This is a genomic window from uncultured Actinobacillus sp. (assembly GCF_945915845.1).
Classification (GTDB): Bacteria; Pseudomonadota; Gammaproteobacteria; order Enterobacterales; family Pasteurellaceae; genus Exercitatus.
Genome location: NZ_CAMEFX010000009.1, coordinates 1 through 57671 on the forward strand (window position 1 = coordinate 1; position 57671 = coordinate 57671).

At 41.4% G+C, this 57671-nt stretch carries 58 protein-coding genes and 1 riboswitch (1 of these 59 running past the window's edge); of the genes, 24 read left to right on the top strand and 34 right to left on the bottom strand.

Annotated elements, in window-relative coordinates; translation table 11 throughout:
* The 6 genes from Q0O89_RS03835 to ung all read right to left on the bottom strand — a co-directional run.
* Positions 1–5710: ESPR-type extended signal peptide-containing protein (locus Q0O89_RS03835; protein ID WP_293730394.1), on the bottom strand; the 5710-nt coding region annotated here is incomplete at its 3' end.
* Between the two features lie 888 nt (positions 5711–6598).
* Positions 6599–7027, bottom strand: a complete 429-nt coding sequence (locus tag Q0O89_RS03840) for a hypothetical protein (RefSeq protein WP_293730395.1) — start codon at positions 7025–7027, stop codon at positions 6599–6601.
* The gene (locus Q0O89_RS03845; protein ID WP_293730397.1) at positions 7027–7539 is read right to left on the bottom strand and encodes a hypothetical protein; all 513 of its coding nucleotides are present in this window, start codon (positions 7537–7539) and stop codon (positions 7027–7029) included. The genes Q0O89_RS03840 and Q0O89_RS03845 overlap by 1 nt, the downstream gene beginning before the upstream one ends.
* A 614-nt stretch (positions 7540–8153) precedes the next feature.
* Positions 8154–8756: a 6-phosphofructokinase gene (locus Q0O89_RS03850; RefSeq protein ID WP_293730398.1), complete on the bottom strand. Its 603-nt coding sequence runs from the start codon at positions 8754–8756 to the stop codon at positions 8154–8156.
* Between the two features lie 50 nt (positions 8757–8806).
* Positions 8807–9574 carry a peroxide stress protein YaaA gene (gene yaaA, locus Q0O89_RS03855; protein ID WP_293730399.1) on the bottom strand — a complete coding sequence of 256 codons (768 nt, stop codon included), beginning with the start codon at positions 9572–9574 and terminating at the stop codon, positions 8807–8809.
* Between the two features lie 5 nt (positions 9575–9579).
* Positions 9580–10248 (bottom strand): uracil-DNA glycosylase, encoded by a 669-nt coding sequence (gene ung / locus Q0O89_RS03860; RefSeq protein WP_273393907.1) that lies wholly within the window; start codon positions 10246–10248, stop codon positions 9580–9582.
* Positions 10249–10519: 271 nt separating this feature from the next.
* Here ung and grcA point away from each other — a divergent pair, with 271 nt between their 5' ends.
* The 3 genes from grcA to Q0O89_RS03875 all read left to right on the top strand — a co-directional run bounded on the left by grcA (position 10520) and on the right by Q0O89_RS03875 (position 11626).
* Positions 10520–10903: an autonomous glycyl radical cofactor GrcA gene (grcA, locus tag Q0O89_RS03865; RefSeq protein ID WP_273316676.1), complete on the top strand. Its 384-nt coding sequence runs from the start codon at positions 10520–10522 to the stop codon at positions 10901–10903.
* Between the two features lie 138 nt (positions 10904–11041).
* Positions 11042–11320: a type II toxin-antitoxin system RelE/ParE family toxin gene (locus tag Q0O89_RS03870; RefSeq protein WP_293730400.1), complete on the top strand. Its 279-nt coding sequence runs from the start codon at positions 11042–11044 to the stop codon at positions 11318–11320.
* A gap of 9 nt (positions 11321–11329) precedes the next feature.
* Positions 11330–11626, top strand: a complete 297-nt coding sequence (locus Q0O89_RS03875; protein ID WP_293730401.1) for a HigA family addiction module antitoxin — start codon at positions 11330–11332, stop codon at positions 11624–11626.
* 394 nt (positions 11627–12020) lie between these two features.
* On the opposite strand, the gene Q0O89_RS03880 is transcribed toward Q0O89_RS03875, so the two are convergent.
* Positions 12021–12329, bottom strand: a complete 309-nt coding sequence (locus Q0O89_RS03880) for a hypothetical protein (protein WP_293730402.1) — start codon at positions 12327–12329, stop codon at positions 12021–12023.
* Positions 12330–12516: 187 nt separating this feature from the next.
* On the opposite strand from Q0O89_RS03880, the gene lepA reads away from it, so the two are divergent.
* The 4 genes from lepA to era are packed head-to-tail and all read left to right on the top strand — an operon-like array spanning position 12517 to position 16950.
* The gene (gene lepA, locus Q0O89_RS03885) at positions 12517–14310 is read left to right on the top strand and encodes a translation elongation factor 4 (protein ID WP_135710763.1); all 1794 of its coding nucleotides are present in this window, start codon (positions 12517–12519) and stop codon (positions 14308–14310) included.
* Between the two features lie 12 nt (positions 14311–14322).
* Positions 14323–15345: a signal peptidase I gene (gene lepB / locus Q0O89_RS03890; RefSeq protein WP_293730403.1), complete on the top strand. Its 1023-nt coding sequence runs from the start codon at positions 14323–14325 to the stop codon at positions 15343–15345.
* A gap of 1 nt (position 15346) precedes the next feature.
* Entirely contained in the window at positions 15347–16024 is a 678-nt protein-coding gene (gene rnc, locus Q0O89_RS03895; RefSeq protein ID WP_293730404.1) for a ribonuclease III, read from the top strand.
* A complete protein-coding gene (era, locus tag Q0O89_RS03900) occupies positions 16021–16950 on the top strand; it encodes a GTPase Era (protein ID WP_273316683.1) in 930 nt (309 codons plus the stop codon). Before rnc ends, era begins: the two co-directional genes overlap by 4 nt.
* A gap of 94 nt (positions 16951–17044) precedes the next feature.
* On the opposite strand, the gene ribB is transcribed toward era, so the two are convergent.
* From ribB to ilvY, 4 genes are all read right to left on the bottom strand, one after another.
* Positions 17045–17689 carry a 3,4-dihydroxy-2-butanone-4-phosphate synthase gene (ribB, locus tag Q0O89_RS03905; RefSeq protein ID WP_293730405.1) on the bottom strand — a complete coding sequence of 215 codons (645 nt, stop codon included), beginning with the start codon at positions 17687–17689 and terminating at the stop codon, positions 17045–17047.
* An 81-nt stretch (positions 17690–17770) separates the two neighbouring features.
* Positions 17771–17906: riboswitch (FMN riboswitch) on the bottom strand.
* 207 nt (positions 17907–18113) lie between these two features.
* A complete protein-coding gene (gene pflA / locus Q0O89_RS03910) occupies positions 18114–18854 on the bottom strand; it encodes a pyruvate formate lyase 1-activating protein (protein ID WP_273316687.1) in 741 nt (246 codons plus the stop codon).
* A 90-nt stretch (positions 18855–18944) separates the two neighbouring features.
* The gene (dprA, locus tag Q0O89_RS03915) at positions 18945–20069 is read right to left on the bottom strand and encodes a DNA-processing protein DprA (RefSeq protein WP_293730406.1); all 1125 of its coding nucleotides are present in this window, start codon (positions 20067–20069) and stop codon (positions 18945–18947) included.
* A gap of 242 nt (positions 20070–20311) precedes the next feature.
* The gene (gene ilvY / locus Q0O89_RS03920; protein ID WP_293730407.1) at positions 20312–21193 is read right to left on the bottom strand and encodes an HTH-type transcriptional activator IlvY; all 882 of its coding nucleotides are present in this window, start codon (positions 21191–21193) and stop codon (positions 20312–20314) included.
* A gap of 139 nt (positions 21194–21332) precedes the next feature.
* On the opposite strand from ilvY, the gene ilvC reads away from it, so the two are divergent.
* Together ilvC and Q0O89_RS03930 are read left to right on the top strand one after the other, a co-directional pair.
* A complete protein-coding gene (ilvC, locus tag Q0O89_RS03925; protein ID WP_273395525.1) occupies positions 21333–22814 on the top strand; it encodes a ketol-acid reductoisomerase in 1482 nt (493 codons plus the stop codon).
* A gap of 66 nt (positions 22815–22880) precedes the next feature.
* The gene (locus Q0O89_RS03930; protein ID WP_293730408.1) at positions 22881–25385 is read left to right on the top strand and encodes an autotransporter outer membrane beta-barrel domain-containing protein; all 2505 of its coding nucleotides are present in this window, start codon (positions 22881–22883) and stop codon (positions 25383–25385) included.
* 321 nt (positions 25386–25706) lie between these two features.
* Here the strand turns inward: Q0O89_RS03930 and rplA are convergent, their stop codons facing one another.
* The 9 genes from rplA to uspA all read right to left on the bottom strand — a co-directional run bounded on the left by rplA (position 25707) and on the right by uspA (position 34018).
* Positions 25707–26396: a 50S ribosomal protein L1 gene (gene rplA / locus Q0O89_RS03935; RefSeq protein WP_273315231.1), complete on the bottom strand. Its 690-nt coding sequence runs from the start codon at positions 26394–26396 to the stop codon at positions 25707–25709.
* A 4-nt stretch (positions 26397–26400) separates the two neighbouring features.
* Complete coding sequence (gene rplK, locus Q0O89_RS03940) at positions 26401–26829, bottom strand: 50S ribosomal protein L11 (protein ID WP_005818234.1); 429 nt, start codon at positions 26827–26829, stop codon at positions 26401–26403.
* Between the two features lie 214 nt (positions 26830–27043).
* The gene (gene nusG, locus Q0O89_RS03945; protein ID WP_293730409.1) at positions 27044–27601 is read right to left on the bottom strand and encodes a transcription termination/antitermination protein NusG; all 558 of its coding nucleotides are present in this window, start codon (positions 27599–27601) and stop codon (positions 27044–27046) included.
* 1 nt (position 27602) lies between these two features.
* Positions 27603–28010: a preprotein translocase subunit SecE gene (gene secE / locus Q0O89_RS03950; protein WP_293730410.1), complete on the bottom strand. Its 408-nt coding sequence runs from the start codon at positions 28008–28010 to the stop codon at positions 27603–27605.
* Positions 28011–28157: 147 nt separating this feature from the next.
* Positions 28158–29045 carry a UTP--glucose-1-phosphate uridylyltransferase GalU gene (gene galU / locus Q0O89_RS03955; RefSeq protein WP_293730411.1) on the bottom strand — a complete coding sequence of 296 codons (888 nt, stop codon included), beginning with the start codon at positions 29043–29045 and terminating at the stop codon, positions 28158–28160.
* Between the two features lie 78 nt (positions 29046–29123).
* A complete protein-coding gene (locus tag Q0O89_RS03960; RefSeq protein WP_293730412.1) occupies positions 29124–30488 on the bottom strand; it encodes a phosphomannomutase CpsG in 1365 nt (454 codons plus the stop codon).
* A gap of 27 nt (positions 30489–30515) precedes the next feature.
* Positions 30516–30695, bottom strand: a complete 180-nt coding sequence (gene csrA / locus Q0O89_RS03965) for a carbon storage regulator CsrA (RefSeq protein ID WP_293730414.1) — start codon at positions 30693–30695, stop codon at positions 30516–30518.
* Between the two features lie 85 nt (positions 30696–30780).
* Positions 30781–33408, bottom strand: coding sequence for an alanine--tRNA ligase (alaS, locus tag Q0O89_RS03970; protein WP_293730415.1), 2628 nt, complete (start codon positions 33406–33408; stop codon positions 30781–30783).
* Between the two features lie 184 nt (positions 33409–33592).
* A complete protein-coding gene (gene uspA, locus Q0O89_RS03975; RefSeq protein WP_135710723.1) occupies positions 33593–34018 on the bottom strand; it encodes a universal stress protein UspA in 426 nt (141 codons plus the stop codon).
* A gap of 162 nt (positions 34019–34180) precedes the next feature.
* Between uspA and mazG the strand changes: the two genes are divergently transcribed.
* Entirely contained in the window at positions 34181–34969 is a 789-nt protein-coding gene (gene mazG / locus Q0O89_RS03980; protein WP_293730416.1) for a nucleoside triphosphate pyrophosphohydrolase, read from the top strand.
* Positions 34970–35166: 197 nt separating this feature from the next.
* On the opposite strand, the gene ampD is transcribed toward mazG, so the two are convergent.
* The gene (gene ampD, locus Q0O89_RS03985; protein WP_293730417.1) at positions 35167–35727 is read right to left on the bottom strand and encodes a 1,6-anhydro-N-acetylmuramyl-L-alanine amidase AmpD; all 561 of its coding nucleotides are present in this window, start codon (positions 35725–35727) and stop codon (positions 35167–35169) included.
* Positions 35728–35834: 107 nt separating this feature from the next.
* Between ampD and ppdD the strand changes: the two genes are divergently transcribed.
* From ppdD to Q0O89_RS04020, 7 genes are all read left to right on the top strand, one after another.
* On the top strand, positions 35835–36278 hold the full coding sequence (gene ppdD / locus Q0O89_RS03990) for a prepilin peptidase-dependent pilin (protein ID WP_135710720.1): 444 nt from the start codon (positions 35835–35837) through the stop codon (positions 36276–36278).
* 77 nt (positions 36279–36355) lie between these two features.
* The gene (locus Q0O89_RS03995) at positions 36356–37738 is read left to right on the top strand and encodes a GspE/PulE family protein (RefSeq protein ID WP_293730418.1); all 1383 of its coding nucleotides are present in this window, start codon (positions 36356–36358) and stop codon (positions 37736–37738) included.
* A complete protein-coding gene (locus Q0O89_RS04000) occupies positions 37735–38955 on the top strand; it encodes a type II secretion system F family protein (RefSeq protein WP_293730419.1) in 1221 nt (406 codons plus the stop codon). Before Q0O89_RS03995 ends, Q0O89_RS04000 begins: the two co-directional genes overlap by 4 nt.
* 32 nt (positions 38956–38987) lie before the next feature.
* Complete coding sequence (locus Q0O89_RS04005) at positions 38988–39626, top strand: A24 family peptidase (RefSeq protein ID WP_293730420.1); 639 nt, start codon at positions 38988–38990, stop codon at positions 39624–39626.
* Positions 39627–39652: 26 nt separating this feature from the next.
* On the top strand, positions 39653–40267 hold the full coding sequence (coaE, locus tag Q0O89_RS04010) for a dephospho-CoA kinase (protein ID WP_293730421.1): 615 nt from the start codon (positions 39653–39655) through the stop codon (positions 40265–40267).
* Positions 40264–40470 carry a DNA gyrase inhibitor YacG gene (gene yacG, locus Q0O89_RS04015; RefSeq protein WP_293730422.1) on the top strand — a complete coding sequence of 69 codons (207 nt, stop codon included), beginning with the start codon at positions 40264–40266 and terminating at the stop codon, positions 40468–40470. Before coaE ends, yacG begins: the two co-directional genes overlap by 4 nt.
* Positions 40471–40480: 10 nt before the next feature.
* Positions 40481–40747, top strand: a complete 267-nt coding sequence (locus Q0O89_RS04020; RefSeq protein ID WP_293730423.1) for a GNAT family N-acetyltransferase — start codon at positions 40481–40483, stop codon at positions 40745–40747.
* 1 nt (position 40748) lies between these two features.
* Here the strand turns inward: Q0O89_RS04020 and mutT are convergent, their stop codons facing one another.
* The 3 genes from mutT to secM all read right to left on the bottom strand — a co-directional run bounded on the left by mutT (position 40749) and on the right by secM (position 44367).
* Positions 40749–41153, bottom strand: coding sequence for an 8-oxo-dGTP diphosphatase MutT (gene mutT / locus Q0O89_RS04025; RefSeq protein WP_293730424.1), 405 nt, complete (start codon positions 41151–41153; stop codon positions 40749–40751).
* Positions 41154–41216: 63 nt separating this feature from the next.
* Entirely contained in the window at positions 41217–43922 is a 2706-nt protein-coding gene (gene secA / locus Q0O89_RS04030) for a preprotein translocase subunit SecA (protein WP_293730425.1), read from the bottom strand.
* Positions 43923–44031: 109 nt separating this feature from the next.
* Positions 44032–44367, bottom strand: a complete 336-nt coding sequence (secM, locus tag Q0O89_RS04035) for a secA translation cis-regulator SecM (RefSeq protein ID WP_366516015.1) — start codon at positions 44365–44367, stop codon at positions 44032–44034.
* 81 nt (positions 44368–44448) lie between these two features.
* On the opposite strand from secM, the gene Q0O89_RS04040 reads away from it, so the two are divergent.
* On the top strand, positions 44449–44766 hold the full coding sequence (locus Q0O89_RS04040; RefSeq protein ID WP_293730427.1) for a DciA family protein: 318 nt from the start codon (positions 44449–44451) through the stop codon (positions 44764–44766).
* A 39-nt stretch (positions 44767–44805) separates the two neighbouring features.
* Here Q0O89_RS04040 and Q0O89_RS04045 read toward each other — a convergent pair whose 3' ends face one another.
* The 9 genes from Q0O89_RS04045 to Q0O89_RS04085 all read right to left on the bottom strand — a co-directional run bounded on the left by Q0O89_RS04045 (position 44806) and on the right by Q0O89_RS04085 (position 52884).
* Entirely contained in the window at positions 44806–45249 is a 444-nt protein-coding gene (locus Q0O89_RS04045) for a hypothetical protein (RefSeq protein WP_293730429.1), read from the bottom strand.
* 129 nt (positions 45250–45378) lie between these two features.
* Complete coding sequence (gene gorA, locus Q0O89_RS04050; protein ID WP_293730430.1) at positions 45379–46749, bottom strand: glutathione-disulfide reductase; 1371 nt, start codon at positions 46747–46749, stop codon at positions 45379–45381.
* A gap of 169 nt (positions 46750–46918) precedes the next feature.
* Positions 46919–47533 (bottom strand): tetratricopeptide repeat protein, encoded by a 615-nt coding sequence (locus Q0O89_RS04055; RefSeq protein WP_293730431.1) that lies wholly within the window; start codon positions 47531–47533, stop codon positions 46919–46921.
* Between the two features lie 10 nt (positions 47534–47543).
* A complete protein-coding gene (hisS, locus tag Q0O89_RS04060; protein ID WP_293730433.1) occupies positions 47544–48815 on the bottom strand; it encodes a histidine--tRNA ligase in 1272 nt (423 codons plus the stop codon).
* 23 nt (positions 48816–48838) lie between these two features.
* Positions 48839–49954 carry a flavodoxin-dependent (E)-4-hydroxy-3-methylbut-2-enyl-diphosphate synthase gene (gene ispG / locus Q0O89_RS04065; RefSeq protein ID WP_293730434.1) on the bottom strand — a complete coding sequence of 372 codons (1116 nt, stop codon included), beginning with the start codon at positions 49952–49954 and terminating at the stop codon, positions 48839–48841.
* 8 nt (positions 49955–49962) lie between these two features.
* Positions 49963–50880, bottom strand: a complete 918-nt coding sequence (locus Q0O89_RS04070) for a RodZ family helix-turn-helix domain-containing protein (RefSeq protein ID WP_293730435.1) — start codon at positions 50878–50880, stop codon at positions 49963–49965.
* A 98-nt stretch (positions 50881–50978) separates the two neighbouring features.
* Positions 50979–51530: a type IV pilus biogenesis/stability protein PilW gene (pilW, locus tag Q0O89_RS04075; protein ID WP_293730436.1), complete on the bottom strand. Its 552-nt coding sequence runs from the start codon at positions 51528–51530 to the stop codon at positions 50979–50981.
* A gap of 31 nt (positions 51531–51561) precedes the next feature.
* Positions 51562–52680: a bifunctional tRNA (adenosine(37)-C2)-methyltransferase TrmG/ribosomal RNA large subunit methyltransferase RlmN gene (locus tag Q0O89_RS04080; protein WP_293730437.1), complete on the bottom strand. Its 1119-nt coding sequence runs from the start codon at positions 52678–52680 to the stop codon at positions 51562–51564.
* Positions 52681–52737: 57 nt separating this feature from the next.
* Entirely contained in the window at positions 52738–52884 is a 147-nt protein-coding gene (locus Q0O89_RS04085) for a hypothetical protein (RefSeq protein WP_273315090.1), read from the bottom strand.
* Positions 52885–52967: 83 nt separating this feature from the next.
* Here Q0O89_RS04085 and artP point away from each other — a divergent pair, with 83 nt between their 5' ends.
* The 6 genes from artP to Q0O89_RS04115 all read left to right on the top strand — a co-directional run bounded on the left by artP (position 52968) and on the right by Q0O89_RS04115 (position 57110).
* Positions 52968–53702: an arginine ABC transporter ATP-binding protein ArtP gene (gene artP / locus Q0O89_RS04090; protein WP_273315088.1), complete on the top strand. Its 735-nt coding sequence runs from the start codon at positions 52968–52970 to the stop codon at positions 53700–53702.
* 8 nt (positions 53703–53710) lie between these two features.
* The gene (locus Q0O89_RS04095; RefSeq protein ID WP_293730438.1) at positions 53711–54433 is read left to right on the top strand and encodes a lysine/arginine/ornithine ABC transporter substrate-binding protein; all 723 of its coding nucleotides are present in this window, start codon (positions 53711–53713) and stop codon (positions 54431–54433) included.
* A 3-nt stretch (positions 54434–54436) separates the two neighbouring features.
* The gene (artQ, locus tag Q0O89_RS04100) at positions 54437–55108 is read left to right on the top strand and encodes an arginine ABC transporter permease ArtQ (RefSeq protein WP_293730439.1); all 672 of its coding nucleotides are present in this window, start codon (positions 54437–54439) and stop codon (positions 55106–55108) included.
* Positions 55108–55791, top strand: a complete 684-nt coding sequence (gene artM / locus Q0O89_RS04105) for an arginine ABC transporter permease ArtM (protein WP_293730440.1) — start codon at positions 55108–55110, stop codon at positions 55789–55791. The genes artQ and artM overlap by 1 nt, the downstream gene beginning before the upstream one ends.
* A gap of 98 nt (positions 55792–55889) precedes the next feature.
* The gene (gene hxpB / locus Q0O89_RS04110) at positions 55890–56540 is read left to right on the top strand and encodes a hexitol phosphatase HxpB (RefSeq protein ID WP_293730446.1); all 651 of its coding nucleotides are present in this window, start codon (positions 55890–55892) and stop codon (positions 56538–56540) included.
* 111 nt (positions 56541–56651) lie between these two features.
* Positions 56652–57110, top strand: a complete 459-nt coding sequence (locus Q0O89_RS04115; protein WP_293730441.1) for a surface-adhesin E family protein — start codon at positions 56652–56654, stop codon at positions 57108–57110.
* Between the two features lie 48 nt (positions 57111–57158).
* On the opposite strand, the gene Q0O89_RS04120 is transcribed toward Q0O89_RS04115, so the two are convergent.
* On the bottom strand, positions 57159–57671 hold the 3' portion of the coding sequence (locus Q0O89_RS04120; RefSeq protein WP_293730442.1) for a DUF3322 and DUF2220 domain-containing protein. The gene runs 669 nt beyond the window's last position; only the last 513 of its 1182 coding nucleotides appear in the window; its start codon lies beyond the right edge, outside the window; it ends in the stop codon at positions 57159–57161.

The window sequence follows — 57671 nt, forward strand, 5'->3', positions numbered from 1 at the left end:
CTGAGCTATCTGCACTTGAAGCTGAAGATGCTGCTGAAGACGCTGAGCTATCTGCGCTTGAAGCAGATGATGCTGCTGAAGACGCTGAGCTATCCGCACTTGACGCTGAAGATGCTGCTGAGCTTGCTGAGCTGTCTGCACTTGAAGCAGAAGATGCCGCTGAAGACGCTGAGCTGTTCGCACTTGAAGCAGAAGATGCTGCTGAAGACGCTGAGCTGTCTGCACTTGAAGCAGAAGATGCTGCTGAAGACGCTGAGCTGTCTGCGCTTGAAGCAGATGACGCTGCTGAAGACGCTGAGCTATCCGCACTTGACGCTGAAGACGCTGCTGAAGACGCTGAGCTATCTGCACTTGAAGCTGATGAAGCTGCTGAAGACGCTGAGCTGTCTGCACTTGAAGCTGAAGAAGCTGCTGATGAAGCTGAGCTATCTGCACTTGAAGCAGAAGATGCTGCTGAGCTTGCAGAACTATCTGCACTTGAAGCAGAAGAAGCTGCTGAGCTTGCAGAGCTATTTGCGCTTGAAGCAGATGACGCTGCTGAGCTTGCAGAGCTGTTTGCACTTGAAGCTGATGACGCTGCACTTGAAGCTGAGCTGTTCGCGCTTGAAGCAGATGACGCTGCTGAAGACGCTGAGCTGTTTGCGCTTGACGCTGAAGATGCTGCTGAGCTTGCTGAGCTGTTTGCGCTTGAAGCAGATGACGCTGCACTTGAAGCTGAGCTATTTGCGCTTGACGCTGAAGACGCTGCTGAAGACGCTGAGCTGTTCGCGCTTGAGGCTGATGAAGCCGCTGAGCTTGCTGAGCTGTTTGCGCTTGAAGCAGATGACGCTGCACTTGAAGCTGAGCTATTCGCGCTTGAAGCAGAAGATGCTGCTGAAGACGCTGAGCTGTTTGCGCTTGACGCTGATGATGCCGCTGAGCTTGCAGAGCTGTTCGCGCTTGAAGCAGAAGACGCTGCTGAAGACGCTGAGCTATTTGCACTTGACGCTGAAGACGCCGCAGAGCTTGCTGAGCTATTTGCGCTTGAAGCAGATGACGCCGCTGAAGACGCTGAGCTATTTGCGCTTGAAGCTGATGAAGCCGCCGAGCTTGCTGAGCTATTTGCGCTTGAAGCAGAAGACGCTGCTGAAGACGCTGAGCTGTTTGCGCTTGACGCTGATGACGCTGCTGAAGACGCTGAGCTATTTGCGCTTGAAGCAGAAGATGCCGCTGAGCTTGCAGAGCTATTCGCGCTTGACGCTGAAGACGCTGCAGAGCTTGCAGAGCTGTTCGCGCTTGAAGCAGAGCTTCTCGCTACTTCTGCTGATGAAGCGGCAGCTGAGGCGGCAGTGCTGATTTTCTCCATATTTTCCGTTACGCTAGACGCCGCTGCGGATGCGGATGAGATAGCATTTTTCGCTGTGCTTGATAAGCCATAGGTCACTGTGCCGTTGCCGTCTGTGGTTACGGTTAAGTCAGAGGTTGCAGCAAAAGCGATAGTGTCATTGTTTGCCAATGACCAAGTTTTTGCATCACCTGAGGTATTCGCATTTTCAGTCTGATTATTTGCGATCTTAAACTTAAAGTTTGTGCTGCTGTTAGCTTTGCTTGCAATGGCTTCATCAACGGTATTTTTGCCTGTGCCGCCGATATCGGTCATCTTCAACGAGCCGTTTGCCTGAACAGCCGCGTTTCCGCCTAAAATGCCTTTAACACTGCTTGCAACATTACCTAAAACCATATTGGTTGCGTGTAACTGCGAACCATTGATCGCTTCCGTTGAATCCGCTGCAATTGTACCTGCGGCAACGTTGATGATTTTACGTTGTCCGCCCGTCGCGTTACTACCGACGCTCACAAAGCTGCCTGCACCTGATACATTACCGGAGAAATTGCCATAGGTAATACCGTTAACAGTGGCTTGTGTGATACTGGTTGCAATCGTGCTGTGTGAGCCATCTTCGCCTGAGTTTGCGCCTAAGATCACAGCACCGTCTTTGCCTGAGCTTAAACGAATATTCGCCCCTAAGGTTGTGGCGTTGTTAGAAAGTGCGGTCGTATTTGAGCCGATTACGGTGGTTGAAGCGGCGTTGGTGGTTACGCCACGGCTTTCTAAGCCTGCGCTTGAGCCTTTACCGATTACTACGCTATTGCTTGATACGCCGTCAATAAAGGCATCTTGACCGAGTACGACGCCACTTGTTGCATTTGCAAAAACACGTGCGTTAGTCCCCATAGCAATAGAATTATCTGCACGTGCGAATGCGCCGTTACCCATTGCGATACTGCTTGTACCGTTTGCGGCAGCGTTGTTACCGATTGAGATTGTTGTTGCGGCGTTCGTGGTTGAATTGTTACCTAAGGCAATGCTGTTGGTGCCGGTTGCATTGGCGTCTTTACCTAAAGCGGTCGCATTTACGCCGTTGGTTTTGGCTTCAACCCCTAATGCTAACGATTTTGTGCCGTTTGCTTTTGCGCTGTCGCCAATCGCTATTGCGTGCAAACCGTCAATCACTTGCGAAGAAACACCAAGGGCAATAGCACCATTTGTGCTTGCATTTGCGCCACGACCAATCGCCACAGAGCCTACGCCTGAAGAACGGGTGTTCGCACCATAAGCGACTGCGCCTTCAAGGGTTGATGAAGCGTTATAACCGACTGTCGTGGTGTTTGGTTGAGACGATGAACCGGAAACCGCTTTTGCACCGATGGCAATCGCATTTGTGCCTGCTGCGCCGCTACCGTTTTCGTTCTCTAAACCTGCAGCCGAATTTACGCCGTAATATTTGGTTCTATTGTTCGTGTTGTTAATTGCTTGGCTAAGGTTAAACGCCACTGAGAACAATTGCGAGCCGTTGATCGCTTCCGTTGAAGTTTGACTGATTTCGCCTGCTGCTACGTTGACGATTTTACGCTGACCGCCGGTTGAGCTGTTACCTACGCTGACGTAACTGCCGTTTCCGCCATCAGTTAAACCTGAGAAACCGTTATAAGTAATGCCATTAACAGTTGCAGTTGTTGTGTTAGTCACATTACGATCTGCTTTTGAGCCGGCACCTAAAACAACACTGTTGGCTTTCAATGCTGTTGCACCGCTACCGATTGCAATTGCGTTAGTTGAAGATGCGTTTGCACCGCCACCAATCGCAATACTATTTGTATTCGCTGTGGTGTTGTTACCTACTGAAACGCCATTTGCGCCGTTTACAAATGCGCCATTACCCACCGCAACAGCGTTGTTTGCTGATGTAATAGCGGAATCTTTACCAAGCGCAACAGAATTGTTTGAATTTACGTCCGCACTTGCGTTATAACCAATCGCAATACTATCCGCCCCTTTGGCATAGTCGTTGTTTAGGTTTTTATTTGATGCGATTAAGGCTTGTTCTTCTGCCGTTAATAAGTTTGTAATCGCCGCGTCGGTAGAAAGTGCGGTCTGAATTCGGTTTAAATAGGTTTGTAATTGCTCATCAGTAATCGTGCCGCTTAAGCGTGCAATGTCCGCTTTTAAGGTGTTTAATGCGATGGCTTTGTCGGTGTTATCTGTACCTAAGCGTGTTGAAACCTCGTTTAAGGCGTTTGTGAGCGATTGCAATTCACTGTTGTCAAAGGTTTCACCGGCTTTTTTACGTAAGTCGATGGTTAATTGTTGTGAAAGTGCGTCGATATAGGTTGAGTAGTCCGCTTGACGTTTAACCACAGCTGCCATTTTGGCGGCGTCGCCGTTGGCATTTGTGGTATCAATAGACATAAAGCGGATACCTAAGCTGCTTGAGCCTAATGCTTTGTCTAATTTATCTTCAAGGGTTTTCACTTGCGCCACGTTGACGGCGTCAGTCGCCGCCGCACCGGAAGCAACGTTAACGATACGACGTTCAAGCCCTTTGGAACCTACAGAGATTACGCCCACTTTGGCTGAGGTTGGGATTGAGTAAGCACCTTTGGCTGTCCAACCCGCTTGACTAAGCTGTTCATCTGTGTAGTCCGTTTTTGAGCCCACCCCTAATGCCACTGAGTTGGCAAGAGTTGCGATGGCGTTGTTACCAATCGCCATGCTGCTGATGTTGGCCGATTTTGAGCCTACACCGAGAGAAAGAGCGTTTTGTCCCATAGCTTTCGCTGCAGTACCGATTGCCATTGCCCCTTCTTGGTTAGCATAGGTGTATGAACCGATAGCAAATGCGTTGTTGGCAAGTGAGAACGAACCACGACCGATCGCAATGGAGTTGTTTTGACGAGCAACAGAGTTTGAACCTAATACGATGGTGTTTTTACCGCCATCTGAGGTGGTGATATTGGCAACATCGTTGAAGGTTTGTTTTTCGCTAACAAGCGTATTAGCGTTGCTAACAATGCTTTCTAAGGTAGTTAGGTTGGTTTCTGTGCCTAATAAACCGTCTAAGCCAAAAATATTTTGACCATCGATTGTGCCGCGAGTATTCATTCTAGCGTTGGCATACACGTTTGAACCGATTGCAATGGCATTTTCCCCGGCTGAATAGGCTTTATAACCGTAACCCATACCGCCATTTTTTAGGATTTGGATATTGTTACCCACACCTACGGAGTTATCAGCGAAGACATTGGTATATGAACCGATCGCCGCCGAGCCCACGCCTTCCGCACGTGAGTATGTCCCTAATGAGGTCGCTCGTTCTTTAAGCGCAAAGGATAAAGTACCTACTGCAGTTGCCCCTTTAGCGGCTGCAAGTGTACGCGAACCGATAGCAATTGCACCGATACCGTTTGCAAGGGTTGGTGAGTAGATAACACTATCACTTTTCGCATCGGTTGTGGTGTTGTAACCATATTTGTCGTTAATCCGAGCTCCGTTTTGAATCTGACCAATTTTGAGTGTTGCGCCCGGCAACTGCGTGTCATATAACTCTTTAAAATAATTTCGATAATCGTAGGTACTAATAGGGTCTCTAAAACCTCCGGATGCTGCCACGTCATCAGAACCGATAGCAATAGAAGAATAGCCCATTGCATAGGTATCTGAACCCACCGCCGTCGCTTGTCCGGCAGCCACTGAGCGTGAGCCCACCGCTGTACCCTGAGAAGCATTATCTATTACGAGAGCATCTACACCAATTGCCGTCCCTTTAGCCGAGTTAGCCGCAACACGTGCATTCGTACCGATAGCTGTTGCTTGTCCGGAACCTGTACCAATGACAGAGTTATAACCGACTGCGACAGATTGAGCTGAGTTTGTTGAAATATTGGCACTTCTGCCGATTACTGTCGTCAATCCAGATAATGTCACAGCATTACGACCAACAACGGTTGAATCATCAGCACCCGAGCCAATCGTTGAGTTATAACCAATTAACACATTACCTGCGGTACCGCTTGATGTTGTGTTAATACCAATAACAACGTTTTCACCACCTATGTTATTAATACCTGCACTGGTATTTTGGTAAACCGTTAAAATGGTAGAGTTTTTGTTACGGCTATTGCTAATCGTATCGCCTCTACTTGGCGCGATATAACCCGTATTTTCGTCCATCGCTAAACGAGCCGCTTCAGCATCATTAGGCGCAACCGCCCCTAATAAACCTAATGACGCAACCCCTACCGCACCTAATGTGCTTAATGATGAACCTGAAGAAATATCAGTGCGTTCATCGGTTTGTGAAGCAGCCTTGCCGCTTGCTTTTGCTAACTCTGATACAACGACTAATTTACCCGTTGTTTTATTAAATATGACTTTGAATATTTTATTCATTCGTCGATTACCCTATGTTGTTGAATACCGCGCGGTATTTTTTACAAAGCAAATTTACCCACCGCAGGGCAAATGCCTTGCAGCAACCGTTTTAATGATGGAAAGAGTGATATGAATCGTTATCTCTTATTCAAAAGTTACAACTAAAACTCAATAACACGTTGAATTAAAAAGAATTTTTTCGCCATGGGGGGGGGTAGCACACTACCCTCCCAATCGTCAAGATTTTATTTCCGTTTTAGGTTAATTCCCTTTTAAAATACCTAATAAAGGTAAATTATAAGGATTTGCGAAGCGTATATTACTTATTTATATTTTGCATGCAATCATCTTTACATATCTTTACATTTCTTCAACATTTGATAAATCAGGGCGAAAATATTTTGCCCCGACATGTTGTTTTTTCATCTATCCTACGTCGTTTTGCGTTCTCGGACAGGGATAAACCCTGTCCCTACGACATATGGCGATGACACCGATAACATCTGTGACGTAATCGGTTAGATATGAACTGTAGGGACGCCACGCTTGGCGTCCATAAACATAAATTACACTTCGCCTTTGTAATGGACGCCAAGCGTGGCGTCCCTACAATACCGTTATTTATTTGAGGTTGTCATCAGTCTGAAATCCCACGTATGATGTGGGATTTTTATTTGGGGCGAAAAATATTTCGCCCCGACATGTTGTTTTTTCATCTATCCTACGTCGTTTGGGGTTCTCGGACAGGGATAAACCCTGTCCCTACGGGTGGGTGTGGAATGGTTGTAGGGGCTAATCACATTAGCCCCAAATTATTGGAAATATCACTAGATTTTTCTTTACTTACCGCGGGCTAACGCCCACGGTTACCGGATGGCAAGAACGTGGTTTTAATTACGCGTAACTTTAAGTTGTTCTATTCTTTATAGGATTGTTTTCCATCGGTTTCGGGAAAGGGATATGTTTCGGAGAATACGCCAAAATGTAAATATCATTTTCGGTTAATTTCTGATAATGAAGTACGGCTGATGAAGTTAATCCATTGATATTCCAAGCAAGATTTATTGTATAACAATTGGGTTCATCTGTTTGATATGGTCCGGAATGATAATGCCAACACTGACCTTTTTTATACCATTCTGAACCCGCAATTTCTTGCTGATGATTATCTTGCCAAGATGTTTTATTTTTTCCTTTTAATGGCAATCCTTGTTCGACACTTTCGACAAATTCAAGCAGCATATCAATTTGGAATTCGTTAAAATAGGGTAAATCTTGAAAATATTCTTCATTTAAGAATCCATTTTCAAACTCCGGTGAAAATAATACATTCATTAAACTCTCCGTTTTGATAACAATAAAGCACGTTTTTCTTCACGAGAAAGTGTTCCGTCAAATTTTAAATTGACTGTTTGAGTTTCAGTATACAAGCGGTCATTTAAGACTTCTTCAGCACGTTTTTGATATTCGCAGGCTTTAAATAAATGCGTGATTTTATCTAGCGTGTCTTTAAATTGATTTAGCACGGTTTCCAGTTCGCTTCCTTTTTGGGCATAACGCTGGCAGTAAAATAGTAATCCTGCGGCTTCTTTAAACATATTCAACCATTCAATCTCTGTTGATTGTTTGAAAATTAAATGCTGTTTAGAAGCAATTTGATAAAGCGCAAACAACACCCGCTCTGCCATAAAGACACGGTTTGTTAGTTCAGTTATATCAACGCCTGTTACTAATTCTTCATAATGAAGAATATGACTAATATATTGATGCTGTTTTGGTAAATCTATTGGTTGAGCAATCATAACCGCTGAAGCTACCGCAGCACTCACTAAATTTAATGAAGACATCGCTTGCTCCTTGAGATGTAAGTGATGAAATGTGAGTTATCTTCGCATATTCAGCCCCAAAAGAAAACCGCTCTGTATAATTATTGACAAACGCATCTATTTTTTTATAAGGGCGAAAATATTTCGCCCGTACATGTTGTTTTTCCACCCACCCTACGCCGTTTTTGCGTTCTCGGACAGGGATAAACCCTGTCCCTACGATGTATGGCGATGACGCCGATAACATCTGTGACGTTATCGATTAGGGGCGAAATATCTTTCGCCCCCAATCAATCACAGGAACATCAGGGCAAAAAATATTTTGCCCCTACATATTGTTCGCGATAAATCAAGGCCGAAAAATATTTCGCCCTAAATCATGCCGTAGGGACACACTGCGTGTGTCCGAAAAATATTAAAAAAATCAAAAGGGTGTGAAAATATTGGTAACGGACACACGCAGTGTGTCCCTACAAGAGTGACCAAGATTTTTCCAATGATTTCAATGGATTAACCGTAGGGGCGAAATATCTTTCGCCCCAAAAACATTCGTGATAAATCAGGGCGAAAAATATTTTGCCCCTACATGTTGTTCACGATAAATCAAGGCCGAAAAATATTTCGCCCAAAAATCATTAGGAATTCGTTGATATCGCACAATGCCATTGCCATGGTAAATTTTCTAGGCGGGTGCGTTCTTTATCTACGACATATTTTTTGAGGTAGCCGATGAGTTTGACTTTGCTCATGTTCATGAGTTTCTGGGTTTTCGGAACTTTGACGATGTATTGGTATTGAACAAAACCGCAATTTTCAACCTGTTCACCGCGCGCTACGTTGACTTGCCAATTGGATTGGGTGGGGGTGGGTGAATAGATGACGAAGCTGTATAGGGCGTTGTTTTTTTGTTGTAGGTCGAAATGTTTTACCCCAGTGTTACGGTAGATTTTTTCGCGCAATGCTTGGCGTTCGGTGAGTGTGCGTTGTTCTTGGTTGCGGTCGTGGAGTAATTCGATTTCGCTGTTCCAATTTTCTAGGCTGTCTTTGTCTTCGAGATAGACAAATCGGGCGATGGTGCCGAGATCGCTGTCTGCTTTGCGTTGGTAATTTTTGCCGTTATGTTGGAGCGTTTGTGGCGCGTTGAGTTGGGTATGTTGTTCTGTTGGTGTGTTGTTCGGTGCATTGGTGATGGTGCAGCCGGTTAAAAGTGAGGTCATGAATAAGGTTGTTTTTTTCATTTTCAGTTCTCTATATTTGAGGGCGAAAAATATTTCGCCCGTACAGTTTGTTAATCTCGTTTAAATACCCATTCCGTTTCGGTGGATTTGATGTCATCAAATTCATATCCCTCTAAGTCAAACGCCTTGAGTTGTTCCGGGTGCGTGAGGCGGTTTTGGATAAGGTAGCGACACATTAAACCTCGTGCTTTTTTGGCGTAGATGCTGATGACTTTGTATTTGCCGTTTTTGTTGTCAAGGAAAATCGGTTTGATAATTCGTGCTTTGAGTTGTTGGGCGTTGACGGCTTTGTAATATTCATCAGAGGCGAGGTTGATTAAAACATTGTCGCCTTGATTATCAATGGCTTGTTGTAGGGATTGGGTGATGATATTGCCCCAATAGGCGTAGAGATCCTTGCCGTTGGGGTTGGCTAGTTTGGTTCCCATTTCTAAGCGGTAAGGTTGCATGAGGTCGAGGGGTTTGAGTAATCCATATAAGCCTGACAACATGGCAAGATGTGTTTGGGCAAATTGAATGTCTTCAGCGGTTAGGCTGTAAGCGTCTAAGCCGGCGTACACTTCGCCTTTGAAGGCGTAAATGGCGGCGCGAGCGTTTTGTTCGTTGTGGGCTTTTTGCCATTGGGCATAACGCGCGACATTTAATCCTGCGAGTTTGTCGCTAATTGACATTAAGGATGCCAATTCATTGGGGCTAAATTGGCGGCAGATTTGAATGAGCTGTTCGCTGTAATCCGTTAAGTGCGGTTGTGTGTATGCCAGTTTTGGGATGTCGCTGTCATAATCTAAGGTTTTGGCTGGGGAGATAATAGCTAACATGACGATTAAATGTCCTTAAGTTGCCAGTTAATTGGTGTTAACCGGTGAGATTGTAAATAGTCGTTGGCTTGTTTGAAATGCCCACAGCCTAAAAATCCGCGGTGGGCCGATAAAGGCGAGGGGTGAACGCTGGTCAGTACACAATGACGAGTGCGGTCGATAAACTGCCCTTTTTTTTGTGCGTGGCTACCCCATAGCAAAAAGACGAGGTTGTCGCGATGTTCATTTAGGGCGGCAATAACACGGTCGGTAAAGGTTTCCCAGCCCCAGTTGGCGTGGGAATGGGCTTGCCCTTGTTCAACGGTGAGTACGGTATTGAGTAGGAATACGCCTTGTTCCGCCCAAGGTAAAAGATAGCCGTGGTTGGGGATGTGGAAATCGGGGTATTCGTTTTGTAGCTCTTTGTACATATTGACTAGCGATGGCGGTATTTTTACCGTTGGTTTTACGGAAAAAGCGAGACCGTGCGCTTGGTTGGGCCCGTGGTAAGGATCTTGCCCGAGAATCACCACTTTCACTTGTTCAAATTCCGTGAGTTTAAAGGCGTTGAAGACTTCCTCTTGCGGTGGGTAAATGGTGCGTCCGCTTTGGCGCGCTTGTTTCACTTGCGCTAAAATTTGCTGAAAATAAGGCTGTGTTTTTTCTGCGCCAATCACGTCTTTCCAAGTTTTCATCGGGGTTTCCTTTGCGTTTTTTCGCTTGATTATAAAGAAGTGCGGTGAATTTCGGTAGTTTTTTTATTAAAACAGATCTTGATAGCCACATAAAAAATAGGTATTCTTCACCTATTGAATTTGATTTGGATCAATTTGACTATAAAATGTACCGGTATTTGGAATTGATTGAAATCAAAAACTAGTTGATCTATTCAAATTTTTTGATAAAATTTGCAATAACTTTTGAAAATTAAATTTAAATTCCCAACAGCCAAATGGAGGCAAACAAATGATTAAAGGTATCCAAATTACTCAAGCTGCAAATGATAGCTTATTAAACTCTTTCTGGTTATTAGACGCAGAAAAAGGTGAAGCACGTTGTTTAGCTGCGAAAAAAGATTTCGCAGAAGACCAAGTTGTTGCAGTAAGCGAATTAGGTCAATTCGAATATCGTGAGTTACCAATTGATGTTAAACCAACTGTTAAAGTTGAAGGTGGTCAACACTTAAACGTTAACGTTTTACGCCGTGAAACGTTAGAAGATGCGGTTAACAACCCAGACAAATACCCACAATTAACAATCCGTGTTTCTGGTTATGCAGTACGTTTCAACTCATTAACACCGGAACAACAACGTGACGTTATTACTCGTACTTTCACTGAATCTCTATAATTCTGAAAGTTTACTGAATTGACGATACCCCGAGGCGAGCCTTGGGGTATTTTTTTGGAATTATTTTATAATTCGCATTGAAAATTGTAGTGCGATACACTACAATTTGTATAAATTTATGTTCTATAGCGTTGCCTTATGATACTTTCATTTAAACATAAAGGACTTGAAAAATTTTACAAAACAGGTTCAACTGCTGGCATTATTATTGCGCATTCAGCAAAATTAAAACGTATTTTGGCACGTTTAAATAGTAGTAAAACTATTCAAGATATGAATGTCCCTGGCTGGAATTTGCACCCTTTAACTGGAAATTTATCTAATCATTGGAGTGTAAAAGTTAACGGTAATTGGCGTATTACCTTTATATTGGAAAATGGACACGCTGAAATTGTTGATTATCAAGATTACCATTAGGAGTAAAATATGCAGATGTATAACCCACCTCATCCGGCGGAAATTATTCGGGAAGATATATTGCCTGAACTTGGTTTAACCGTAACTGAAGCTGCCAAACAGCTTGGCATAAATAGGGTTACTCTTTCTCGTCTGCTGAATGGTAAATCTGCGATTACCGCAGAAATGGCTTTACGTTTACACGCTTGGTTAGGTGAAAACAGCCCAAGCCCCGAAAGCTGGTTACACCAACAGGCAGACTATGATTTGTGGTTAGTATCTCAAAAAGCCGTTTTTTCAGTTATTCCTGCACCAACTTTTGCTTAGTTTTTCCTTTTCTATTTTTTGGGGCGAAAGATATTTCGCCCTTGATTTATCACGATTGTTTTGGGGCGAAAGATATTTCGCCCCTACGGTTAATCCATTGAAATCATTGAAAAAAACCTTGGTCACTCTTGTAGAGACACACTGCGTGTGTCCGTTACCAATATTTTCACACCCTTTTGACTTTATTAATATTTTTCGGACACACGCAGTGTGTCCCTACGGTTCATGTCTAATATCGATTACGTCATAGGTGTTGTCGGTGTCATCGCAATACGTCGTAGGGACAGGGTTTATCCCTGTCCGAGAACGCAAAAACGGCGTAGGATGGATAAAAAAACAACATGGTAGGGGCGAAATATTTTTCGCCCTTGATTTATCACGATTGTTTTGCATTTTAAGCGACTTTCTTGGCTTGGATTTTTCGTACCGCCTCACGAATTTGCTCATCCGCAATACGTCTTTTTTCACCCTCTACAAAGCGGCTTAGGATTTGCTTTATCAAGGGTTGATAGCCTAAACCGTGGATTAATGCAATATTTTTTAAATCTTCAATAAGTGATTTTTGTAGACGAATTGAAATGGGTTGTAAACCTAATGCTGCATTAAGTTCATCTTCTTTTTCTGCATTCAGTTCTACTACACCAATATAACGTTCATCGCAGCCGAGTTCACCGTTATCCCATTTTTCATTTAAATCTGGCATTGTGTATCCTTCTTTTACTTGTATTTGTTGTAAATGAGAGAATAATCATAATAGAAATTTGTTCAATTTGTATATACAAATACGTCAAAAAATACTCTTCCCCTAGAAGTTCTCACGCCTTTCAGGTACAATTCTTTGATTAAACTTTTTACAATCCATTTCTTATTATTTTGATTTTAACTTTATGATGAAAAACATTCGTAACTTTTCCATTATTGCTCATATTGACCATGGTAAATCTACCCTTTCAGATCGTTTAATTCAAACTTGTGGCGGTTTGTCTGATCGTGAAATGGAAGCGCAGGTTTTGGATTCGATGGATCTTGAACGTGAGCGTGGTATTACTATTAAAGCACAAAGTGTGACCTTAAATTATAAGGCGAAAGATGGGGAAACCTATCAGTTGAACTTTATCGATACGCCGGGGCATGTGGACTTTTCTTATGAAGTGTCTCGTTCGTTGGCGGCTTGTGAAGGGGCATTGTTGGTCGTGGACGCCGGGCAAGGTGTAGAAGCACAGACGCTGGCTAACTGCTATACCGCGATTGAAATGGATTTGGAAGTGGTGCCAATTTTGAACAAAATCGACTTGCCTGCGGCAGATCCTGAGCGCGTCGCGGAAGAAATTGAAGATATTGTGGGAATTGATGCCATTGATGCCGTGCGTTGTTCGGCGAAAACAGGTGTGGGAATTGAAGATGTGCTGGAAGAAATTGTGCATAAAATTCCTGCGCCACAAGGCGATCCTGATGCGCCGTTACAAGCATTGATTATCGATTCTTGGTTTGATAACTACTTGGGCGTGGTGTCCCTTGTTCGTGTGAAAAATGGTGTGATTAAGAAAGGCGATAAAATTAAGGTGATGTCAACAGGGCAAGCCTATAATGTGGATCGTCTTGGTATTTTTACGCCGAAGCAAGTGGATACTACGGAGCTGAAAACAGGCGAAGTGGGCTGGGTAGTTTGCGCCATTAAAGATATTTTAGGCGCGCCTGTGGGCGATACCTTGACCCATCAGCACAATAGCGCGACGGAAGTTTTACCGGGCTTTAAGAAAGTTAAACCGCAAGTTTATGCCGGTTTATTCCCTGTGAGTTCCGATGATTATGATGCGTTCCGTGATGCCTTGGGTAAATTGAGTTTAAATGATGCCTCGTTGTTCTATGAACCTGAGACATCTAGTGCCTTGGGCTTTGGTTTCCGTTGTGGCTTCCTTGGTTTGTTGCACATGGAAATTATTCAGGAGCGTTTAGAGCGTGAATATGATTTAGATTTGATTACTACTGCACCAACGGTAGTGTATGAAGTTGAACTCACGAACGGTGAGATTGTCTATGTGGATAGTCCGTCTAAATTGCCGCCGTTGAATAATATTCAAGAAATTCGTGAGCCGATTGCGGAATGTAATATGTTGGTGCCACAGGAATATTTGGGGAATGTCATTACCCTTTGTGTGGAGAAACGTGGTGTACAAACCAATATGGTGTATCACGGTAACCAAATTGCTCTCACCTATGAAATTCCAATGGGTGAAGTGGTGTTGGATTTCTTTGACCGATTAAAATCGACTTCACGCGGTTATGCTTCTTTGGATTATGGTTTTAAACGTTTCCAAGCGGCGAATATGGTGCGTGTGGATATTATGATTAATGGTGATCGTGTTGATGCCTTGGCGTTGATCGTGCATCGTGATAATTCGGCATATCGCGGACGTGAACTCGTGGAAAAAATGAAAGAGTTAATTCCACGTCAGCAATTTGATATTGCAATTCAAGCGGCTATCGGTAACCAAGTCATTGCGCGTTCAACAGTGAAGCAATTGCGTAAAAACGTGTTAGCGAAATGTTATGGTGGTGACGTGAGCCGTAAGAAAAAACTGTTGCAGAAACAGAAAGAAGGTAAAAAACGCATGAAGCAATTGGGTAACGTTGAAGTGCCGCAAGAAGCGTTTTTAGCCATTTTACACGTAGGTAAAGATTAATTAAGGATAGTTATGTCTAAACTTTTTCTTCCCATTTTATTTGTAGTGGGCTTTGGACTTTGGAAGCTGTTGGATCATTTTCAGTTGCCCAATACTTTTTCAATTTTGTTAATTTTATTGACCGCGCTTTCGGGGTTGTTGTGGTGCTACCATCGTTTTTCGGCCATTCCTCGCCGAAATCGTCAAATTGCACGTATGGAGCAACGCAGTGGTAAAACCTTAACGGAAGAAGAAAAAGCACAAATTGCGCCCATTAGCGAAGGCGAAACCTTTATTGCGTCGTTATTCCCTGTATTAGGATTTGTGCTTATTTTACGTTCTTTTGTGTTTGAGCCGTTCCAAATTCCGTCACAATCCATGGAGCCAACATTGCGTGTGGGCGATTTTATTGTGGTTGAAAAATATGCTTATGGTATTAAAGATCCTGTCTTTCAAAATACGTTGATTGAAACCGGGAAAGTTCAACGTGGGGATGTGGTTGTTTTCAAAGCACCGCCTGCACCGAATGTGGATTATATTAAGCGTGTGATTGGAATTGGTGGCGACCGTATTTTATACAATGAAATTGACCGCACTTTAACCTTGATTTACGGTAAAGACGGTGTGCCTTGTGAAGAAAATTGTACGGTAAAAACCTTTACTTATAGTCAACCTAAAGCCAATGATGACTTTAAGGCAATTATGGGCAAAGATCAGAATGGCAAATTGATTTATGGTCCGAGCATGTTGGAATTAACGGAAAACGGTGATGTTAGCCATAAAATTCACTGGTATCCGGAGCCAATTTCAGAAGGGTTCCGTTATAAAGATCATGCGAAGCAAGAATATTATGTGACGGAATGGGTTGTGCCTAAAGGTCATTATTTTATGATGGGTGATAATCGCAATATGAGTGAAGATAGCCGTTTTTGGGGCTTTGTTCCTGAGAAAAATATTGTTGGTAAAGCCACATTTATTTGGTTAAGTTTAGATAAAAAACCAAATGAATGGCCTACAGGTATTCGTACCGAACGTTTATTTACGAAAATTCAGTAATATGCATCATCATTTAGAGAGACTACAACGTAAGATCGGCTATGAATTTGCCGATCTTGGTTTATTAAAACAAGCCTTAACCCATCGAAGTGCGGCTAAAATTCATAACGAACGCTTAGAATTTTTAGGCGATGCGATTTTAAACCTCACTATTGGGGAGGCACTTTTTCAACAATTCCCACAATGCAATGAAGGGGAGTTGAGCCGTATGCGCGCGACATTGGTTCGTGAGCAAACACTCGCCGAGCTGGCAAAAAACTTTGAATTGGGTGAATATATGTTGTTAGGGGCCGGGGAGTTAAAAAGCGGTGGTTTTCGCCGTGCGTCCATTTTAGCGGACTGCGTAGAGGCGATTATTGGTGCGATGTCCTTAGATAACAATTTGCCTAAGACAATGGAAATTGTGCGTTTTTGGTATACAGATTATCTTGCTAATATTCAGCCTGGGGAAAATCAGAAAGATCCGAAAACACGTTTACAAGAATATTTGCAAGGTAAGCGTTTGCCGTTGCCGACTTATAATGTCACGAATATTCAAGGTGAAGCACATTGTCAAACCTTTACCGTTGAATGTACCGTACCAAATCATGATCGTATTTTTATTGGTGTCGCGGCCAGTCGCCGTAAAGCTGAACAAGCTGCGGCAGAGCAAATTTTGAAAGAATTGGGTATAAAATGACAGAAGAAATCTTAGCTGTTGAAAGTCACGAAGAAACCTATTGTGGTTTTATTGCCATCGTTGGTCGTCCTAATGTGGGGAAATCTACCTTACTCAATAAAATCTTAGGACAAAAAATTTCCATTACTTCGCGTAAAGCACAAACTACGCGTCACCGTATTGTGGGTATTCATACCGAAGGCCCATATCAGGCGGTTTATGTGGATACCCCCGGATTACATATTGAAGAAAAGCGTGCTATTAACCGTTTGATGAACCGCGCGGCAAGTTCAGCCATTGGGGATGTGGATCTGATTATTTTTGTGGTGGACGGAACCCATTGGAATGATGACGATGAAATGGTGTTGAATAAATTACGCCAAGCCAAAGCCCCTGTGGTACTTGCGATTAATAAAATCGACAATGTAAAAAATAAAGATGAATTGTTGCCGTTTATTAATGAGATTACAGCAAAATTTGATTTTGCTGAGATTGTGCCGATTTCAGCACAGCGCGGCAATAATGTGCATAATTTACAGAAAATTGTACGCCGTTCATTGAAGAAAGGCATTCACCATTTCCCTGAGGATTATGTGACTGACCGTTCACAACGTTTTATGGCATCGGAAATTATCCGTGAGAAATTGATGCGTTTTATGGGGGAAGAATTGCCTTATTCTGTGACGGTAGAAATTGAGCAGTTTAAATTGAATGAACGTGGTGTTTATGAAATCAATGGGTTGATTTTGGTTGAACGCGATGGCCAGAAAAAAATGGTTATTGGGCAAGGCGGACAAAAAATTAAAACCATTGGAACAGAAGCCCGTCAAGATATGGAGCGTTTGTTTGATAATAAAGTTCACTTAGAGCTTTGGGTTAAAGTGAAATCAGGCTGGGCAGATGATGAACGTGCCTTGCGTAGCTTGGGTTATATGGAAGATTATTAGACAAAGTTATTCTTATTCTAAAAAGCCCCTATATGAAATCAGCATATCGGGGCTTTTGTTTGGGAAATTTAAGCATAGGTTTGTGAGAGAAAACCTAGCAATGATGTTGTTGACGATAGGCGATGAGATCTTCGATAGTCATCATAGCATAGCCAAATTCTTTGGCAAATTTAACCAACTCAGGCGTTCTTGCCATTGTGCCATCATCATTGGTGATTTCACAAATAACACCGGCTTCTTTAAAACCGGCCAAACGCGCTAAATCCACGGCTGCTTCCGTGTGTCCTTGACGTGTGAATACCCCACCTTTTGCCGCACGCAACGGGAAAATATGGCCTGGGCGGTGTAAATCCTGTGGTTTTGCCCCCTCTTTTATCGCTGCCCGAATGGTTGTCACGCGATCTGCCGCAGAAACGCCTGTAGATACCCCGGTCGCCGCTTCAATGGTCACTGTAAACGCTGTTTTATTCACGCTGGTATTATCTGAAACCATTGGGGGTAAATCTAATTGTTGGCAAAGTTCATCTGTAATACACAAGCAGACAATGCCGCTACCGTAACGAATAAGTTTTGCCATTTGTTCCGGTGTGATGGTTTCTGCCGGGAAAATAAGATCCCCTTCGTTTTCGCGATTTTCATCGTCTAAAACAAGCACACCTTGACCTTGTTTGAAAGCATTAATTGCATTGATGACACGTTCTTCTGCTGTGCCAAATTGTGATAATAAAGACTGATTCATAGTAAATACCTTGTTTAACTTTATGAGATACCAGAATCAGGGCGTAAGAAATGACAAAAAACAAGTTTTTGAGCAAAACTTGTTTATTCTCTTTCATCCAGACTTTCACTGTTGGCTTTGGAATTTCACCAAATCTGCTGACTTTATGTATGGTTATACACAAACGCTCGCGGGCTTGACCGCCAGTAGGGAATTGCACCCTGCCCTGAGAACGCGGTTATTATAGATAAAGGCAAATATAAAGAAAAGGAATTAATGAGAAAATTTAAAGGGGGGAACCGTCCTTCAGATTGCTGGCAAAGTTCATCTTTGAAAATAACCTAGCACGAGCCGTGCTAGGTTCGTTAAGCCCAGCCCCGCTGGGGCTGAAGAAAGAGCCGCAAAGCGGCTCCGATTGAGTCATCCTATGTTCCTATAGAGAACATTAATATTTCACTTCATGCCCATAGCTTTCAAGCAAGGCTTTGATGTGTTCCATGGATTCTTTTGTTGGTGGTTTTACCTCTTCCAATTTGTATTCATCGCCCAATACCGCCCATTTGTGCGCGCCCAAGCGGTGATAAGGAAGAAGCTCAATTTTCTCAATGTTTTTCATATTTTGAGTAAACTGCCCCAACAAATGCAGGTCTTCGTCATTGTCCGTATAACCCGGTACGACTACGTGACGAATCCAAGTGCGTTGGTTGCGTTTTTCTAGGTATTTAGCAAACTCAATCACACGTTTATTCGGCACACCAATTAAACTTTGATGTACACGGTCGTTCATTTGTTTTAAATCAAGCATGACTAAATCCGTCACATCCATCAATTCATCGATAATGTGATCGTAATGACGCACAAAGCCATTGGTGTCTAAACATGTATGAATACCTTCCGCTTTACAAGCACGGAACCAATCACGCACAAATTCCGCTTGTAACACCGCTTCCCCACCTGAAGCGGTTACGCCGCCACCTGTGGCATTCATAAAGTGGCGGTAAGTCACCACTTCTTTCATTAATTCTTCCACGGAAATTTCTTTTCCGCCTTCTAAATCCCAAGTATCGCGGTTATGACAATACAAACATCTCATCAAACAACCTTGGAAAAACATAATAAAACGGATGCCCGGTCCGTCCACCGTACCACATGATTCAAAGGAATGATATCTTCCTAAAAGCGCCATAAATTACGTCCTAAATATCTAAAAAATTTTGCATGATTGTAACAAATATTTAAACTTTTTTCAGAAAATTTATTCGCTTTTTTGATGATGTTACCAATTCCTACGATAGCAACCATTCTCACAAATCACTAAGCCTTGCAATTCTAAATCCAATAATTGCGTCAGTAGTTCATCGACCCCTAATTGGCTTTTTACCACCAGTTCATCTACGCTAATTAATTCATGATTAATCATATCAAAAAGTGCCGGATGTTCAGGTTCTACAGGCGCAGGGCGAGCCTTGGGCGTAGAAAGTGCGGTGTTTTTTACCGCACTTTGTGGCGTAGTTGGATGGTGAGAAGAAAAGGTATAAGTCGGTAAATTATCTAAAATATCTTTCACATTCTCCACCAACATTGCCCCTTGCTTAATTAACTTGTGGCAGCCTTCACTAAAACTATTTTGTAAACTCCCCGGAATAGCAAATACATCTCGATTTTGTTCTAAAGCCAAACGAGCAGTAATCAGTGAGCCGCTACGTTCTGTGGCTTCTACCACCAAAGTGGCTAAGGATAAACCGCTAATAATTCGATTTCGCCGTGGAAAGTTGGCAGGAATGGGCGGCTGATTAGGGGGAAGTTCAGACACTAAAGCCCCACCATACTCCAATATTTGCTGGGCTAATTTGCGATGTTTGTTCGGGTAAATCGTCTGTAAGCCATTGCCCAATACAGCAATAGTTTTGCCTTGAATATCCACCACAGCCTGATGACTAAAGCCATCAATGCCCAACGCCAATCCGCTAGTAACAATTAAACCTGCCGCCCAAAGTTCGGTCGCAAAATATTTAGCCCAGTATTCGCCGTAATTCGAACAATAGCGGCTGCCCACCATCGCGATTTGTGGTTCAGATAAAATAGACATATCCCCTTTAACATATAAAACAGCCGGCGCATCAACAGTTTGTTTTAACAAATAAGGGTAATCGGGGTGTAACAAATGCAGAATATGGCACTGTGGCTGTGCCCCCCATTCTAAAGCCGGTTGAATAAATTTCTGTTCAGGCTGAAACCAACGTTGAATTTGGAGAGGTTTCCAGCCCATCGCGCGAAAAGCCTCTTGATCATAGTCTAGCAAATCTTCAAGATTGATTTGGCTGAGTAACTCATTAATACCATTGGATCCTAAACGCGGAATTTGCTGTAAACGAAGAAAAATTTCTGTGTAATCTGTCATAAATATCACCGCACTTTTGCTCAACTGCAAAATATCGAGAATTATGTAGCAGTAGCACAAGACGTTCGTTGAGCTTGTCGAAACGTAAGTCTTGTGCGGCAATATGCTGAAATTCCTTATGGTTCGACAAGCTCACCAATCGTCATTTCAGCTTTGCGCAACTACATAACATCCTGTAACTATAAAAGCGCGGTGAAATTTAGCGAGATTTTTATGTCAATTTTGGAATGACGATCACAAAACTAATTTTGTAGCGTTTCCCAAAAGGCTTTAATAATCGGTAGGGTTAAATTCCGTTTTTGCACACAAATACCTAACTCAAAGGGTTCAATCGGTAAATCTAACTGCAAAGCAGAGACACGTGTTTGTAAGGGGCTGTTTTTAATCACCACATCAGGTAACAAAGCCAAGCCACAACCTGATGCCACAAGGGGCATAATGCCTTCATGTCCTGATACGGTGGCATAAATTTTAGGATGTTTGATTTTCTTTTCCCGTAACCATTGCTCAATGCGCTGGCGCGCCATGCCGTCTGCCGGCAAAATCAAGGGCATTTGTTGCCAATCTATCGGATCTTGCTGTAATAGTTGCGTGGCGGTACAAGCAACCCTTGGCGCAATAAATGACAGCGAAATATTGTCGATATGATGAAAAGCTAACGTATTAGGAAAATTAACAGGGCGACCGGCCAAGGCAAGATCGGCTTGTTGGCTTTGCACTTGCTGCACCGCCATTGCGGCATTTCCTGTTGTAAGTTGAATTTCAACTTTGGGATAACGCACGCGGAATTTTTCTAACACTTGCGGTAAATGGCTGTAAGCGGCCGTCACTGAGCAGAATAATTTCAATTCCCCTGATAACTCTTCCGAATTTGTCCGCACTTGTTGCTTAAATTGTTGCCAACTCGCTCGCTGCTGTTGTGCAAATTGCAAAAAATGTCCCCCTATTTCTGTAAGCAACACCTTGCGGTTATCGCGCACAAACAGGACTTCTCCAATTTCTTCTTCCATTCGCTGAATTTGGCGCGAAAGGGTAGAAAGGGACATATGATTTTGACTGGCTGTTTTCGTAAAGGATTGGGTTTGAGATAAATGAATAAATATTTCTAGGTCATCAAAGGTCATAATTTTTCCACCGCACTTTCTGCTTTCATAATTGCAACTTATGCAACATACGATTTCAATAATATCAATTTACGCAATATAAAAAAAGCGTATAATAACCGCAATTTTTAACAAACCATTTATTCATAAGGAAAACAAAATGGCTAACTATTTCAACACATTAAACTTACGTGAAAAACTTGACCAATTAGGTCGTTGTCGTTTTATGGATCGTAGCGAGTTCGCGGACGGTTGCAACTTCTTAAAAGGCAAAAAAATCGTGATCGTAGGTTGTGGTGCGCAAGGTTTAAACCAAGGTTTAAATATGCGTGATTCCGGTTTAGATATTGCTTACGCATTGCGTGCAGAAGCAATCGCAGAAAAACGTGCGTCATTTACTCGTGCAACAGAAAATGGTTTTAAAGTTGGCACATACCAAGAGTTAATCCCAACTGCAGATTTAGTGATTAACTTAACCCCGGATAAACAACACTCTAAAGTGGTGGCAGATGTGATGCCATTAATGAAACAAGGCGCAGCATTCGGTTATTCACACGGTTTCAACATTGTTGAAGAAGGCGAGCAAATTCGTAAAGACATCACCGTTGTGATGACAGCACCAAAATGCCCAGGTACAGAAGTGCGTGAAGAATATAAACGTGGTTTCGGTGTGCCGACATTAATCGCTGTTCACCCTGAAAACGACCCGAAAGGCGAAGGTATGGCAATTGCGAAAGCGTGGGCAAGTGCGACAGGTGGCGACCGTGCGGGCGTGTTAGAGTCTTCATTCGTGGCAGAAGTGAAATCTGACTTAATGGGTGAACAAACGATCCTTTGCGGTATGTTACAAGCAGGTTCTATCGTGTGCTACGACAAATTAGTGGCGGACGGTAAAGATCCGGCATATGCAAGCAAATTAATTCAATACGGTTGGGAAACCATTACCGAAGCGTTAAAACAAGGCGGTATCACATTAATGATGGATCGTCTTTCTAACTCAGCGAAAATCCGTGCCTTTGAATTAGCGGAAGAAATCAAAGCACAGTTAAACTTCTTATATTTAAAACATATGGACGACATCATCAGCGGTGAGTTCTCATCAACAATGATGGCTGACTGGGCAAATGGCGATGCAAACTTATTAAAATGGCGTGAAGAAACAGGCAAAACGGCTTTCGAAAATTCACCAAAAGCAGACGGTATCAAAATTTCTGAACAAGAATACTTCGATAACGGCGTAGTGATGGTTGCAATGGTGAAAGCGGGTGTTGAAATGGCATTCGATGCAATGGTTGCAAGCGGTATCTACGAAGAGTCTGCATACTATGAGTCATTACACGAGCTTCCGTTAATCGCAAATACTATCGCTCGTAAACGTTTATACGAAATGAACGTGGTAATTTCAGACACAGCGGAATACGGTAACTACTTATTCTCACACGTTGCAACGCCAATTCTTGCAGAGAAATTAATCCCAATGTTACAAAAAGGCGATTTAGGCGAACCAACACCAACCGTTGAAATCGACAATGTGTACTTACGTGATATTAACGATGCCATCCGCAACCACCCAGTTGAGTTAATCGGTCAAGAATTGCGTGGTTATATGACAGATATGAAACGCATTGCTGTTGGTGACTAATTTTTAGTGATAAAAAGCCTGCTATGAAGAATAGTGGGCTTTTTGTGTATATTAGGGATATTAAAAATGAAGAAATTTCAACTTAGTGCAATTACGGCAAGTTTAATGTTTGCTTTTTCAGATGCTTATGCTATTGAGCATACTTGTAATGTTCAAACACAGTGTAATTATAGCTGGCTAATAACGAATACCGAAAAATATCGCACCTTTAATAGAGATACGAGACTTGGCTCAAAATCCGATAATTTAAATGTCAAACTTCTCTCTCAACCTTATCAAAACCAAGCTGCCGCAAGCTCTGCCACTAGCTCAACTGTTCAGCCTCATTTAATAAATATTAATAATTCAAATCTTGATCTGACAGGTAACCACGAAACAGGAAAAGCACAACTGCTGGTTCCAACAGGTGCTACACTCACGTTAGAGAACTTCTCAAGCGATATAGGTGCCAGTGTAATATCTTTGGAAATGGCAGAGGCAACTATCGAAAAAGGTGTGAAAATCATCTTGGGCAAAAGTTATGAAGAAATAAATAATCTGGATCAAATACCCAATTTTTATGGGATTCATGCTAGTGGTGAAAATACTAAAGTGACCAATAGTGCTGATATTGAAGTCAAGGCTGAAGAAGGCACGGCGATTTATATCGCAGATAAAGGAACCCTAACTTCGAACAACCATAACATCATTCTGAATAGCCAGTATGCTACGGGAATTGAAGTGACTAGTGGTTCAACGGCGACTATTAATAATGTAAATATATCTGGTGATAATGTTGAGCAAACCGGCATTACAACAGAGCAGCAATCAAGTTATACCCAAATTAATAACAGTAAAATTAACTTAACCGGTGATGAATCTGGTGGTATCTTAGTATTCAATGCAAGAGTAGATATAAATAACAGCGATATTAATGCACCATACGCAATAGCGACTGAGGCATTTGGTTACGAAAATTCTGATGACCCAATAATTCCTAGCAACAATATTATCAACATCAATAGAAGTAAAGTAGTGGGGCAAAATTCATTATTGATGATTAATCCAAGTAATGATGGTGACGCCAGTGCGCAGGCTAAAATGGATCTTGTTAAAATCAGCCTGAATGCTCAGGATAGTGAGCTTTATGGTGGTGTGCTTACAACTTCATTTGATGAAGATACACCTGAATGGTTTACGAATAATTTGGTTATGACCCTAAATAATAGCCAATGGACAATCAATCACGATAGCAAATTTCAACAGCTTGATATGAATGACGGTAGCCAAGTGATTTTTGAGCGAAAAAATGGTTTTACTACGCTTTCCTTAGAGAAACTTTCAGGCACAGGATCATTTACTCTCAACACCGATCTCGCCAACCGACAATCCGACAAAATTGTGGTAACCGGCTCTGATAGCGGTTCATTTGGTTTAAATATTAAGGATTCAGGTAATGAACCCAATGCAGAAAATGGTAAAGTAACCCTTGTTGAAACCGCAACAGGCGCCGCAAAATTTGCGTTGTTAGGCAAAGATTATGTGGATGCCGGTGCATACCGTTATCGTTTAGTTAAAGAAGGTAACAATTGGGTACTTTCAAATAAAGCAGCAGAAAAATCTTCACCATCAACTGCACAAGGTGGTAATCAATCAAGTGCAAATGCAGGCTCAACTGCTGGTACTAGCTCAGGCTCAACTGCAACACCTCAGGTTGTACTCAGTGAAAAATCCAACGCTCTTGTTTCACTCCGCCAAGCACAACTTGCCTTAGTGGAAAGCAATCTTGAAGGCTTACACCAACGTTTAGGTGAATTGAAAAACGGCGAAAAAGGCAATGTATGGGTGCGTAATGTGAACTCACGCAATGATTTTGCTTCAACCCGTACTGCAAGCGACTCTCGCTCATCAGGCTTTGAGCAAGATGTTCACAGCGTTCAATTAGGCGCAGATGCTGCTTTAACTGATAATATCCGCTTAGGTGGCTTTGTAGGTAATGCTCGCTCTGATGTGGATTTTGACGGCGAATACGGTTCAGGTAAAGTGAAAACTCAATCACTCGGTCTTTACGGCACTTACCTTGCCAACAACGGTTTCTATTGGGATAACGTGGCAAAATATGAGTATGTAAAATCTGAGTCAGCAACCACTGGCAAACGTAAATACAATGCCTATACCCTTTCAACCGAAATCGGACGTATTCATCAATTAGGTCAAGGTTGGACGGTTACCCCACAAATTCAAGCAGCGTGGACAAGATTATCTAGCCAAAGCGATGAAGAACGCTTATCCGCTCTAACTGCCCGTGCTGGTGTGCGTGTGGCAAAAGCCATTGAGTTCAACGGTTGGAAATTACAACCTTACGCAGAAGTGAATGGCATTACTACACAGACGAATAACAATCAGGTTCGTGTAAACCAGCATCGCTTTGAAGTTTCTGATGTAGAGGAAGGCAAAGGAAGATTCCAAACGGCTTTAGGGGTAAACGCTGCCGTAGGCAATCATAGATTTGGCTTAGAAGGTTCAATCACTAACGGTAAATACTTAGATCAGCCATATAAGGTCCAAGCGGTTTATCGTTATAGCTGGTAACCCACTGTCATCTATACACACAAAACCACAAGATTTCTTTTCTTGTGGTTTTTTATTGAGTTCACGATATTATGTAGCAGTTGCACAAGACGGTCGTTGAGCCTGTCGAAACGTAAGTCTTGTGCAGTAACCGCTGAAATGTCTTATGGTTCGACAAGCTCACCAACCGCCATTTCAGCTTTGTGCAACTGCCACATAATACCGTGAGTTCATAAACAGTGGCATAATAGACAAAGGTGTAATAGACAAATTGTTGCTAAAAACAGCAAATAAAAAACCGTAAGATTGCTCTTACGGTTTGCTATTTGAGTATATCAAGGATTAAAGTGAAGCTTGATCAACTGCTACACCAGCACCCATTGTTGTAGAGATGCTTACTTTCTTGATGTAGATACCTTTTGCTGTTGTTGGTTTCGCTTTAGTTAAAGCCGCTAACAATGCTTGAAGGTTCTCTTTTAATTGCTCTGGAGCGAAGTCTGCTTTACCGATTGTAGTATGGATAATACCATTTTTGTCGTTACGGTAACGGATCTGACCAGATTTAGCATTTTTAACTGCTTCTGCTACGTTTGGTGTTACTGTACCAACTTTCGGGTTTGGCATTAAGCCACGTGGACCTAATACTTGACCTAATTGACCTACAACACGCATTGCATCCGGAGAAGCGATAACAACGTCAAAGTTCATTTCGCCTTTCTTGATTTGCTCTGCAAGATCTTCCATACCCACTAAGTCTGCACCCGCTGCTTTCGCTGCTTCTGCGTTTGCGCCTTGTGTAAATACTGCTACGCGAGCTGTACGACCTGTACCGTGTGGTAATACTGTTGCACCACGTACGTTTTGGTCTGATTTACGAGGGTCGATACCTAAGTTTACTGCAACATCCACGCTCTCAACGAATTTAGCTGTCGCGAATTGTTTTAATACTGCGATTGCTTCGTTGATGTCATAAGCTTTAGTAGAATCTACGCCAGCTTTAATTGCTTTCATTTTTTTAGTCAATTTAGCCATTGTATTATTCCTCTACGATTAAGCCCATTGAGCGAGCTGTACCAGCGATTGATTTCATTTTAGTTTCGATAGTCGCACCAGTCATATCTGCTGCTTTAGTTTCAGCGATTTGACGTAATTGTGCTTGAGTTACTGTACCCACTTTATCTTTGTTCGGTTTACCTGAACCAGATTTGATACCTACAGCTTTTTTCAATAATACTGCTGCCGGTGGAGTTTTCGTTACGAAAGTAAATGATTTATCAGCATATACTGTGATTACAACCGGAATTGGTAAACCTTTTTCTAAGCTCTCAGTACGAGCGTTGAATGCTTTACAGAATTCCATGATGTTAACACCTTGTTGACCTAATGCAGGACCAACCGGTGGTGATGGGTTAGCCATACCAGCTGCAACTTGCAACTTAACGTATGCTTGGACTTTTTTTGCCATTTTTTAAGTTTCCTATGTTTTGGGTACAAACGCTGAAAATCAGCTCCCCGATGATAAATAACACTTTCGTGTCGTTACAAAAATATGAGCAAGTTACCTTGCTCATAATGGGTGCGAATTATACGAAAAGCGCGGTGATTTTTCAAGCGGTTTTCGGTGTTTTATATAAAGAAAGAGCGAGCTTTCTGCTCGCTCTAAAATGTATGTATCTCAATTAACCGTTCATTTTTTCCACTTGGCTAAATTCAAGTTCAACCGGTGTTGCACGACCAAAGATCGAAACAGACACTTTTAAGCGACCTTTTTCATAATCCACTTCTTCAACCGTACCATTAAAGTCTGCGAATGGGCCTTCTTTAACGCGAATTTCTTCACCAGGTTGATATTCATTACGGTGGCGTGGTTTATCCGCATTTTCTTCAACACGGTTTAAGATAATATCCGCTTCACGTTGGCTAATTGGCAATGGTCGATCCGGCGTTCCACCGATAAAGCCCATTACACGTGGCACACTGCGAACAAGTTGCCATGTGTAGTCATTCATTTCCATTTGTACTAATACGTAACCCGGGAAGAATTTACGTTCACTTTTACGGCGTTTACCTGCCACATTTTCCACAACTTCTTCTGTTGGAACTAATACTTCACCAAATTGGTCTTCCATTTGGTTTAATTTAATATATTCACGTAAGGTTGCTGCTACACGGCCTTCAAAACCAGAGAAGGCTTGTAATACATACCAACGTTTTTTAGGAGTGGTTGTTTCTGTCATTTTAGAATCTCAAATTGGTTAAGAAGTTAAGAACGGCGATAATAATACTATCAAATGCCCAAAGAATTAAAGATAGCAATACGGTTGCCGCAATAATAATAAATGTTGTCTGCATGGTTTCCGGGCGGGTTGGCCATACAATACGGCGTAATTCTACGCGTGATTCACTAAAAAAGTTTAATGCACGTTTACCTTCATTTGTTAACGCCGCAAACACAAGTGCAAGTACCAACAGAATAAAAATAGCTACAACGCGAATTGGCGTTGAAAACTGTTCTGCAAATACGACATTACCAACTGATGCAACAAGAACGATGATAAGAGATAATACCCATAAAAAGACATTCACGCCTTTTGATTTTTGACCGACTTCTTCAATGTCTTTCTTTTTATCCGCAACTAAAGCCATAAATAAACCTAATTCGATGTAAAAAATAGTTTGAAATACTTTTGAGCTGGTGATTTTAGCATTATATTTCGATCTTTCATATCAATTTTTATGAAAGCATAAAAAAAGCTAAGAACTTTCGCCCTTAGCCTTTTTCAATAAAGTAGGTTATAGGGTTTTCACCAATTTTTTTAAATATTCTTTAAACTCATTACCGAGCTTTTCATGTTGTAAACCGTATTCCACGAAGGCTTGCATGTAACCGATTTTATCACCACAGTCAAAAGTTTCTCCTGTCATTTGGAAAGCTTCCACGGTTTCTTTTTCAATTAACATATCAATAGCATCGGTTAATTGAATTTCATCGCCTACGCCTACCGGTGTTCTTTCCAGTAAATCCCAAATTGCAGCAGAGAACACATAGCGACCGACAACGGCAAGGTTTGATGGGGCGTCTTCCGGACGAGGTTTTTCAACCATACGTGAAATTTTCGCACTTTCGCCACCTTTAAACGCTACCCCATTACAATCGGCCACACCATAACTGCTGACTTCTTCGGGCGCGACCGGTGCAACCATAATCTGACTTGCACCGGTTTCATTAAAACGCTTAATCATTGCAGCAAGATTTTCTGTTTTCTGATCTGCCGTAAAATCCGCTAACAACACATCAGGTAGAACCACTGCAAAAGGCTCATTGCCTACTAATGGACGACCACACAATACTGCATGCCCCAATCCTTTTGCGTTACCTTGACGCACATGCATAATAGTCACATCTTTCGGGCATATTGAACGAACTTCATCAAGCAACTGACGCTTAACACGTTTTTCCAACATTGACTCCAATTCATATGACGTATCAAAGTGGTTTTCAATGGCATTTTTAGAAGAATGTGTCACCAACACGATTTCTTTTACACCAGCAGAAACGCACTCATTCACTACATATTGAATTAATGGCTTGTCAACCAACGTTAACATTTCTTTTGGAATCGCTTTCGTTGCTGGCAACATACGGGTTCCCAAGCCCGCAACAGGAATAATAACTTTCATGTTTTTTCCTTTAACATAAACAACCGCACTTTTGCATAACCCTTGCAAAGTGCGGCCAAAACTACTGTATTTTCATTATTACTGACGTAACAATGCTAACACTTCATCTGTTTTTTCTTGCATTAATGCTTTATCGCCACGAGTTTCTAAGTTTAAACGAACCACCGGCTCAGTATTTGAACTACGTAAATTGAAACGCCAGTTTGGATACTCGATACTAATACCGTCTAAATCACTCACGCTAATTGCATCTTTCTCGTAAGCCGCACGCACACGAGCAATCGCTGCTTGCGCATCAGTTAATTTACTATTGATTTCACCTGGTGACGGATAAGTATCAATACTATGATTAACTAATTGACCTAATGTTTTTCCTGTGGTGCAAACTAATTCCATCACCAATAACCATGGAATCATACCGCTATCACAGTAATAGAAATCGCGGAAATAGTGGTGCGCAGACATTTCACCGCCATAAACCGCATCCACTTCACGCATTTTTTCTTTGATAAATGAGTGACCGGATTTGGACATGACTGCTTCGCCGCCATTTTCTGCCACAATTTTTTCCGTATTCCAGATTAAACGTGGGTCATAAATGACTTTCGCGCCTTTGTGTTTTTGCGCAAAAGCTTGACCTAATAATCCAACCACATAATAACCTTCGATAAAACCACCCTTTTCATCAAAGAAGAAACAGCGGTCAAAATCGCCGTCAAAAGCAATACCGAAATCCGCTTTATGCTCAAGCACCGCATCAATCGTATCTTGACGGTTATCATGTAAAATTGGATTAGGAATACCATGTGGGAAAGTACCATCCGGATTATTATGGACTTTCACAAACTCAACAGGGACACGGCGCGCTTTGAATTGTGCTTCAATCGCGTCAACTACATGTCCTGCTGCGCCATTACCCGAATTAATCACTAGTTTCAACGGTTTGATATTGTCTAAATTCACATAAGACAATAAACGCTCAACATAGTCACCAAGTACAGACTGTTGTTTGTAAGTGCCTCGTTGAGTCACTGCAGGAAAGTTATTTTCTTCTGCTAAACGTTGAATATCAGCAAGCCCGGTATCCGCGCTGATTGGGCGTGAGCCTTCACGTACCAATTTCAAGCCATTAAAATCCATTGGGTTATGGCTTGCCGTCACTTCGATACCACCGTCAGCTTTCAAGAATGAAGTGGCGAAATAAACTTCTTCCGTTCCCACTTCACCCAGATCAATCACATTTACGCCTGAATCTAACAAGCCATTGGTGACCGCGCTTTTTAACTCTTTACTCGTTAAACGCACGTCTCCCCCTACGACTATCGTTTTAGGCTTCAGAAACTGCCCGAATGCTCGCCCAATTCGATAAACGATATCCGTATTTAATTCGTCACCTAAACGTCCACGAATATCGTAGGCCTTAAAACAAGTTAGTTTAGACATAATTTCCTCCTGATTGCGCTAACCTAGCTATTTTTGTTCATCTTCCGCTTCTTTGATACGATGATAAATTTCTTCACGATGCACTGAAACATCCTTTGGTGCATCCACGCCAATTTTAACTTGGTTACCACGCACACTCAAAACCGTGATAGAAATGTTATCGCCGATGAGCAAATTCTCACCAACTTTACGGGTTAAAATTAACATACAGACCTCCCTAAGTATTGAATACGCCTGTCGTTCCATCCCTAGATACCTCACGGCTATAATAATTTGTTTACCTCCGCAAGTATCATTGCAGATTTGTTTTTAACCATTCTGTTGCGGTATTTAATGCAACAGACACATTTTCAGGTTGAGAACCACCGGCCATCGCCATATCCGGACGACCGCCGCCTTTACCACCTACTTGTTGTGCCATCACATTTACCAATTCGCCTGCTTTCACTTTTGACGTTAAATCAGACGTAACCCCTACAATTAAGTTCACTTTGTCTTCGACCACCGAAGCAAAGGCAACTACAGCGGAACCTAATTGATTTTTCAGATCATCAACCATCACGCGTAATCCTTTCGCATCTACACCATCTAGTTGATGAACAATCACTGAAACATCACCGATTTTTACCGCACTTTGTGCTAAATTAGAGCCTGCCGCTTGTGCCGCTTTCGCTTTCAGTTGTTCTAATTCTTTTTCCGTTTTCTTCACCTTATCTTGAAGCTGAACAATTTTTTCAGGAATCGAAAGTACATCGGATTTCAATGCATCCGCACTTTGAGCCAAAATCGCTTGTTGGCTAAATAACCAATCCATCGCCCCTTCACCCGTTACGGCTTCAATACGGCGAATACCTGCAGCTACTGCACCTTCTGACACGATTTTAAATAAACCAATGTCACCTGTGCGTTCTACATGTAAACCACCACAAAGTTCAATTGAGAACGGACTCATCGTCACAACGCGAACCACATCACCATATTTCTCACCGAATAATGCCATAGCACCTTTCGCTTTGGCTTCTTCTACGCTCATTTCTTCCGTTAAAACCGGATGATTTGCACGTATATGGAAGTTCACTACACGCTCAATGTCTGCAATTTGTTCTTTGGTTACCGCTTCCGGTTGCGCAAAGTCAAAACGTAACCCTGCATCGGAAACTAAAGAACCTTTTTGTGCCACATGTTCGCCTAAAACTTGGCGAAGTGCTGCGTGTAATAAGTGTGTTGCACTATGATTTAAACGCGTTTGTTGACGGCGTTCTGCATTAACACTTGCATTAATAATTTGGCCGACACTTAAACTACCTTGTGCCAATTCACCAATATGGCCAAAAACCGAGCCATATTTTTGAGTATCTTTTACTTCAAATTTCACGCCTTGCGCGATTAATACACCGCTATCGCCAATTTGACCACCCATTTCCGCATAGAATGGGGTATTTTCTAACACCACCACTGCACTTTGACCTGCAGAAATGCTTTCCACCGGTTTGCCGTCATAGAAAAGTGCGGTCACTTTTGCCAGACTTTCTGCGTTTGTATAACCTTCAAATTTTGTTTCACCATCCACGCGAATGACACTACTGTAATCCACGCCGAAGTTACTTGCGGATTGCGCACGTAAACGTTGCGCTTCCATTTCGCGTTCAAAACCGGCTTCATCAATGGTGATATTACGCTCACGACAAACATCCGCCGTTAAATCCAATGGGAAGCCATAGGTATCATAAAGCTTAAACGCCACTTCACCTGAAAGTACACCATCTTTTACATTGGCAAGCGCATCGTCTAACAAGGTTAAGCCACGCTCTAACGTACGCGCAAATTGCTCTTCTTCCAAGCGTAATAATTTTTCAACATTCGCTTGTTTTTCTTTAACTTGTTTGCCTGCATCAGCCATGACATCAATTAAGGTTGGCACTAATTTATAGAAGAATGTTTCTTTCGCGCCAAGTAAATGACCATGACGTACCGCACGGCGAATAATACGGCGTAATACATAACCACGACCTTCATTTGATGGAATCACGCCATCGGCAATTAAATAAGCACATGAACGAATGTGGTCTGCGATAACACGCAAGGATTTATTATCTAAATCAGTTGTCCCAACAATTTCCGCTGCTTTTTTAATTAAGGTTTGGAAAATATCAATTTCGTAGTTGCTGTTTACATGTTGCAACACCGCGGTCATACGCTCTAAACCCATACCTGTATCAACAGATGGTTTTGGCAATTTTTCCATTGTACCGTCCGGCAAACGGTTAAATTGCATAAATACGATATTCCAAACTTCAATATAACGGTCGCCATCTTCTTCCGGTGAACCCGGCAACCCGCCCCAAATATGATCACCGTGATCATAGAAAATTTCAGTACAAGGACCGCAAGGACCTGTATCGCCCATTGCCCAAAAGTTATCTGAAGCATAAGGCGCACCTTTATTATCACCAATGCGAATAATATGATCGGTCGGTACACCTACAATCTTGTGCCAAATATCATAAGCTTCGTCATCGGTTTCATAAACGGTGACGTATAATTTTTCTTTTGGTAACCCTAACCATTGTGGGCTCGTTAAATATTCCCAACCGAATTGAATCGCGTCTTTTTTAAAGTAGTCACCAAAACTAAAGTTCCCCATCATTTCAAAGAATGTATGGTGACGTGCGGTATAACCCACATTTTCTAAGTCATTATGTTTACCGCCTGCGCGCACACAACGTTGCGCGGTTGTCGCACGCGTATAAGCACGTTTCTCCATGCCTAAGAACACATCTTTAAATTGGTTCATTCCGGCATTGGTAAACAATAGCGTTGGATCATTTTCCGGCACGAGAGAGCTACTCTCTACGACAGTATGACCTTTGCTATGAAAGAAATCTAAAAATGATTGTCGAATTTGAGCTGTTGTTTTCATTGTAAACCTAACAATTTTTTTATTTCTAAAAACGGTTTATTTTGACATATTTTTTTTATTTATAGAACGACCTAGCCCTATTTTCTCAGGGATTTTTTTAGATTTCTTCAAAAATCAAACCGCACTATCGACTTTAGGACGAAAGCGCGGTTTATTTTTAAGTCGTTTATTGATGAAATTTTATCTATTCATCACGAAGCGGTACCACGAGCATATCAATTTTTATCGTATTCATCACTTGACGTGTTGAAGACATTAGTTTACTCCAAAAATCTTGATGGTGGCCAGTTACAAGCAAGTCCACATCATATTGCTCAATAGCATCCGAAAGCACTTGTCCTAAATCACCACTACCACTTAATTTTTCAGAAATCGGATAACCCGCATTTTCTGAAAGTTGAACTAAAGCCTGTTGCGTTTCGCTTGAAATGCGATCTTGCATGGACGACATATTGACATCAATTAAACCTGTGTAGAGATCGGAGAAGTTGACATCCACGTGGATAATTGAAAGTTTCGCCCCGTGACGCTGCGCCACACCAACTGCTTTTTTCAATAAAACTTCACTTTCATCTGAAAGATCCACTGCAACTAGAACATGTTTATACATAATCTACTCCTTATCTGATTAGGTTGTCCTTTTTTGTTGTCTGTATAATATCACCCTGATAATGAAAAAAATTTGAACTAGATCACATTTCAGAAAATTTATTGAATTATTTTTATTTGCGTCCTAAACTGACCGCACTTAGCCTTTATGCGAGAAAAAACAATGTCATACCATATTCAAGATTTTATCAAACTCATCGCCCAACTTCGCAACCCTAACGGTGGTTGCCCCTGGGATCTAAAACAAACTTACCACTCCATGATCCCTTGTTTAACAGAAGAAACCTATGAAGTGATTGATGCCATTGAAAAAAATGACAAAACCAATTTGCGCGAAGAATTAGGTGATTTATTGTTGCAAGTGGTGTTTTTCAGCCAACTCGCCACTGAAGACGGTAGTTTTACCTTTGATGATGTGGTCAATGATGTGGCGGAAAAAATCGTACGCCGCCATCCCCATGTGTTTGGCGATATAAAAGCCGGCAATGAAGAAGAAGCCCTTGCGCGTTGGAATAGCATTAAAGCGCAAGAAAAAAACAATCCTGAGAATCACTCTATTTTAGCGGATGTACCACAAGCGTTCCCTGCACTCATGCGCGCAGAAAAATTACAGAAAAAATGCGCCAAGGTAGGATTTGATTGGGATAATCTCTCCGATGTGATTGCCAAAGTAGAAGAAGAATTAGCAGAAATCAAACAAGAATTAAATCGACCGCACTTAGTACAGGAAAAAGTGGCGGAAGAAATGGGTGACTTCTTATTTGCTACAGTCAATCTGGCACGGCATTTAAAGGTCAATGCGGAAGAAAGCCTACGTCAAGCAAACCATAAATTTGAACGCCGTTTTCGCCAAGTGGAACAAAAATTAGCGGAACAGGGAAAAAGCGTAGAACAAAGTTCATTGGTAGAAATGGATGTTTTGTGGAATGAAGTGAAAAACGAAGAGAAATGAGTGCTGAATGTTAAAGTATATTAAGCGAGTGTTGCAATTGGGGGTTGAATCTACCGATTTGAACTCAGAAGTTCAACGCTCCCGACTCGTTACACCAGAGGTTCTCTGAGTTTTCAAAACGGAAGCTGTATGCCGCCAGAACGACAGGCTCACCAAACGGCATCTCGATGTCTTATTAACGAATTTCTGTTTATCATCTATTCCAACGCAGATAAATAACGCGCCCAATCAAAATACTGCCCCGGATCAATTTTTCGCCCGGGGGAAATATCACAATGCCCCACAATACGTTCTTTCGTAATATTAGGATAAGCCGCTTGGATAACTTGGGTTAAGGCGACCAATGCATCATATTGCGCCGCCGTGAAAGGTTGTTCATTGCTACCTTCTAATTCAATGCCAATGGCAAAATCATTGCATTTTTCACGCCCTTCAAAAGAAGATAAACCAGCATGCCAAGCGCGGTCATTAAAATTCACATATTGCGTCACACGCCCATCCCGTTCAATTAAACAATGGGCAGAGACCCGAATTTGATAAATTTCTTCAAAATAAGGGTGTTGCGTAGGATCTAATTTGCCTTGAAAAAAATCGTCAATAAATCCACCGCCAAATTCTTCAGGCGGCAAACTAATGTAATGAATAACGAGTAAGGAAATATCTTGTTTATCCGGTCGCGGATCAAAATGGGGAGACGGAACTTTTCGCACCGTTTCTAACCAACCATGACGAATTTTAGGCAATGTTTTTGTCGGCATAATACTTATTTTTGTGATCTTCATTCCAAAATTGAAAGCGTTATTTTGACAGGATTTACACTTTATTTCAAAGTGCGCCCACCATTTATCATAAAAAGGAAAACACCATGAAATTTAACCGCACTTCATTAACCTTCAATATACGCAAAGGCTTTACCTTGATTGAATTAATGATTGTTATCGCCATTGTGGCTATTCTCGCCACCATTGCCATTCCGTCTTATCAAAACTACACCAAAAAAGCGGCGATTTCCGAACTATTACAGGCATCCGCGCCTTATCGTTCCGAAGTCGAACTTTGTGTTTATAACACGGGCGCTGCCACCAACTGTACCGCGGGCAGCAATGGTATTCAAGCCAACAACACCGGTTTAGGGAAATATGTCGCCAGCGTCAATGTAGCGGCTGGCGTGGTCACGGTAAAAGGGAAAGGCTCTCTTGATGGCGTAAGCTATACCTTAACGGCAAGCGGAAATGCTTCAAGCGGCGTCACTTGGGCAACGGTATGTACCCCTGATTCCAGTATTTTCCCATCAGGTTTTTGTAACTGATTTTTTGGGGAACGCATTAGGGTAACTCATTTTTACCGCTGTTTTTTTATTCTCAATTGTTTATACAGGATAATGCCATGCCGATCGCTACAACCGCTGACGGAAAACAAATGGAAATTTCACCGCACTTATGGGCGAAAAATCAGGATCAACAACATCTGTTGATCCGCTATTTTGCCTTGCCCTTAAAAGAGACGGAACAAACGCTTTGGCTTGGCATAGACAGCTTAACCAATATTTCCGCCTGTGATACCTTTTCCTTTCTCGTGGGAAAAACCGTTGAGCCCGTGTTGCTATCTACGGCAGAATTAAAAAAACAGCTGCAATCCCTTGCGCCACAGACATATCAAGTGGAAGAAAACCCTGTTTTCTATCATATTGAGCAAAATACAGACGCAGAAATCGCACAAAAAACCGATGAACCTGTTATTCAGTTGTTAGATCATATCTTTGAACAAGCCTTACAACAACAGGCATCGGACATTCATTTTGAACCCCAAGCCTCGCAGTTACAGGTTAGATTTCGTATTGATGGTGTATTGCAAACGCAATCCCCCATTTCACCGGCATTGTCTCAGCGCATCATTTCACGTTTAAAATTACTGGCGAAACTGGATATTGCGGAAACAAGGTTACCACAAGATGGCCGATTTCATTTTAAAACCACATTTTCTGATGTGTTAGATTTTCGCCTTTCCACCTTGCCCACACCGCTAGGTGAAAAAATTGTACTACGGGTTCAACAAAATAAACCTGTCACATTCGCCTTTGCGGATTTGGGCATGACACCCCAACAACAGCAAACATTTCAATGGGCATTAATGCAACCGCAAGGATTAATTTTAGTGACAGGCCCTACAGGTAGCGGCAAAAGTATTTCCCTTTACACCGCACTTTCTTATCTCAATACGCCCGACAAACACATTATGACCGCGGAAGATCCCATTGAGATTGAGTTAGCCGGCATTATTCAAACTCAAGTAAACCCACAAATCGGATTAGATTTCAGTCGGTTACTTCGTACATTTTTACGTCAAGATCCCGATATCATTATGCTTGGGGAAATTCGTGATGAAGAAAGCGCGATTATGGCATTACGTGCGGCGCAAACAGGGCATCTAGTATTATCCACCTTACACACCAATGATGCACAATCTGCCATTTCCCGCCTATTGCAATTAGGTATTCAACAGCATGAAATTGACAATGCTTTGCTCTTAGTTATTGCGCAACGCTTGGTGAGAAAACGTTGTCAAAAGTGCGGTGAAAAAATGGAAAGTTTCTGTGACTGTCATCAAGGTTACAAAGGACGTATCGGTATTTATCAATTCTTACAGCGCAATCAAGAGGGACATTTTCACACTGACTACCCCTCTCTTTATCAAGCAGCCCTGAACAAAGTCGCCGATCACACAACAGACTTAGCTGAAATTCAACGTGTTTTAGGAAGTGAGTCATGACATTAAAATGCTATCGCTGGAAAGGAAGAAACCGACTAAATCAACGGCAAAAAGGCATGTTGGTGGCAGAAGATGAAACACAAGCAAAACAAGAATTGTTTAAGCGTGGTTTGCAACAAATTCACCTGCAACAAAATTGGCAACTTTCAACAAAACCGAAAAACGCCGAAGTTTGCGATCTGTTACAACAGTTAGCCACGCTACTCAACGCAACAGTTCCTCTAAAAAATGCCTTGCACATTTTGTTACAAAATTGCACCAATATTTCCCTGAATCAATGGTTACGTCATTGTATTGCAGATATTGAGCGTGGGTTATCTTTTTCACAAACCCTAGAACGCCAAGCCTTATTTTTAACAGCACAAGAGTATCAATTAATTAAAGTCGGAGAAATGACCGGTAAATTGGCTACAGTGTGTACGCAAATTGCCGGCCATAAACAACAAGCTCTCGCATTGCAACGTAAAATCCAGAAAATCTTGCTCTATCCTGTGATGGTTTTAGCTATCTCATTCATATTGACTATACTTTTATTAATCTTTGTGGTGCCACAATTTGCAGAAATGTATGGCAATAATCAGGCTCAACTGCCAACTTTCACCCTGATTTTACTCAGCTTATCCCATGGTCTACAGCATTATTTTTGGCTATTGGTTATCCTAATGACAATCACGCTTATCACATTCAAATATCAACTACGTCATTCCGCTCAGCTGAACCTCTACAAAGCAAACCTAATTTACAGCCTGCCTATTCTAGGTAATATTACCGCGTTGGCACGCTTAATTCGTTTTTGTCGTAACTTACAATTAATGTTGCAATCAGGGATTCCGCTCACTCAAGCGTTACAATCTTTTTTACCCCAAAAGAAAAGTTGGCAAACCAAAACACCTTGGCAAGGCGATCCTATTTTGATTCAAGAAGTCGAAGCCATGTTGCAGTGGATTACGCAAGGCTATGCCTTTTCTACCAGTGTAGGGTCGGGCCTATTTCCCATGCAAGCCCAACAAATGTTACAGGTGGGGGAGCAATCAGGACAGTTAAACCAAATGCTCAAACATATTGCAGACACTTATCAACAGCAATTAGATCACCACATTGATCTACTATCCCAAATGCTCGAACCTTTGTTAATGGTCATTATTGGCGGACTTATCGGCTTAATCATGCTCGGGATGTATTTACCTATTTTTAACATGGGATCGCTAATTCAATGATTTATCTTCTATGTTTTGGATTCTGTGGGATAATGGGGTGGATTGCCCATCATTATGTCACACATTTTGCCCAACAGCTCTCACAAGATATTTATAATAGCTATTGTGAAGTTTTCCCTGAAAATCCACCGCACTTTTCACCTCAATGCTCGGTGTTAAAACCCATTAAGTGCGGTAAAAAATGGCTGAGTTTTTTAACTGCCGGTGCGATATTTGTTATCAATGATATGATTATCAATCACCCTATCTTCGCGATCATTATGAGTGCCGTATTAATATTACTGTTTGTGATTGCTCTCATTGACTGGCATTACCAATTAATTTCCCCAGCCTTATGTCAGTTTTTACTTTGTATGGGATTGGGCTTAGCTTATTATCAGGTTATTTCACCCACCTTGGAACAAAGCCTTTTTTCTGCCGGCATAGGCTTTGTGCTTTTTTGGGGCATTTTTCATGTCTCAACATGGTATTACCGGAAAGAAGCCTTTGGTCGCGGAGATTATTGGTTAATTGCTGCCTTAAGCAGTTTTTTACCTTGGCAACTTCTCCCTCTTTTTATTTTTCTTTCCTGTATTCTTGCCCTAGGCTATGCCCTCATTAGTCGCACCAAAATTATTCCTTTTGCCCCCTTTCTGAACCTTGGGGCTATCCTTGCCTTTGTGATAGGATAAGCAATATAAATATTGAAGGATAAATTATGAGTTATGTTGTTGGATTAACAGGTGGCATTGGTAGCGGCAAAAGTACTGTGGCAAATTTATTTGCAGATCTCGGTGTGCCCATTGTGGATGCGGATATTGTAGCCCGCCAAGTTGTCGAAAAAGGTTCTCCGTTATTGACACAAATTGCTGCTCATTTTGGCGAACAAGTGCTAACAGAAAAAGGTGAACTTAATCGTGCCACATTGCGTGAATTAGTGTTCCAGAATGAAGCAGAAAGAAGTTGGCTTAATGGACTTTTGCATCCTGCAATTCGGACAGAAATGATTGCACAATTACAAGCGCAAAGTGCGCCTTATGTGTTATTTGTGGTGCCATTGTTAATTGAAAATAACTTATGTGAACTTTGTCATCGCGTATTAGTTGTGGATGTGAAAGCGGAAACGCAATTAATTCGGGCCAGCCGTCGAGACAATAACAATATACAATTAATTCAAGAAATTATGAATGCTCAAGTCAGTCGTGAAACGCGATTAAGCTATGCCGATGATGTCATTAATAATGATGCTGAACAAACAGAAAATACAGAGGGATTACGAGAAAATGTGCTAAAATTACACCGCACTTATTTAGATCTTGCCAAGGAAAAATGATGACAGAAACCTTTACTGTAGCCTGCCCAACTTGTAAGAAATCAGTAATTTGGTCAGCAGAGAGTCCATTTCGCCCTTTTTGTAGTAAACGCTGCCAATTAATTGATTTGGGTGAATGGGCTGATGAAGAAAAAGCGATTCCTTGTGAAACCGCTGATTTTGCCAGCAATCCAGAATTTTCTGAGGATTGGACTAGTCGTTAAGGAAGACAAAATGAAGATTCAACATCAACAAAATAACGAACAAGGTGAGTTTTTTCTATTAAATGCACAGGGCGACAAAATCGCAGAACTCACTTATTTTTTTGAAAACACCAACACCATTAACGCTAATCATACCTATGTATCAGAAACCCTACGTGGTCAGGGCGTTGCCGATAAACTTTATCAAGCTTTACGTCAATTTGTAAAAGACAACCGGCTCAATCTTCATCCAACTTGTAGCTATATTGCGAAGAAATGGGAAAGAGAAAACCGATAGGTTAGCGCGTTTCTGCCAGCAAGCGCTGAATTAATTTGGCATTTGCCGGCGGAAATTGTCCTGCATCCAATTCCTTTTGATCCAACCAAAATCCCTCTTGCCCTTCTCGTCCAAAAGGTTCACCCAACCATTCTTCCACAAGATAAAAATGGAAATACAACACTTTGTTTGGATATTCAAACAAAAACTGCTCATACAGCACCGCACTTAATACATGGATCCCGATTTCTTCTTCTAACTCTCGTTTCAATGCATCTTCGGGGGTTTCACCTGCATCCACTTTTCCACCGGGGAACTCGAGAGATTGAGCAAAATCTTGTCCTTCTAATCGTTGGGTTAAATAAATTTGACCAAATTCATTACGAATAATGCCTGCTGCAACATGTATCACTTTCTTTGTATTCATCGTTTATTGAACTATCTAGGTGAAAACAAAAAGTGCGGTCAAAAAAGACCGCACATTAAAGGGTTAATAATTCGCACGATTACCGTGGCAATGTTTATATTTCTTACCCGAACCACAAGGACAAGGTTCATTGCGTCCGATTTTACGCTCACTTTCAGCCATCGCAACATCTTCATTGGTCGCTTCCGTTTGACCATTATATTCCATGGCTTGCGCCTGACGTTGTGCCTTTTCTTGGTACGCTTGTTCAACTTGCTCCACTTCGTCTGCTGAACGAACCTGTACTCGGCTTAAAATACGAATAACATTCAGTTTCAAGGCATCAAGCATATTGGTGAACATCTCGAAAGATTCGCGTTTATACTCTTGTTTCGGATCTTTTTGTGCATAGCCACGTAAATGAATCCCTTGGCGTAGATAATCCATCGCACTCAAATGCTCTTTCCATAGCTCATCAAGGGTTTGCAACATAATGTCTTTTTCAAAACGTCTTAAGGTTTCCGCACCGGCTAAGGCTTCTTTTTTACGATATTCTTCTGTCGCTATTTCAATAATGCGCTCGCGTAAATGATCTTCATGGAAGTTTTTATCTTCTTCTAACCAATGCGCAATCGGTAAATCAAGCGCAAAATCGCTACGTAAGCGGTTTTCTAGCTCAGGGATTTTCCATTGTTCTTCCACAGATTGTGGTGGCACATATTCATCAATCACCGCGTTAAACACATCTTGACGAATGACATCAATGGTTTCTGAAATATCTTCGTTATCAAGTAATGTATTACGTTGTGCATAAATCGCATGACGTTGGTCATTCGCTACATCATCATATTGCAATAAGTTTTTACGTCCATCAAAGTTGTGCGCTTCCACTTTGGCTTGCGCTTGTGCGATCACTTTCGCCAATAGTTTCGATTCCATCGCTTCGCCTGGGGTGCTGAATGCACGGCGCATCATATTTAACTTGCCTTCGTTCAAGTAAATACGCATTAACGCATCATCTAACGACAAATAGAAACGTGAAGAACCTGGGTCACCTTGACGGCCTGAACGACCACGTAACTGGTTATCGATACGGCGTGACTCATGACGTTCTGTTCCGATAATATGTAAACCACCGGCTTTCATCACCGTATCATGACGTTCTTGCCATTGCGCTTTAATGGCCGTAATTTGCTCTTCCGTTGGATTGTCTAATTTCGCCACTTCCGATTTCCAGTTACCGCCTAATACAATATCCGTACCACGCCCCGCCATATTGGTGGCAATGGTTACCGCACCGGGATAACCGGCGTTGGCAACAATTTCCGCTTCTTGCGCGTGGAATTTTGCATTTAATACGCTATGCTTGATGCCCGCTTTATCCAAGGCTGCCGACAAGGCTTCCGATTTTTCAATCGAGATAGTCCCCACTAACACAGGCTGATTTCGTGCCACACAATCTTTAATGTCTTCAATGATCGCATCAAATTTATATTGTTCATTCTCAAACATAACGTCAGTACGATCATCGCGAATCATCGGGCGGTTAGTTGGAATAACGATAGTTTCCAAACCATAAATTTGTTGGAATTCAAAGGCTTCTGTATCCGCCGTCCCTGTCATCCCCGCTAATTTTTCGTATAAACGGAAATAGTTTTGATACGTAATAGAAGCGACAGTTTGGTTTTCAGATTGAATGTTCACCCCTTCTTTCGCTTCAATCGCTTGGTGTAAACCATCTGACCAACGGCGACCTGCCATTGTACGACCTGTATGTTCATCAACAATCACCACTTCGCCATCTTTTACCACATAATCCACGTCTTTTTGGAATAAGGTGTGGGCGCGTAATGCCGCGGTAATATGATGGAATAAGGTTAAGTTTGCCGGTGAATATAAGCTTTCATTTTCGCCCATTAAACCTTGAGCGATTAACCAGTTTTCACATTTTTCTAAACCACGTTCCGTTAAGTTCGCTTGTTTGTTTTTCAGGTCTAACGCATAGTCGCCATCCCCTTGGAATTCATCGCTATCTTCTTTCTCTTGCTCAACTAAATTTGGAATTAATTTATTGATTGCAAGATAAAGCTCTGAGCTGTCTGCGGCAGGGCCTGAAATAATTAATGGTGTACGTGCTTCATCAATTAAAATGGAATCCACTTCATCCACTAAGGCATAATGTAACGGACGTTGGAAACGATCTTGCGCACTATGCGCCAAGTTATCGCGCAAGTAGTCGAAACCTAACTCACTATTTGTCGCATAAGTAATATCTGCTTTATAAGCTTCACGTTTCACTTCAGGCGGCAACCCCGGTACGTTTACTGCAACGGTCATGCCTAAGAACTCAAAGAGCGGACGGTTAGTTTCTGCATCGCGGCGCGCAAGGTAATCATTCACTGTTACAACGTGAACCCCTTTTCCTGTTAAGGCATTTAAATAACAAGGTAAGGTTGCGGTTAATGTTTTCCCCTCCCCGGTACGCATTTCTGCGATACAACGATTGGTCAACACCATCCCACCAATTAATTGCACATCAAAATGACGCATGCCTAACACACGTTTACTCGCTTCACGTACCGTAGCAAAAGCTTCAGGCATTAGTTGCTCAAGCGTTTCTCCTTTGGCCAAACGCTCACGAAATTCTGCTGTTTTGGCTTTTAATTCTTCATCTGTCAACGCTTCAAAGGTTGGTTCTAATGCATTGATTTTTTTGACTTCTTTATTTAAACGGCGTAAAACACGCTCGTTACGGCTACCAAAGATTTTTGTAACAATAGTTCTTAACATAATGATTTTCTTAATTTTCTATTTCAATAAATAACAACATACTTATTATTTGGCTTTCTTGCCATGAATAATAAGTGGCGCAATAAGATCCGTCTAAGATCTCAGATGATTAAGAAAAATAAGGACTACCGCGAATAGGCGCATGCTTTGCGTAAATCTGTGTAACAAAGTGCGGTAAAATTTGGGGTTGTTTTTCCCATTGGACTGCCGGACGAATAAATTGTGTTCGCTGTAATTGCTGCTGTTGAACAAATGCAGAACGAACAACCTGAATCTGCAGAGGTTGATTTTGATATTCTAAACGTGACAACTCCGCCTGTTCTACGCCTTGCAGATTCGGCAACGCAAAAAACGCAATCATACTAAAAAGTATGTGCGACCAAAAATGCGTACGCCCTTGCGTCGTGCGATGATAAACCTGATTCAAAATCAACTCATTAATCAATGTGAAAAAATTAGTCGAATTATAGCGGAAATTCGTTAGAATGTGCAGTAAATATTAGGAAATGTCGAAGAAACCAAGCGAATGAAAAAAATAAGACGCTATCAAAAAGCGATGAATATTAAAGATTTACTGGAAACATCCAGCCTTGCCGATGTGATGAAAAAAGGCTTGCTCATCAATGAGATAAATCTGAAGATTAAAGCAATTTTTCCTACTCAATTTGACGGTTTATATCAAATTGTGAACTTTGATGAAACCTGTTTAAATATCGATGTAGCAAACGCGATGGTTCGTCAAAATTTTTTATTCTGCCAACAGGAATTACTTCAATTAATTCAACAACAATATCCTGATATTACACAACTTAACATTAAAATTAATCCTCGAATTGGAAAATAAAAATAGCAGCCGAAGCTGCTATATTATAAAGAGATCATTCTAACGACATTGATAAATACGACGCTCTTCTTCTGATAATTCAGCACCATAACATTCATCATTATTTGGGTTGATTAACGTTGACTTAGGTTGCACACCAACACGACGCTCTTCTGCTGACAGCTCATCATTATCAATTTTATTATTTTGTGCATGATTACGTTGTACCATTTTTTGTGGTAATTGAGATGGTTTCGGTGCCGGAGCCACTGTCTCCTTTTGAACAGATTTTTCTAAGGAATCTGTTTTCGAAATCTCTTGTTTTTTCACCGCACTTTTTTCATCTGAGACTGCCGTTTGCTCTGTCGTCTCTTTTGCATCAGTTTTTGTTTCAGATACAGCAGCCGCATTATCTTCTTTTGTAAGCTGTGCCGTTGGCTTAACTTCATCACCACAAGCAGCAAGCCACATACTTAACCCTAAAACAAAAAGTAATTTTTTCATATTCTATCCCTTAGAGGTGGTATTTATTTTGCATACGCATTTTAAACATTACGAACACATTGTCAATGAATACACAAAATTAGCCGCTGCACCAAGTTACAACGGCAGTTAAATTAACACACAGCGGCACTAACGCATGGTCACAAATTCCTCCGACCCTGTTGGATGAATTGCCACGGTATTATCAAAATCTGCTTTGGTTGCACCCATTTTGATGGCTACCGCAAAACCTTGGATCATTTCGTCCACGCCAAAACCAATACCATGCAAGCCCACAATTTTTTCGTCCTGACCGACACAAACAAGCTTCATACGGCAAGGTTGACGATGTTGCGTGACGGCAGTATACATAGCAGTAAAGGAAGATTTATACACCTTCACATTTTCTGCGCCATACATTTCAATGGCTTTCGGCTCTGTTAAGCCAATAGTACCAATAGGCGGGTGACTGAACACCACTGTTGGAACAAGATTGTAATCCAAATGCTCATTAGGTTTATTATTGAATAAACGTTCCGATAAACGGCGACCTGCTGCCACTGCCACCGGCGTTAATTCAATACCACCTTCAATAATATCGCCTACTGCATAAATACCGTCCACATTGGTATTTTGGAATTTATCCACTTTGATAAAACCGCGCTCATTGGTTGCCACGCCTGTTGCTTCCAAGTTAATCACATCTGTTGCAGGCTCACGACCAATTGCCCAAACCACGCAATCTACGTTGGTTTCGCGTCCATCTTCTAATTTTAAGGTCAAAGAACCATCCTCATTTTTTACGACTTCCTGTGGAATGGCTTTAGTATGCAGTTGGATCCCATCTTGTGCTAAGACTTCAAGCAAAGTTTCCACGATTAACGGATCTTGATTACGCAACGGTGCATGTTGACGCACAAATAAATGACTCTCCACGCCAAGGCTATTAAATACCCCAGCCAGCTCCACCGCAATATAACCTGCACCCACAATAGCCACGCGTTTTGGCAATTCAGTCAAGGCAAAAACGCCATTGGAATCAATACCATATTCCGCCCCTTTTACCTTCGGAATACTCGGACGACCACCAGTTGCAATCAAAATATGATCCGCTGTCACTTGCTCCGTTGAACCATCGGCATAATGCACTTCCACGGTTTTCGCATCCACAAATTTAGCAAAACCATTTAACACATCCACATTATTTTTCGCCAATACATTGTTATAAGAAGTATGAATACGACCAATATAGGCTTGGCGGCTTTCCACTAATTTCGCAAAATCAAATTGATTTACCGTGACATCAAAACCATAATCGGGCGCATAACTCTTAATTGCTTCTGCAATTTGCGCGCCATAAAACATCACTTTCTTCGGCACACAGCCCACATTTACGCAAGTTCCGCCTAAGTGTTTCGCTTCAATCATCGCACATTTTTTGCCATAACTCGCCGCGCGGTTAATAGACGCAATACCACCTGAACCACCGCCAATGGCTAAATAATCATAATGTTTTGTCATAATTCGGTTTCCTATCTGCTATAAAAGTTAAGGCTATTCTGCCGAAATTGTATAAAAAACGCAAAAGCCTAAGTAGATTACTTTAATTGATATTACCAATCTAAAAGTTTATCTTTCAATAAAAAAAGCTTGGGCTCTTTTTCAGCCCAAGCTTTTTTAACATACCAAACTACAAATTATTTAACCGCACTTGCAACCATTCCTGCTCTAATGGCGAGGCTGTTTTTTGTGCTTGCTCATAACTCGCTTTCGCTGCTGTTTTATCACCTTTTGCAGCTTGAATATCACCGATTAACAATAACTTACGTGCTTCCAATGCAGCATCTTTTACTTGATTCTTTAGTGTTGCCAATGCAGCATCTGTTTCATTAAGTTGCAGTTGTACGCTGGCTAAACGTAGTGCCGCTAAAGAAGCCAAAATATCATCAGGCGCTTCAACCATTGCTTGTTGCAATGAGGTTGCGGCTAATTGATAATCTTTGGATTCAGCAGCCAGTTTCGCTTTTTCAAATAATGCCAAAGTGGCATAAGCGGTTTTGTTATGTTCTTTTGCGAAAGCATCAATTTCTGAATTTTTCACGTCTGATGGCTGATTACCTAAAATAATTTGATCGTATTGGGCTGAAATTTCTTGGGTTTTAGCCACTTGGTGCTCCTGCCAATAACGCCAACCAAAAGAGCCTGCTAATGATAAAACCACCACTGCAATAATCGTTTTATAGTTGTCTTGCCACCAAGATTTTAGTTCGTTGAGTTCTTGTTCTTCAAAACTTGTTAATGCCATTTTTTAGTCCTTAAAATGCGTTCTTTAAATATGCCACAACATCAGTTGCAGAAATGGTTTGTTGCTCTGCTCCGCCGAGTAAATCTTTTACCACGACTTGCTCATTTTGTACTTCACTTTCTCCAATCACAAGAGCAAATTTTGCGCCACTTTTATCTGCACGTTTAAATTGCTTCTTGAAGTTACCGCCGGAGCAATGAGTCATCACGCGTAAGTGCGGTAATTCTGAACGAAGTTTTTCCGCTAATTGAAATGCTTTCACAGTGGTACCCTCACCGGCAAAAACAAGGTAAATATCCACCGCACTTGATAATGTAATGTTTTTATTTACTTCTTGCACAAGCAACACTAAACGTTCTAATCCCATAGCGAAACCGACTCCTGGCGTGGCGTGACCGCCAAGTTGTTCCACTAAGCCATCATAGCGTCCGCCACCACAAACTGTGCCTTGCGCGCCTAACGCGGTCGTTACCCATTCAAATACCGTTTTGTTGTAATAGTCTAAACCGCGCACTAACTTCGGATTAATTTCATAAGGAACACCAACTGCATCTAACAACGCACAAAGCTGTGCAAAATGTTCACGGCTTTCATCATCTAAATAATCCAAGAGTTTCGGGGCATTATCTAACACTTTTTGTAACTCAGGATTTTTCGTATCTAAAATACGTAGTGGATTTTTCACCAAACGCTCTTTTTCTTCGTCACTTAAAAGTGCGGTGTGATTTTGTAAGAAATCTACCAATGCCGAACGGTAATTAGCACGCGCTTCAAGAGAGCCAATAGAGTTTAATTGCAAGGTAACATCTTTATCGATGCCCAATTCTTTCCATAAACGTGCGGTTAAAATAATCAATTCCGCGTCAATTTCAGGATTGCTGATACCGAAAATTTCTACACCGGCTTGGTGGAATTGGCGATAACGTCCTTTTTGTGGACGTTCGTGGCGGAACATTGGGCCCATATACCATAAACGTTGCTCATTGTTATAGCTCCAGCCATTTTCAATCGCCGCGCGTACACAGCCTGCCGTTCCTTCCGGACGTAAGGTTAATTGTTCATCATTATCCCAGAATGTGTACATTTCTTTAGAAACTACGTCCGTCACTTCGCCGATTGCCCGCGCGAATAATGGCGTACTTTCCACAATCGGCATACGCACTTCTGAGTAACCATAATTGGCTAAAACGGACCGCACTTTGCCTTCAACCCATTGCCACAATGGCGTTTCTGTGGGTGAAGTATCGTTCATACCGCGGATTGCTTTAATAATATTTGCCACACTTTATCCTTTTTTCATTAATGTTATTCGCTTTGAGAAATGTCAATGCGTTGTTCTTTCATTGCGACTTTGGCGCGAATTTTAGCTTCTAATTGGTTAATCATATCATCGTTGTCAAAACGTTCTTTTTGACGTTCGCCGTTGAGATAAAAACCGCTTTTCTTATTACCGCCTGTAACCCCCAGCTCAGATACCAAAGCTTCACCAGGCCCGTTAACCACACAGCCAATAATTGAAACGTCCATTGGGGTAATAATATCTTCAAGGCGTTGTTCAAGGGCATTCACCGTACCTATGACATCAAATTCTTGACGAGAACAAGTTGGACAGGCGATAAAATTAATACCGCGAGAACGAATACGTAATGATTTGAGAATATCAAAACCAACTTTCACTTCTTCCACTGGATCAGCGGCTAAAGATATGCGTAATGTATCGCCAATACCTTCTGCTAAAAGCATGCCTAAACCTACCGCACTTTTCACTGCACCGGCTCGTGCGCCCCCTGCTTCAGTAATACCTAAATGCAAAGGTTGTTTAATGGCTTTAGCCAGTAAACGATAACTTTCTACCGCTAAAAATACATCTGAAGCTTTGACACTGACCTTAAATTGGTCAAAGTTCAAACGGTCCAAAATCTCTACATGACGCAATGCACTTTCAAGCAAGGCTTCAGGGGTTGGCTCACCATATTTTTCTTGAAGATCCTTTTCTAACGATCCTGCGTTAATTCCAATTCGGATGGGAATATTCTTATCTTTGGCACAATCCACTACAGCACGAATGCGATCTTCACGCCCAATATTTCCTGGGTTGATGCGCAAGCAATCTACACCATATTCGGCAACTTTCAAGGCAATACGATAATCAAAATGAATATCTGCCACCAACGGCACACGTGCTTGTTGCTTGATCAATTTGAAAGCTTCTGCCGCTTCCATCGTTGGCACAGAAACACGAATAATATCTGCGCCCACGCGTTCAAGTGCTTTAATTTGTGCTACGGTTGCTTCCACATCAGTGGTTCGCGTATTAGTCATAGATTGCACCGCAATCGGTGCATCGCCACCGATTGGTACATTGCCTACATAAATTTTTGTCGATTCACGACGTTTGATTGTGGGTTTAAATGCTGACATTGGAATTCTTATAGTTTAAATTTTGCAATGCGACCATCCACTTTCAGCGGATAATCTTCACCTTTGTAAGTAATTTTAACGTTGCTTGGCGCGCCAATAATCACGGAATAAGGACCGCTTTTATCAAAAGATAAAACATCACCTTTTTTATATTCTTTTTGCGCCAACACTTTGCGATTTGCATCTTTTACACTGATCCAGCTTGTGGCAGTAACCACTTCAATGTGTAAATCACCTTGAACATTTGCTGCAGGCTGATTTTCTTGTATATTTTCAACCGTGCTTTCTGCTGTTGTTTGCGTTTCTGCTGCAGTTTCTGTTGCAGGTTGTGGCGCTGATTCATCAACAGATGTTGACGAAGGCTCTGCCGGTGTCGAAACAGGCGTGATGCTTTCCATATGGTTTGACACGTCAACAACAGGAGGCACTAATGCCGTCATTGTGGTACTGTTATCAGAAGCTGTTTCCTGCACCGGTGTATAATTTTGCACAAGAGTATCACGTTCAGTATTGGATTGTTGATAGCTCTCCCACCACCAAAGTACCGTCATACCAATGACCACCGCAACAACACCTGCGGTAAAATAGCCGACCCAGCGACTATGAGAATGTGGATTAGTCACACGTTCAACACGAGCAATTCGATTAAAGTCATGCTTTGTCGCATCCCCTAAATTAGCAACGGTCGCGCCCCAAACGTCTTCCGGTAATTTTAGAAATTTGGCATAAGTGCGGATATACCCTTTCATAAAGGTTGCAGGAATATTTTTGTGGGAAAATTCATTATTTTCAATATATTCGAGAATTTTGACACGCAAATTAATTTTATTGGCTGTATTCTCTAAACTTAACCCCATTTTCTCGCGAGCCTGACGAAATTGCTCGCCTACAGATAATTCTGTTGTTAGTTGTTCTGTTTCTGTCATAAAAAGTGCTAACTTTAGTAAAAAAATGATCCGCTAAAGTTTAAAGATGAAAAGGGGCTTTTGCAACAGTTATTGCCCATAATTGACAAAATTAACGGTTATTTCAGTCGAGTTTTCAGTTGTATTGCTCGATCAGAAGATATTTTTTCAAGCTTAGATAAATTTTCTTGATAAATCATATGGTTATTTTGAGCATAAGCACAAAGTGCAAAATTTTCAAAGGTATCTGCTTGATGATAATAATTGGGGGTATTTAAGGCTTGTTGAAATTGGGCATAAGCCTGCTCAAAATGCCCTTGTTCACATAAGAATGTACCATAATTATTGCGTACATCGCCTTGTTCTTTATTCAACGCAATGGACTTAAGATAAGATTGATTCGCTTGCTCGACAAGACCTTGCTTTTGATAAAAATAAGCAAAGGCGGAATGCACAAGATAATAATCCGGCGCATAACTTAGTGCTTTATCCAAATTGAGTTTTGCTTGAGCAAGTTCTTGTTGATACAGATAACCGATAGCCAATTCTACTCGCGCTTTGGCGGCTTGCTGTTTATCAAATGTTGCATTAGGTGGACTAGAAATACAAGCAGTTAGTGTTAATACCCATAAAAAGTGCGGTTTAACTTGGATAAATTTTAATCTGTTCATTATCTCTCCTAAATCTAACCGCACTTTAACGTTACGGGCGTACTGCTACATCAATGTTCTGACCAAATTGACGTTTTTGCGCCGTACGTTTGGTGCGGTCAATCACATCGCCGGCTAATTGCCCACAAGCAGCATCAATATCATCCCCACGGGTTTTGCGAACAATCACCGTAAAGCCGTATTCCATTAAGGTTTTTTGGAAGCGATCAATACGACTATTTGAGCTTTTGGCATAGGGTGCTTCTGGGAACGGGTTCCACGGAATCAAATTAATTTTGCATGGCGTATTTTTTAACACTTCAGCTAACTGATGCGCATGTTCCGTACCGTCATTCACATGATCAAGCAACACATATTCAATGGTGACTTTACCATGATTAGCGTTGGACACACTTAAATAACGGTTCACACTATCCATTAACATTTTGATGTTATATTTTTTGTTGATCGGCACAATTTCATCGCGTAATTCATCATTTGGTGCATGTAATGAAATTGCTAGAGCAACATCAATCATTTCCGGCAATTTGTCTAAAGCCGGTACAACACCGGATGTTGAAAGCGTTACCCTGCGTTTTGATAAACCATAAGCAAAATCATCTAACATTATTTCCATGGCCGGCACCACGTTAGCCACGTTCAACAATGGCTCCCCCATTCCCATCATCACCACATTAGTGATCGGTCGCACACCGGTAACCCCAAAATTCCCGATAATTTTTGAAGCACGCCAAACCTGACCAATAATTTCTGATACCGTTAAATTGCGATTAAAACCCTGTTGTGCCGTTGAACAGAATGTACAAGCCAATGCGCAACCTACCTGTGAAGATACGCAAAGTGTTGCACGATCTGCTTCAGGAATATAAACCGTTTCAACTTGTTGATCCCCTACTTGCATTGCCCATTTAATCGTACCGTCTGCCGAACGTTGTTCTACCGCCACCTCCGGTGCTTTAATTTCTGCAACTTCTTTTAATTTTTCACGTAACTTCTTGTTAATATTGGTCATATTATCGAAGTTATCTTCACCAAAATGGTAAATCCATTTCACTAACTGGTCGGCACGAAAAGGCTTTTCACCCAATTCTTTAAAAAACTCGCGCATTTGCTGGCGCGTTAAATTCATTAAATTAATTTTTTCTGACATATCGCCTCGTTATTACACCTTACGGCAGGAAAATCGTAGGCGGCGATTGTACAGATTTCATGCGAAATAATCTATCAATATTTCCAATTTCCACCAAGCCTGACCGCACTTTTTTGGAATGAAGATCACAAAAATAGGAAAACCAATAAAAATATCTTCAACTGTCCAAGTATTCTCACAAAAGCCTTGTGATTTTTCATGCATAAATCTCTTTTTATATTGCATACTTATGCAAAAAACATTAATATATTTTCAATTTTCCTTTATCCATATAACTTTATTTTACAATGACCATTAGTGTTAAAAATCTCAATTTCTTTTACGGTTCATCACAAGCCTTATTTGACATTAATTTAACGGCAGAAGATGGCGATACCGTTGTGTTGCTCGGGCCTAGTGGTGCCGGGAAAAGTACCTTAATCCGTACCCTAAACCTACTTGAAGTGCCTAAATCCGGTGAGCTAAATATTGCTAACAGTACCTTTGATTTATCTGAAAAAATGGATCAGAAAAAATTATTGCAACTACGTAAGAATGTAGGCATGGTGTTCCAACAGTATAATTTATGGCCACACTTTACGGTGCTTGAAAATCTGATTGAAGCACCAATGAAAATTTTGGGCATCAGTGAAACTGAAGCTAAGGCACAAGGGATTGAATTATTAAAACGCTTACGCTTAGAAGAACACGCTGAACGTTTTCCATTACAACTTTCCGGTGGTCAGCAACAGCGCGTTGCTATTGCCCGTGCATTAATGATGAAGCCGCAGGTATTACTATTTGATGAACCTACAGCAGCTCTTGACCCTGAAATCACGGCGCAAATTGTGTCTATTATTCAAGAATTAAAAGAAACCGGCATTACCCAAGTCATTGTGACACATGAAGTCGGTATGGCGCGTAAAGTTGCCACAAAAGTGGTGTATATGGAACGGGGTCATATCATTGAAATGGGCGATGCAAGTTGCTTTGAAAATCCAAAAACAGAACAGTTTAAACAATACTTATCCCACTCTGAATAGGAGATCTTATGAAAAAATTACTTCTAACTGCGCTTTTAGCGACAACTGCATTTGGCGCACAAGCACGTGATATTCAATTTGCTATGGAACCAAGTTATCCGCCTTTTGAATTAACCAATGAAAAAGGAGAAATTATTGGTTTTGATGTGGATATTGCCAATGCGATTTGTAAAGAAATCCAAGCCAACTGCTCATTCAAAAGCCATTCTTTTGACGGCTTAGTGCAAGCGATTAAACAAAAACGTATCGATGCAGCGATTTCAGCAATGGATATTACAGAAGCGCGGTCAAAACAAGTGTTGTTTAGTGATGCCTATTATGACAGTTCAGCAAGTTTCATTGCGGTAAAAGGCAAAGCGGATTTAGCAACAGCAAAAAATATTGGTGTACAAAATGGTACAACCTTCCAACAATATATTGTGGCAGAAGCAACACAATACAGCCCTAAAGCTTATGCTTCTTTACAAGATGCTATCTTGGATTTAAAAAATGGTCGCATTGATGTCATCTTCGGGGACACTGCTGTACTTGCTGATATGTTGAGCAAAGAAGCAAATTTAACCTTTGTGGGTGAAAAGGTAACAGATAAAAAATATTTTGGTAATGGTCTAGGAATTGCAGTTAACAAAGGTAACAGAGAGTTAGTTGCCGAGTTAAATAAAGGCTTGACTGCAATTAAAGCTAATGGTGAATACCAAAAAATTTATGACAAATGGATGACGGCAAAATAAGTCATGTTCTTTGAATATCTTCCTCTAATGAAATCTGCAACCCTAATGACCTTAGGGCTTGCAGTTTCTTCTTTAGTTGTTGGTTTGCTGTTATCTATGGTTTTTGTGATACTAGAAACCAATAAATTTGCTTGTGTACGTAAACCTATTTCTGTTGCCATCGCACTATTGCGTGGGCTACCTGAGATTATTGTGGTGTTTTTAATTTATTTCGGCGCAACCGAACTGGTTGAGATCATCACAGGTGACTACATTGAATTTAGTGCCTTTGGTTGTGGGGTTACGGCATTATCTCTTATTTTTGCCGCTTATGCTTCGCAATCCTTACGTGGAGCCATTCAAGCCATTCCTTTAGGACAATGGGAAAGTGCTGCCGCATTAGGATTAAGCCGTGGTTATACCTTTTTCCATATTATTATGCCACAAGTATGGCGTCATGCCTTGCCCGGGCTAAGTAATCAATGGCTTGTGTTACTAAAAGATACGGCATTAATTTCATTAATCGGGGTCAGCGACTTAATGCGTCAAGCTGAACTTATTAATACGAACACACATCAACCATTTACATGGTATGGTTTAGCAGCGTTGATTTATTTAGTCATCACAATTATTAGCCAAGTATTCATCCGTAAACTTGAATTACGTTTCACGCGCTTTGAACGAGGGGGATGCTGATGTTTTATGAATACCTAAAAATCATTGTTCAAGGGATTCCAACCAGCTTGGCACTCACTGTAGTTGCACTTATCGTTGCTTTTATTTTAGCGGTGTTTTTTACTTTTTTATTATCACTAAATAATAAAGTGCTAAAAAGCGCGGTGAAAATTTTTGTTATTCTGTTTACCGGTACCCCATTGCTTGTGCAGTTCTTCCTGATCTATGCAGGGCCTGGACAATTTCAGTGGATTGTTGAAAGCCCTCTGTGGGGATTGCTCTCTGATGCATGGTTTTGTGCCATGTTAGCACTTGCGCTAAACAGTGCAGCTTATTCAACACAGCTATTCCATGGTGCAGTAAAAGCTATTCCGAAAGGGCAATGGGAAAGTTGTGCCGCTTTAGGATTAAGTCGTTTGCAAACATTAAAAATCTTAATTCCCTATGCCTTGCGCCGTGCGTTACCCTCTTATAGCAACGAGATCATTTTGGTGTTTAAAGGTACCTCTTTAGCCTCAACCATTACCATTTTAGATATTATGGGATATGCTAGACAACTTTATGGTACTGAATATGATGCGCTAACAATATACAGTATTGCAGGATTAATTTATCTTATCATTACGGGTCTTGCGACCTTATTGTTACGCCAACTCGAAACAAAAGTTCTCTCTTTTGAACGATTAGAAGTCGAAAAAGCCTAATTTCTAAGCGATTTGCAATAGTAAATCGCTTTTTTTAATGCAACAATGCAGTCTTTTATTGAAAGATAAACAGACCTTAATTTAAAGGAGTAATAATGATGAAAATTAAAAGTGTTATTTTTGATATGGATGGTGTGCTAATTGATAGCGAACCATTTTGGGCTGAAGCACAAATTTCAATTCTAGCTCGTTACGGCATTGCTATTACCGATGAAGATTGTGAGAAATACACGCGCGGTATTCGTGTAGATGAATTAGCCGCCATTTGGGTTGATATGTTTAATTTATCGATTTCACCTAATGAACTTAAAAAAGAAATAGTAGAAAAAGTCTGTGCACGTATTACTGCTGATGGTGAATCGATGAATGGACTTTATGAATTACTCAATTTCCTAAAATCAAAAGGAATTACATTGGCTCTCGCGACCTCATCAAATCGACAAGTCATCAAAGCAGTATTCGATAAATTGAATTTGTGGGATTATTTCCCAATACAATGCACTGCTGCGGATGAAGAACTCGCCAAACCTCACCCTGCAGTTTATTTAAGCGCGGTGAAAAAATTAGGTGTATCGGTCAAAGACTGCATCATCATTGAAGATAGTGTAACGGGTTTAATTGCAGCAAAAGCAGCAAATATTCGTACCTTTATTGTCAATTCAAATTCAACCAATGAACGCTTTGCTATTGCAGATGAACGAGTGAAGAGTTTACTTAATGTATTAGAAATACTAAAAAAAGAACTATAAAGTGACTCAGACATTTTCAATAAAATTAGTAGTTTTAAAGCAAGCCTATTTATGACACAATAAGAGTACCCTTAATGAACCAACCTAGATTTATGGTTTAAGGAGCCTACCATGACAAAAGTTATAACTCTTTTACTTGCTCTAATTCTCGCAGGTTGCGCTGCAAAAGAAACCAAAAAAATACCCAACATCCCACTTGAGCCACCTCAATCGGTAGAGCAAGGTTATTTAAAAATATCACAACAGGCGCATTATTATGCTGATATTAATTCCGTATGGGCAGAATCAGGTAAACGGCATCTCGTTTATTTCGATATTGTGATCAATATGACAAAAGGGCTTTATAATTTTGGTGATCCAACCATCTATGCAAAATCAATGAGACAATCAAAAGTAATCAACTGTCAAACTTATCAATTAACACAATTAAATACGGATTATTATTCTGAATTTTGGGGCAAGGGTGAACGTTCTTCTCTCAAAAAACAACGCCAGCGTACCATCAAGCTAAGAAAAGGCTCTTCCCTTTATACATTAAGCGAGATTTTGTGTGTTAACTTAATGCGTTAGTGAATATTAGGTGCAATAGATCAATATATCCATTGCACCTTTTCTACACTACACGCCCTCTAACCAATCTAACAAGCACTTTTCAATATAATCAGCATTAACCCGTTCTTGTTCTAAACGCGTTTTACCGTAGTCACCTTGTCTTAAGCGTTGAAATAGCTGTTGTTCTTGCATAGTCAAATTAGGCGGAATTTGGTTTAATGATTGCGGTTCGTCTACCATTCGCCCCTGAAATGTCAGCACAGTTTGTTCGTCCATCATAAGTGCGGTCAAATTGGGGCAACGTTCTCGTGCTAAACTCAAAATATGAAAGCCATCACTATCTATATCGCCCCAATAACCAATCTTTTTGTCCTTTAGCCAATTGGCTGCCAACCAAGTGACATTTTTACCACCACCAGCCACCGCAATCGTCTCCCTAAGCACCGGTAACGCTAAACAAGATTGCTCATTTTCTACAATCAAAATTCTTTTGGCGGGTAGCATATAATTCCACAAGGTTTCTGAGCTTAAACGCAACAAAGGTAAGTTGCCTAACGCCTGTTGTGTTTGTGGGCAAAG

Coding starts and splice junctions, on each gene's coding strand:
- ilvC (WP_273395525.1), top strand. CDS start 21,333: ATGGCTAACTATTTCAACACATTAAACTTACGTGAAAAACTTGACCAA.
- Q0O89_RS03875 (WP_293730401.1), top strand. CDS start 11,330: ATGCAGATGTATAACCCACCTCATCCGGCGGAAATTATTCGGGAAGAT.
- yacG (WP_293730422.1), top strand. CDS start 40,264: ATGATGACAGAAACCTTTACTGTAGCCTGCCCAACTTGTAAGAAATCA.
- mazG (WP_293730416.1), top strand. CDS start 34,181: ATGTCATACCATATTCAAGATTTTATCAAACTCATCGCCCAACTTCGC.
- Q0O89_RS04020 (WP_293730423.1), top strand. CDS start 40,481: ATGAAGATTCAACATCAACAAAATAACGAACAAGGTGAGTTTTTTCTA.
- gorA (WP_293730430.1), bottom strand. CDS start 46,749: ATGACAAAACATTATGATTATTTAGCCATTGGCGGTGGTTCAGGTGGT.
- Q0O89_RS04055 (WP_293730431.1), bottom strand. CDS start 47,533: ATGGCATTAACAAGTTTTGAAGAACAAGAACTCAACGAACTAAAATCT.
- Q0O89_RS04070 (WP_293730435.1), bottom strand. CDS start 50,880: ATGACAGAAACAGAACAACTAACAACAGAATTATCTGTAGGCGAGCAA.
- Q0O89_RS03840 (WP_293730395.1), bottom strand. CDS start 7,027: ATGAATGTATTATTTTCACCGGAGTTTGAAAATGGATTCTTAAATGAA.
- secA (WP_293730425.1), bottom strand. CDS start 43,922: ATGTTAAGAACTATTGTTACAAAAATCTTTGGTAGCCGTAACGAGCGT.
- galU (WP_293730411.1), bottom strand. CDS start 29,045: ATGAAAGTTATTATTCCTGTTGCGGGCTTGGGAACCCGTATGTTGCCA.
- ampD (WP_293730417.1), bottom strand. CDS start 35,727: ATGCCGACAAAAACATTGCCTAAAATTCGTCATGGTTGGTTAGAAACG.
- Q0O89_RS03880 (WP_293730402.1), bottom strand. CDS start 12,329: ATGCCAGATTTAAATGAAAAATGGGATAACGGTGAACTCGGCTGCGAT.
- lepA (WP_135710763.1), top strand. CDS start 12,517: ATGAAAAACATTCGTAACTTTTCCATTATTGCTCATATTGACCATGGT.
- coaE (WP_293730421.1), top strand. CDS start 39,653: ATGAGTTATGTTGTTGGATTAACAGGTGGCATTGGTAGCGGCAAAAGT.
- Q0O89_RS03960 (WP_293730412.1), bottom strand. CDS start 30,488: ATGTCTAAACTAACTTGTTTTAAGGCCTACGATATTCGTGGACGTTTA.
- Q0O89_RS03845 (WP_293730397.1), bottom strand. CDS start 7,539: ATGTCTTCATTAAATTTAGTGAGTGCTGCGGTAGCTTCAGCGGTTATG.
- uspA (WP_135710723.1), bottom strand. CDS start 34,018: ATGTATAAACATGTTCTAGTTGCAGTGGATCTTTCAGATGAAAGTGAA.
- Q0O89_RS03995 (WP_293730418.1), top strand. CDS start 36,356: ATGCCGATCGCTACAACCGCTGACGGAAAACAAATGGAAATTTCACCG.
- Q0O89_RS04080 (WP_293730437.1), bottom strand. CDS start 52,680: ATGTCAGAAAAAATTAATTTAATGAATTTAACGCGCCAGCAAATGCGC.
- alaS (WP_293730415.1), bottom strand. CDS start 33,408: ATGAAAACAACAGCTCAAATTCGACAATCATTTTTAGATTTCTTTCAT.
- ispG (WP_293730434.1), bottom strand. CDS start 49,954: ATGTCAGCATTTAAACCCACAATCAAACGTCGTGAATCGACAAAAATT.
- hxpB (WP_293730446.1), top strand. CDS start 55,890: ATGAAAATTAAAAGTGTTATTTTTGATATGGATGGTGTGCTAATTGAT.
- rplK (WP_005818234.1), bottom strand. CDS start 26,829: ATGGCAAAAAAAGTCCAAGCATACGTTAAGTTGCAAGTTGCAGCTGGT.
- grcA (WP_273316676.1), top strand. CDS start 10,520: ATGATTAAAGGTATCCAAATTACTCAAGCTGCAAATGATAGCTTATTA.
- csrA (WP_293730414.1), bottom strand. CDS start 30,695: ATGTTAATTTTAACCCGTAAAGTTGGTGAGAATTTGCTCATCGGCGAT.
- Q0O89_RS04000 (WP_293730419.1), top strand. CDS start 37,735: ATGACATTAAAATGCTATCGCTGGAAAGGAAGAAACCGACTAAATCAA.
- pflA (WP_273316687.1), bottom strand. CDS start 18,854: ATGGCGCTTTTAGGAAGATATCATTCCTTTGAATCATGTGGTACGGTG.
- Q0O89_RS04085 (WP_273315090.1), bottom strand. CDS start 52,884: ATGCATGAAAAATCACAAGGCTTTTGTGAGAATACTTGGACAGTTGAA.
- era (WP_273316683.1), top strand. CDS start 16,021: ATGACAGAAGAAATCTTAGCTGTTGAAAGTCACGAAGAAACCTATTGT.
- ppdD (WP_135710720.1), top strand. CDS start 35,835: ATGAAATTTAACCGCACTTCATTAACCTTCAATATACGCAAAGGCTTT.
- nusG (WP_293730409.1), bottom strand. CDS start 27,601: ATGACAGAAACAACCACTCCTAAAAAACGTTGGTATGTATTACAAGCC.
- Q0O89_RS03850 (WP_293730398.1), bottom strand. CDS start 8,756: ATGAAAAAAACAACCTTATTCATGACCTCACTTTTAACCGGCTGCACC.
- Q0O89_RS04005 (WP_293730420.1), top strand. CDS start 38,988: ATGGGGTGGATTGCCCATCATTATGTCACACATTTTGCCCAACAGCTC.
- Q0O89_RS04095 (WP_293730438.1), top strand. CDS start 53,711: ATGAAAAAATTACTTCTAACTGCGCTTTTAGCGACAACTGCATTTGGC.
- artQ (WP_293730439.1), top strand. CDS start 54,437: ATGTTCTTTGAATATCTTCCTCTAATGAAATCTGCAACCCTAATGACC.
- Q0O89_RS03930 (WP_293730408.1), top strand. CDS start 22,881: ATGAAGAAATTTCAACTTAGTGCAATTACGGCAAGTTTAATGTTTGCT.
- Q0O89_RS04045 (WP_293730429.1), bottom strand. CDS start 45,249: ATGAAAAAATTACTTTTTGTTTTAGGGTTAAGTATGTGGCTTGCTGCT.
- ribB (WP_293730405.1), bottom strand. CDS start 17,689: ATGAATCAGTCTTTATTATCACAATTTGGCACAGCAGAAGAACGTGTC.
- Q0O89_RS03870 (WP_293730400.1), top strand. CDS start 11,042: ATGATACTTTCATTTAAACATAAAGGACTTGAAAAATTTTACAAAACA.
- ung (WP_273393907.1), bottom strand. CDS start 10,248: ATGAAAACTTGGAAAGACGTGATTGGCGCAGAAAAAACACAGCCTTAT.
- secE (WP_293730410.1), bottom strand. CDS start 28,010: ATGGCTTTAGTTGCGGATAAAAAGAAAGACATTGAAGAAGTCGGTCAA.
- dprA (WP_293730406.1), bottom strand. CDS start 20,069: ATGACAGATTACACAGAAATTTTTCTTCGTTTACAGCAAATTCCGCGT.
- lepB (WP_293730403.1), top strand. CDS start 14,323: ATGTCTAAACTTTTTCTTCCCATTTTATTTGTAGTGGGCTTTGGACTT.
- Q0O89_RS04115 (WP_293730441.1), top strand. CDS start 56,652: ATGACAAAAGTTATAACTCTTTTACTTGCTCTAATTCTCGCAGGTTGC.
- rplA (WP_273315231.1), bottom strand. CDS start 26,396: ATGGCTAAATTGACTAAAAAAATGAAAGCAATTAAAGCTGGCGTAGAT.
- yaaA (WP_293730399.1), bottom strand. CDS start 9,574: ATGTTAGCTATTATCTCCCCAGCCAAAACCTTAGATTATGACAGCGAC.
- Q0O89_RS04040 (WP_293730427.1), top strand. CDS start 44,449: ATGAAAAAAATAAGACGCTATCAAAAAGCGATGAATATTAAAGATTTA.
- mutT (WP_293730424.1), bottom strand. CDS start 41,153: ATGAATACAAAGAAAGTGATACATGTTGCAGCAGGCATTATTCGTAAT.
- artP (WP_273315088.1), top strand. CDS start 52,968: ATGACCATTAGTGTTAAAAATCTCAATTTCTTTTACGGTTCATCACAA.
- artM (WP_293730440.1), top strand. CDS start 55,108: ATGTTTTATGAATACCTAAAAATCATTGTTCAAGGGATTCCAACCAGC.
- ilvY (WP_293730407.1), bottom strand. CDS start 21,193: ATGACCTTTGATGACCTAGAAATATTTATTCATTTATCTCAAACCCAA.
- rnc (WP_293730404.1), top strand. CDS start 15,347: ATGCATCATCATTTAGAGAGACTACAACGTAAGATCGGCTATGAATTT.
- pilW (WP_293730436.1), bottom strand. CDS start 51,530: ATGAACAGATTAAAATTTATCCAAGTTAAACCGCACTTTTTATGGGTA.